This is a genomic window from Actinacidiphila yanglinensis, assembly GCF_900107965.1.
Lineage (GTDB): Bacteria > Actinomycetota > Actinomycetes > Streptomycetales > Streptomycetaceae > Actinacidiphila > Actinacidiphila yanglinensis.
On record NZ_FNVU01000002.1, the window covers coordinates 341,272 to 398,942 of the forward strand.

Below are 57,671 nucleotides of genomic sequence, written 5' to 3' on the forward strand. Positions count from 1 at the left end.
GCTGGCGGCCCGGGCGCACCACTGGCGCGGCGACGCCTACGAGACGGCCCGCCGCCCCCGCGCCGCCGCCGACGCCTACCGCGCCGCCCTGCACCAGTGGCGCCAACTCCCCGACGACGGCGGCGAGGAGGGCCGGAACACCGGCGCGCGGCTGGACCGCCTCAACAACTGACCCGGGTGGGCGCGGCCAACCGGGGTGTGAGGCACGGCCGTTGTCCCGGAGGCCGGCGCTCCGCCGATCCGCCCGGCGGTCGACTCCGCATCGTGGGAGGGGTCGAGGCCGACCCGGTGGCCGGCCGTCCGGCGCCGCCGATGCCCGCGTCCCACGTCGGCGCGGCAACGCAGGCGACAGCCGTGCATCCGGCGGGGCACCATGGACGGGAGCGAACAGCGGGACGACCGGACGGCTTTGGGAGGCGCGCGATGGAGGAACGACCCTACGGCGGCGCGGAGGCGTACATCGACCCGGCGCTCGCCGAGGCCGGTATCGACCTGCTCGGCATGGATCTGGAGTCGCTGCGGACCGTGCAGCACCCGGTGCTTTCCGCGCTGGTCAGCGATCTGCGGGAGCGGGTCGCGGCGCCCGGCAGCGAGGCGCTGTGGGGGTTCGACAACGACACCCCGTGAGCGCCGCCGCGCGCCGGCCTGCTTTTGGCCGCGCCCCGGAAGGGATACGGCCAAATCCCTGCCCAGGTGTTTGCTCCCTGTCGCCGGGCGGGAACAACCGCGAGGGCCGGCGGGAAGTCCCTCGATGGCCCGCGCCCGGGGGAGGTGATGACGTGCGGCACACTGCCGGGGCACCCCGGCCCCCCGGCCCGGCCGCCGCGGCACCCGCCGCCGGCGCACCCCGAGCCGTACGGACCTCCGCACCCGGGCCCGTGCCCCTGCCCGTGCCCGCGGTGGCGCACGCCGTCGTCCACACGGCCGCGGGGGTGCACGGGGCCGCAGGCGTGCCCGGGTACGCCCCGGCCCTCGCGTCCAGAGCCGGGCCGGATGCCGAACCGCCCGCCCCCATACGCCAGTTCATCCTCAAGACGCACAGCAGGTGCAACCTGGCCTGCACGTACTGCTACCTCTACGCCGGCCCCGACCACAGCTGGCGCGACCGCCCCCGCGCCCCGGCCGGCGAGGTGACCGCGCGCACCGCCGCCCGGATCGCCGAACACGCCGCCGCCCACCGCCTCACCGACGTCTCGGTGGTCTTCCACGGCGGCGAGCCGCTGCTCGCCGGTGCCGGCCGGCTGGCCGCCGACCTCGAGGTGATCCGCGCCGCGCTGCCGGCCGGCTGCACCGTGCACGCCAGCGTGCAGACCAACGCGACGCTGCTCACCCCCGGCCGGGTCCGCACCCTGGCCGACGCGGGCCTGCGGATCGGGGTCAGCCTCGACGGCGGCCTGCCGGGCCACAACCGCGAGCGGGTGGACCACGCCGGCCGCCCCGCCTGGAAGGCCGCGTCCGCCGGGCTGCGGCTGCTGGCCGCCCACGCGCCCGAGGCGTACGCCGGGGTGCTGTGCGTGGTGGACCTGCGGCACGACCCGGTCGAGGTCTACGACTCGCTGCTCGCCTTCGACCCGCCCGCGGTCGACCTGCTGCTGCCGCACGGCAACTGGAGCGCGCCGCCGCCGGGCCTGCCCGCGCCGGCGCACGACCCCGCGCCGTACGGCCGCTGGCTCACCACCGTCTTCGACCGCTGGTGGGACGCGCCCGAACGCCGCACCCGGATACGGCTGTTCGAGGAATGCGTCGCCCTGCTGCTCGGGGTGCCCGCGGCGATCGAACGGCTGGGCCTGCAGCCCTTCGCAGCTGTCGTGGTGGAGACCGACGGCGCCATCGAGCAGGTCGACTCGCTGAAGTCCGCCTACGAGGGCGCCGCCGCCACCGGCCTGGACGTCTTCCGCAACAGCTTCGACGACGCCCTCGCCCATCCCGGTATCGCCGCCCGCCAGGCCGGTCTCGCCGCCCTCGGCGCCACCTGCCGCGGCTGCGCCCTGGTCACGGTCTGCGGCGGCGGCCACTACGCCCACCGCTACCGGGCCGGGGCCGGCTTCCGCAACCCGTCGGTCTACTGCGCCGACCTCGCCCACCTCGTCCGCCACACCGCCCACCGACTCGCCCAGGCGGCCGGCACCGGATTCGGCCGCGACACGACACGGGAGAACATCCGGTGAACCCGCCCGGCACCGCCACCCCCGTCCCCGCTCCCGCCGGCAGCGCGCTGTCCGACGGGATGATGCGCGTCATCGGCAGCACCGGCAGCACCCCGGAGCTGCTGGCGTTGCTCCTCTCCCACCAGCACGCCCGGCGGCTGCTGACCCTGCGGGCCCTGCTGGAGGCCGTCGCGACCGCCCCCGCCGGCACCCTGCCCCGGGGGACCGCCGCGCGCGTGCTGGGTGACTGGCGGCTGCTGGAGGCCGCCGACCGGGCCGACCCGGCCGCCACCCGGCAGGTCGTGCAGTACCCGCACACCGGTGCCTGGGCGGAGCGCTGCCTGCGGGCGCTGACCCGCCCCGGCCAGGCGCACCGCGCCGCCGAGGAACTGCCGCACCTCGCCGCGCTGTCCGTGGCCGCCGCCGCCCGCGCGGGCCTGCGCTTCACCGCCGACGTCCCGCTGCGCGACGGCGAACTCCGGCTGCCCACCCTCGGCGGCCTCCGCCCGCCCGGCACGGGCCCGGACCCGGGCGCGCCCGCCGGGCCGGCAGCCGACGGCGGGCCCGCCCCGCTGGTCCGGGTCGTCGGCGAACCCCGCCGGCTCTGGCTGCTCCCGGCGCCCCCCGACGGCGCGTTCGGGGACGCTCCGACGTCGCCTCCGCCCGGCCGGGGCCCGGCTCCCGCGGCCGGTACCGTCGAGGTCCGCCAGGGACAGGACGGCATCTGGCGCTCCGCGTCGCCCGGTTGGCGCCAGCTCCAGGCGCTGCGTCACCCCGACGGCCGCGCGGTGCTGATCGACGACGTCGACCCGTACCGGGACGAGGAGCGGCGGACCAATCCCTACGGGCTCGACATCGCCGACCGGCTCGACGCCGCCGGACACGCCGCGTGGCGTACCGCGTGGCACGACGCGCGGCCCTGGCTGCGGCTGAGCGGCAGCACCCGGGCCGAGGAGGTCGGCGCGCTGCTGGACTGCGTCGTGCCGCTGTACGGCGCGCCGGGCGCGCAGTGCAGCGCCACCCGGGGCGAGGCGTTCGGCGCGCTGCTCAGCAGCACCCCACGCGACGGCCTGGAACTGGCCGCGACGCTGGTGCACGAGCTGCAGCACGCCAAGCTGCTGGCCGTCTCCCGGCTCGCGGTGCTGCACACCGCGGACGACAGCCCCGGCTACTGGGCGCCCTGGCGTCCCGACCCGCGTCCCTTCGACGGACTCTTCCAGGGGGCGTACGCCCACCTGGCGCTCGCCGACTTCCACCTGCGGGCCGCCACGGTGCTGACCGACCCGGTCCGCAGGGACGCCGCCTGGGCGGACCACTGCCGCTGCCGCGAACAGGTCGGCGCGGCGCTGCCCCAACTCCTCGGCGCCCGGGCGCTGACCCGGCAGGGCCGCGCGCTGGCCAACGCGATGGCGGCCCATCACACTCGACTCAAGGAGCACGCACCTCCGGACGGCCACCTGGCCCGCGCGACCGCCTACGTCGAGACGGCCAGGGTCATCTGGCGGCGCCGGTTGGCGCAGAGGGTCACGAACGGGGCCGAACCGGCATGACGACGCGTCACCGGGGGAGCATTCGGTGTAGTTTCTGGCGCAGCCACCTGTCGCACCGTCAGAGCACTACGCGCGTACAACGAGGGAGTCGGTCGCATGGCCGGAGGGCGGAACACCGCTTCAGCAGCAGCCGGGCGGGGGCCCGTGACCATCAGCTTCGCCGGGTACAACCGGGCGTGGGCGGCCTGGATCGCGAGCCGGCTGGAGCGGCACGGCGTGCAGGTGTCGATGCAGCGCTGGGACGTCGTCCCGGGCGCCAGCATCGAGGAGGGGCTGCGCGACCTCCTGCTCTCCGACGGCCAGGTGCTGGTCGTGCTCAGCGAGTGGTACTTCCGGCTGGGCCCGCGTGACCCCGACGAGTGGAACTCCGCGCTGCGGGAGGTGGTGCCGCCCAACAGCGACCGCTTCGCCGCGGTCTGCGTCACCGCCGCCGCGCTGCCCAGCGCCGCCGCCTCGCTCGGCGCCGCCGACCTGTGGGGCCTGGGGGCGGTGGAGGCCGAGCGCCGGGTGCTGACCCGGCTCGGCATCACCCCGCCGCGCGCGTCGTCCAGCGACACCCTCAGCAGTTCCAGGAACCCGCGCTACCCGCTGGAGCAGCCGTCCGTCTGGGGCGGCGTGCCGCGCCGCAACACCCGCTTCACCGGCCGCGAGGAACTGCTGTACGGGCTGCACCAGCAGCTGACCGGGGCCGAACCGGGAGCGGGTGTCGCCACCCTGCACGGCCTGTCCGGTGTGGGGAAGACCCATATCGCGACGGAGTACGTCTACCGGTTCGGTCCGGAGTACGACGTGGTGTGGTGGGTGCGGGCGAGCGAGCGCGGCACGCTGCGCGAGAAGCTGGCCGGCCTGGCGCCTGCCCTCGGCCTGGTCACGGGCCGGGAGTACGGCGAGCGGCTGCGCGCGGTGCGCGACGCGCTGCGCCGCGGTGATCCGTACCCCCGCTGGCTGGTCGTCCTCGACGGCGCCGACCAGCCCGAGGAGATCCACGACCTGGTGCCCACCGGCCCCGGACACGTGCTGATCACCTCGCAGAACCGCGAGTGGGGGGAGCACAACAGCGCCCTGATCGAGGTGCCGGTCTACGACCGCGACGAGTCGGTGGCCTTCGTACGGCGCCGCGCGCCGCGGATGGACTACGCCGACGCCGACAAGCTCGCCGAGGCGCTGGGCGACCTGGCGCTGGCGCTCGACCAGAACGCGGGCGCGCTCAACGACTCGAACATGCCGGTCGACGAGTACATCGAACTCCTGCGCCGCGGCGCGGACGTGGAGTCGGGGCTGAAGGTGGCCGCCGACTTCCAGATGACGTACTTCACGGCCTTCTCGATACTCCTCAACCGGCTCCGCGAGGACAAGCCCGAGGCGGTCGACCTGCTGCGGCTGTGCGTGTTCTTCGCACCCGGGCCGATCCCGATCCGGCTGCTGCGCGACCTGCCGATCCGCGACGTGCCCGAGCAGCTCGCCGGGCTGATGGACGACCCTCTGCTGTGGAACTCGGCGATCAGCAAGCTCGCCCAGTGGTCGGTGATCCAGTCCGACCCACCGGAGAACGACACCGACGAGTCGGCCGGCTCCACCGAGGTCATCCAGATGCACCGGCTGGTCTACCAGGCGGTGCGGGCCGACATGCCCCAGGAGGAGCAGTCCCTCTACTCACGGGTGGTCCGCAAGCTGCTCGCCGCCGCCGACCCCGGCCGGCCCAACGACACCCGGCTGTGGCCGCGCTACGCCGAGATCGTCCCTCACCTGGAGGCGTCCCGCGCCCTGGAGTCCACCAACCCGGACATCCAGCTCACCGTCCTGAACTGCCTGCGCTACCTCAACCTCTCCGGCGAGTACCGCGCCGCGCAGCGGATCGCGGCGACCGCCGCCGAGCACTGGCCCCGGCTGCTCGAACCCAGCCATCCCCGGTTGTGGGACCTCGCCCACCACCAGGCCAACTCCATGCGCGCCACCGGCGACTACACCACCACCGAGGCCATCGACCGCCGGGCCTACGAGCAGTTGAGCACCGACCGCGGCGAGGGCGACCTGCTCGCGCTGCGGGCCGGCGGCGGCCTCGCCGCCGACCTGCGCGCGCTGGGCCGGTACGGCGAGGCGCTGGCGCTGTCGGGGCAGGTCCGCGACGGCTACGCCGAACTGGTCGGCGCGCAGGACTCCCGCACCCTCGTCGCCCAGAACAACATCGGCCTCACCCACCGCCTGCTCGGCCACTACGCCGACGCGATGCGGATCGACCAGGAGACCATGGAGGCGCTGCGCGACCTGCTGCGCGACCGCCACAACTGGACGCTGTCGTCGGAGAACTCCTTCGCCCACGACCTGCGCCTGCTCGGCCGGTACAAGGACGCCACCTCGGTGCAGGAGCGCAACGCCGAGATCCACCGCACCGTGCTGGGCGCCGACAACCCGCAGACGCTGCGCGCCGAGCACAACCTCGCGCTGTGCTACCAGCGTGGGGGCGACCGGCCCCAGGCCGCGGAGCTGCTGGCCCGGCTGCTGGAGCGCTGCGACCGCGTGCTCGGCGACAGCGAGCCGCTGAGCATCCGGGTGGCGGCCACCCTGTCCACCTTCGAGCGCGAGCACGGCGACCTGGACCGGGCCCGCGAGCTGGGCGAGTTCGTCCTCGCGCACTACCGGCGGCAGTTCGGCGACGGGCATCCGTACACCGCGGGCGTCCTGGCCAACCACGGGTTGCTGCTGCGCGCGGCCGGCGAGCGCCAGCAGTCCCACATCGAGGTCGAGGACGCCCTGGGCACGATGACCCGCGCGGTCGGCGAGAACCACCCCTGGACGCTGGGCTGCGCCCTGAACGTCGCGGCGGCCCGCAACTTCAGCGGTGACCCCGAGAGCGCCGTCGAGCTGAGCCGCGTCACCGCGGACAAGGCCGCCGCCGCGCTCGGCAAGGAGCACCCGCTCACCCTGTCGTCACGGATCGCGCTCGCCACCGACCTGCGGAACCTGCGCAAGCGGCAGGAGGGCGACAAGATCGAGGAGGAGGCGCTGGAGGCCCTGTCCCGCACCCTGGGCGCGCAGCACCCGCACACCGTCGCGGCCCGCTCACGCAGCCGTCCGTACTGGGACTTCGAGCCGTTCAGCTCCTAGCCCGCGCCCGCCACCACCGCCCCTGGGGGACAAGGAAGATGCCCATAGTCAGCGGCCCGTCCGGGGCCGCGGGCGCACCACCCGTGTACGTCGAGGTCGACGCCTCCCCGGCCGGTCCGACCGGGGACGTGTACGCCGGCGTGGAGACCCGCGGCGCCCCGGCGCGCCGCGTCGCCCAGCTCGCGCACGACGTGTACGAGGACGGCATCGCGCTCGCCTGCCGGTGCGCGGAGATCGCCGCCACCCGCTTCCGGGCACTGCCGGACGAGGTGCGGCCGGACCAGGTCGAGATGCAGGTCGGCATCAGGCTGGACGCCACGCTGGGCGCCTACGTCGTGCAGAGCAAGGCGGAGGCGCAGTTACAGGTGACCTTCCGCTGGCAGTCGGACCCCGCGTCGTGACGGCCGGCACGCGGCGCGGCGAGCCGCCGCAGGGGATCGCGATCCTGCCGTACGGCTACGTCGTCGGGCAGGAGGAGGTGAAGCTCGCGCTGGAGCTGAACTTCGTCGCCGCGCGGATCGGCGGCGTGCTGATCTCCGGGCCGCCCGGCACCGCCAAGTCCACCGTGGTGCGGGCGTTCGCGCTCATGACCCGCGGCCGGCTGCCGGTCACCCTCACCATCGACGCGACCGACGACCGCGTGCTCGGCGGCTGGGAGCTCAACGCGCTGCTGCGCGGGGAGACCATGGAGCAGCCCGGCCTGCTGGAGGCCGCCCACGCCGACGGCCTGCTCTACGTCGACGAGGTCAACCTGCTCAACGACCACGTCGTGAACATCATCCTCGACGTCTCCTCCACCGGGGTGCTGTCCGTGCAGCGCGAGGGCATCGACAAGGTGATGAGCGTCAGTTTCGGCCTGGTCGGAACGATGAACCCGGAGGAGGGCGGGCTGCGGCCCCAACTCCTGGACCGGTTCGGCCTGATGGCCACCGCGCAGCCGCTCGACGCCGACCAGCGGCACGCCATGCTGCGCGCGGTGCTGCGGTTCGACGAGGAGTGCGGCGAACCGGAGTCGCCCTGGCTGGCCGAGGGACGCCGGCGCGACCGCGAGCTGCGCGGTCGGCTGCTGCGGGCGCGCAGCCGGCTGCTCGACATCGCGGTGCCCGACGCCGTCGTCCGGCGCTGCGCCGACACCGCCGCGGCGCTCCAGGTGGTCGGCCACCGCGGCGAGGTGGTCATGCTGCAGGCCGCCCGCGCCCGTGCTGCGGTCGAGGGCGCGCTCGAGGTGACCGTGGCCCACCTGCGGGCCACCGCGCCGCTCGCGCTCCGGCACCGCAGACCCGAGACCACCCAGGGCGGCTCGGCCGACTGGACCCCCGAGGACCTCGCGCGCCTGGACACCCTGCTCTCATGACCTCCGAGGACGGCCCCGCCGATTTCGGCCGGCTGCTGCGGGTGTTCGCCTGCGCCGCCGCCGACCCGCGCCTGACCGGGGTGCTGCTGTTCGACGTGCCGCCGCAGCTGACCGGCCCGGTGGCGGACGTGTTCGCGGCGGTCGTGGCGGGCTTCGTTTCAGGCGAGGGCACAGGCGAGGGCACAGGCGAGGGTGCGGGCGCGGGGGAGGGCGCGGACCCGGCCGGACCGGCGGGCGGCGGCCCGCGTCCCGCCGCGCCCGCGGACGGTGCCCGCGCGGGCCGGCTGGTGCGGCTCGGGGCGGCGGTGCGGGAGGACGACCTGTGGTCGCGGACACGGCTGCTGCCCGCCGCGGGACGGATCACCGTGGACGTGCTCGGCGGCGACCTGGTGGAGGCCGAACCGGATGCGCCGCCGCGTGCGGTGGTCGTGCCGGACCTGGCCCGCCTGCCGCTGCCCGGGCTGCGGGCGGCGGTCACGGTGCTCGGCGCGGACGTCGCCGCCGTGGAGCGGCACGGTGTGAGCCAGGTGTGGCGGCCCCGGGCCCGCTGGCTCGCGTTCTGCCGGAGCGACGACGCGGGCCGGGTCTCCCCGCACCTGCTGGACCGCTTCCCGCTGCGCCTGCGGCTGCCGGATCTGGTGCTGCCCGCCGACCCGTCGGCCGCCTGGCGGGCCTCCTCCGAGCACCGCGTGCTGGCCGACTTACGGAACCGCGCCGCGACCGGCCGGTGGGCCGGCGGGCCCGCGCCGGACGACGCGGCCCTCGCCCGCGCGGCCCGCGAGGCGCCGGGGGAGCGGCGGGCCGTGGCACTGGCCAGGATCGCCCGCGCGCTGGCCGCTCTCGGCGGGGCACCGGCCACCACCGAGGACCATGTCACTGAGGCGGCCCGGCTGATCGGGCTCCGGCCCGCCGCCCACCGGCCGCCGTCCGGCCCCGAGCCCTCCGGCCCGCCGCCGCCCCGCGCCGAGCCGCCGCCTCCCGCCGCCCAGACGTCCCCCCCGCAGCCGCGCATGCCCGAGCCGGATGCGGCCACGCGTACCGCCGAACTGCCCGCGCCCGGACCCGAGGAGACCGTCGCCCCCTTCACCGGCCACACCCCGGGCCGAACCGGCGGCGACCCCTACCCGGAGGACGAGGCCGAACCACTGCGGGAGTTCGCGCCGTTGCGTGCCGCGTGGCGGCGCAGCGCGGGTCCGGCCGCCGAGCGCGGACCGGTCACCGGCATCCGCAGGGCCACCGACCTGCGGGACCTGGCACTGGTGCCGACCGTCGTCGAGGCCGCCAAGTACCAGCGGCTGCGGGGCCGTGCCCGCGGCGGGAGCGGGTTCGTGATCACGCCCGCCGACCTGCGCAGCCACGCCCGCGCCGCCGAACCGGAGCGCATGCTGGTGCTGTTGCTGGACCACACCAGCAGGCCCGGCTGGGAGTGGCCGCAGGCACTCGCGCCGTACGTGCGGTGGGCGTACGCGGCGCGTGCGACCGTCGCCGTCGTGGAGGTCGGCGGCGCGTCGGCCGCCGACGAGCTGCGCGCGCAGACCTTCCAGGCCCGCAACGTGCTGGACCCGCGGCTGGCCGAGGCCCTCTACCGCCCGGCGGGACGGGCCACGCCGCTCGCCCACGGCCTGCTGGTCGCGGCGCAGTTGGTGCGCCGCGCGTTCCAGCAGCAGCCGACGTCGCTGGCCGAGGCGTGGCTGGTCGTCGCCACCGACGGCCGCGGGAACGTCCCGCTGCGCACCAGCCTCACCGGCCGCCACGACGGTCCGGTCGGCAGGCGCGGGGTGCAGGACGCGCTCACCGCCGCGGGCCAGTTGGGCGCGATGGGCCGGATGCGGCTGCACACCGTTGTTCTGGACACCGGCGCGCGGCCGTACGCCGACCTGCCGTTCACGCTGGCCGACGCGCTCGGCGGCAGCGTGGTGGCCGCCGAACCCGGCGCCAGGGAGGACACCGATGCCGCCGTCTGACCGGATCCGCCGGGCCGGCGCATGGCTCGCCGGGGCGCGCGCGGTCGGCCCGGGCGCGGGTCCGCACAGCCCACGGCCACTGCCGCTGGCGGCGCCGCGGGCGGTCGAGGCGCCGGACGCGACCCTGCCCGACACGGCGCCGGGCGGGCTCGGCAGCGTCAGCACCGACCCCACCGAGCGCCTGCCCGACGGGCTGGCGGAGCTTCGGGTGCAGCGGGTACGGGGCGGCGACGGCGACCCGGCGTACCTGCTCACCGGCGTCTGCGGCGGCCCCTCCGACGATCTGCCCTTCACCTCGCGCGCGCCCGAACTGGCGCCCACGGACATCAATCTGGAGCGGGTGCGCGAGGGCGGCGCCATGCCCAGCGAGTTCTACCGCGAGGTACGCCACTGGTCGTTCCGCCAACGGCCGCTGGTCGGCTGGCTCAACGCGCAGCGGGACCGGCACGGCGCCGCCCTGCACCTGGTGGTGTGGGACGACACCGACTACGAGATCCCGTGGGAGATGCTGCTGCTCAACGCCGAGGCAGCCACCACCGGGACCGACCTGCCGCTGGGTGCCGCCGTGCCCGTCGCCCGCTGGACCACGATCAGGGAGCTCGCCCGCCCCCTGCTCGACGAACCCGCGCACTGCTCGGGCCGGGTGCTCAGCTACTTCGACGAGCCGAACCGCTCGGACGCCGGCGCCTTCTCGCCCTTCGACCACGAGTCGCACACCGACGTCGACCGCTTCCTCGACCGACTCGACGAGCGGCGCCGGGCGGCGGAGCCCGTTCCGGCGGCCGGCGGACCGGGCGCCGCGTCCCGCGCCGCCCAGCAGGTCCCCGGGAGCGCTGGAGCCGCCGGAACGTCCGGGCGGCCGGACACCGCCGCGCGACCGGACACCGGTGGGCGGCCGGACCCCTGCGGGCCCGGCCGGGCGGACACCGGCCTCGGCCTGGTCTACATGGGCTGCCACGGCACCCACGGCAAGCGCATCGACGACCTGACCGTGGGCATGCTCACCTGGTACGAACTCGACGAGCCGGCGATGAGCGCGCTGCACGGGGACACCGGGACCGGCGGCACCCTGGTCTGCCTCAACGTCTGCCACTCCGGGCGGCTCGTGGACAACAGGGGCGGCGGTGAGGACGCGTTGCGCGGCTTCTCCGAACTCTTCCTGCGCAAGGGCGCCAAGGCGTGCATCGCGACCCGGGGCGAGGTCGGCGAGACGGAGGCGCGGGCGCTGCTCGGCCACCTCGTGGAGCACGCCCACCGCACCCCGGACCGGCCGATCGCCCAGATGCTCCGGGACTTTCGGGCCCACGCGGTGGCGTCGCTGCCCCACCGGGTCCCGCGCGTCCGCGCGTCCGACGGCGGCCATGACGTCGACGGCCAGCGGCGGGTGCTCGACCTCCTCTACGCCTTCATGTACGTCTACTACGGCCACCCGCTGACCACCCTTCAACTGGCGCCCCACCACCCGGACCCGGCACCGTGAGCGGCCCGCGGAACACCTCGGGGAACGCCTCGGAGAACGGCGCGGGCGTGCGGCTGCGCGTCGAACCCGTCGTCGGCCGGCCGCGGGTCGCGGAGGCCGGCCGCGGCTACCTCGTCACGGTCGACCTGCGCAGCACCGGCGCGCCCGACGCGTGGCCTTACGAGCAGGAGGAGTTCGCCTTCGGGATCGCGCTGGAGGGCGCCCCGCAACTGCTCTGCGAGGCGCTGGGGCATCCCGCGGTGGTGCTGCACCGGTTCGGCGGGACCTACGGCCCGGCGCGCTTCGTGGTCACGGCGGGGTCCGAGCCCGGGCCCGCGCTGCTGCGGCTGTCGGTCTTCAACGCCCACGGGGTGCCGGTGCGGACGACCGGGCTGCCGGTCGAGGTCGTGCCCGCGGGGACGGATCCGGTGGAGGGGACCGCCCAGGGCGGCACGGTGCGGACGCCGGTTCCGGGGAAGCCGGGTGAGGGCGCGGCACCCGGGTCGTTCGGGGCCGGGCGGTTCGGAGACGGGCCGTTCGGCGGAGGAGAGACGCCGGCCCCCGGGGCCACCGGGCCTGACGTCCCCGCCTCCGCGCCGGAGCCCGTGCCGCGGCCCCGGCGCGCGGCCCACGGCGGACCGTCCGGCGTTCCCGGCGCCCCTCCCGAGCACGTCACCCTCAGTTACGCGGGCCCCAACCGCGCCTGGGCGGTGTGGATCGGCGCCCTGCTGGAGCGGCACGGCGTCCGGGTGTCGATGCAGCGGTGGGATGTCGCCCCGCGCGCCGGCATCGAGGAGGGGCTGCGCGACCTGCTGCTGTCCGGCGGCACCGCCCTGCTGGTGCTCAGCGAGTCGTACGTCGCCGGGCGTCCCGCCCGCGAGTGGAACTCCGCGCTGCGCGCCGTGGTGCCCCCGAACAGCGATCGGATAGCAGCGGTCTCCCTCACCCCAGCCGCGCTGCCCAGCGCCACCGCCCTGCTGGCCGCCTCCGACCTGTGGGCGCTGGATGCCGGGGAGGCCGAGCGGCGGGTGCTGGTCCGGCTCGGTATCCCTCCGGGCGAGGACGACGCGGCGGCGGGCTCCGGCCGACCGGGCCCGCGCTACCCGCTGGAGCAGCCGGCCGTGTGGGGTGAGGTGCCGCCGCGCAACCGCCGCTTCACCGGCCGCGAGTCACTGCTCTTCGGGCTGCACGAGCAACTGTCCGGGGCCGAACCGGGAGCGGGTGTCGCCACCCTGCACGGCCTGTCCGGTGTGGGGAAGACCCACATCGCGACGGAGTATGCCTACCGGTTCGGTCCGGAGTACGACGTGGTGTGGTGGGTGCGGGCGAGCGAGCGCGGGACCCTGCGCGAGAAGCTGGCCGGCCTGGCGCCCGCCCTCGGCCTGGTCACGGGCCGGGAGTACGGCGAGCGGCTGCGCGCGGTGCGCGACGCGCTGCGCCGCGGTGAGCCGTACCTCCGCTGGCTGGTCGTCCTGGACGGCGCCGACTATCCGGAGGACGTCCACGACCTGGTGCCCACCGGCCCCGGGCACGTGCTGATCACCTCGCAGAACCGTGGATGGGGGGAGCACAACAGCGCGTTGATCGAGGTGCCAGTCTACACCCGGGACGAGTCGGTGGCGTTCGTACGCCGCCGTGCGCCGCGGCTCGACGCCGCGGACGCGGAGAAGCTGGCGGAGGTGCTGGGGGACCTGGCGCTGGCGCTGGACCAGAACGCGGGCGCACTGGACGACTCGAACATGCTGGTCGACGAGTATGTCGAACTCCTGCGCCGGGGCGCGGACGTGGAGTCGGGGCTGAAGGTGGCCCCGGACTTCCGGATGACGTACTTCACGGCCTTCTCGATCCTTCTCAACCGGCTCGGCGAGGACCGGCCCGAGGCGGTCGAGCTGCTGCGGCTGTGTGTGTTCTTCGCACCCGGGCCGATCCCGGTCCGGCTGCTGCGCGGGGTACCGGGCGCGGACGCCACCCCCGAACTCGCCCGGCTGACCGCGGATCCCGAGATCTGGGACGCCGCGATCGAGAAACTCGCCCAGTGGTCGGTGATCCAGTCCGACCCGCGGCAGACCACCGCCGAGGAGCCGTCCGGAGCCGGCGAGGCCATCCAGATGCACCGGCTGGTCCACCAGGCGGTACGGAACGAGATGGCCCCGGACGAGTACGGCCGGTACGCACGCGCGGTCGGCGGCGCGCTGGTGGCCGCCGACCCCGGCCGGCCCAACGACCCTTCCCAGTGGGCGCGTTACGCCGAGATCGTCCCGCATCTGGAGGCCTCCGGCGCCCTGGTCTCCACCGTCCCCGCCGTCCGGACGACCGTGATCCGCTGCCTGCGCTACCTGTTCCTGTCCGGCGAGTACGGCGCCGGGCTGCGCATCGCCAGCCGGGCCAACGAGTACTGGCCGCAGATGCTCGACCCCGGCGACTCCCTCCTGTGGGACCTGTCGCACAACCGGGCCAACCTGCTGCGCGCGCTGGGGGAGTACACCGAGAGCGAGACCCTGGACCGGGCCGCCTACGAGCAGTTGAGCGCCGACCGCGACGGCACCGACCCGCTGGTGCTGCGCGCGGCCGGCAGCCTCGCCGCCGACCTGCGCCACCTCGGCCACTACGGCGAGGCACTGGAGTTCGCCGAACTGGTGGAGGACGGCTACGCGGCGACCGACGACACCGGCGGCGGCCTCATGGCCCGGAACAACACCGCCGTCACCTACCGCCTGCTCGGCCGCTACGCCGACGCCCTGCGACTGGACCAGGAGACGCTCGGCGCCCTCGGCACCTGGCTGGGCCCCCGGCACGCCCGCACCCTGTCGTCGCAGGACTCCCACGCGCACGACCTGCGTCTGCTCGGACGCTACGGCGAGGCCCTGCGCGCGCAGGAGCGCACCTGCGCGCTGCACGCCGAGGTGCTCGGCCCCGACAACCCCCAGTCGTTGCGGGCCGAGCACAACCTCGCCGAGTGCGAGCGCCACGCGGGTGACAGGGCCCGGGCGTTCGCCACCCTCGGCCGGCTGCTGAACCGGTGCGAGCGGGTGCTGGGCGACACCGACCCGCTGACCCTGCGCGTCGCCGCGTCGTACTCCTGCCACGAGCGCGCGCACGGCGACCCGGACCGGGCCCGCGAGCTGGCCGCGTCCGTACTGGACCGCTACCGGCGGCAGTTGGGCGTCCGGCACCCCTACACCGCGGGCGCCCTCGCCAACCACGCCCTGGTGCGGCGGGTGGCGGGCGAGTGGGACGAGGCGTGCGCGGAGGCGGAGGAGGCGCTGGACGCGATGGGGCTCGCGCTGGGTGAGGCGCACCCCTGGGCGCTGGGCTGCGCGCTGAACGCCGCCGTCGCCCGGCTGGCGGTGGGCCGCGGCGCGGACGCGACCGCGCTGAGCCGCGCCACGGACGCCACCGCCGCGGACGTCCTCGGCGGCGAGCACCCGCTCACCCTGGCGTGCCGGACGGCGCTGGTGGCGTGCCTGCGTGAGGGCGGCGCCCTCGGCGAGGAGGGCACGCTCGGCGAGGCGGACGCGATCGAACGGCGCGTGCTGGACGACCTCACCCGCACCCTGGGGACCGGCCACCCGCGCACCGTCGAGGCCCGGTCCCGCGCCCTGCCCTACTGGGACTTCGAGGCGTTCAGCGCGTAGCACGCGCGACGGCCGGCGGCCCCCCGCCCGGGAAGGGCAGGGGGCCGCCGGCCGTGACGCGCGGGCGGGACCCGCGGCCGGTCAGATCTCGAAGACCTCGTTGACCAGGTTCTGCTGCTGCTCCTGGTGCCGCTTCGCCGAACCCACCGCGGGGGACGACGAGGACGGGCGGGAGACCCGGCGCAGCCGGTCCGCGTTGTCCGGGGCGGCGCCCAGCACCAGGTCGAGGTGGTCGATCAGGTTCAGCGCGATGAAGGGCCACGCGCCCTGGTTGGCCGGCTCCTCCTGCGCCCAGACGAACTTCTGCGCCTTGGTGAACGGCGCCAGCGCCTGCTGGATCTCCACGCCGGGCAGCGGGTAGAGCCGCTCGATCCGGATGATCGCGACATCACCGGCGCCGCGCTTCTCCCGCTCGGCGATCAGGTCGTAGTAGACCTTGCCGGTGCAGAAGACGACCTTGCGGACCGCTTCCGGCTGCACCGAGGTGTCGCCGATCACCGGCTGGAACTGGCCGGTGGTGAAGTCCTCGGCCTTCGACGCCGCCGCCTTCAGCCGCAGCATCGACTTCGGGGTGAAGACGATCAGCGGCTTGTGGTGCGGGTTGTGCACCTGCCAGCGCAGCAGGTGGAAGTAGTTCGCCGGGGTGGTCGGGAAGGCGACCGTCATGTTGTTCTGCGCGCACAGCTGGAGGTAGCGCTCGATCCGGGCCGAGGAGTGGTCCGGGCCCTGGCCCTCGTAGCCGTGCGGGAGCAGCAGGGTGACGCCGGAGGTCTGGCCCCACTTCTGCTCGGCGGCCGAGATGTACTCGTCGATGATCGAGGAGGCGCCGTTGGCGAAGTCGCCGAACTGGGCCTCCCACATCACCAGCGACTCCGGCCGGGCCAGCGAGTAGCCGTACTCGAAGCCCATCGCCGCGTACTCGCTGAGCAGCGAGTCGTAGACGTTGTAGCGGGCCTGGTCCTCCGACAGGTACAGCAGCGGGGTGTAGTCCTCGCCGGTGACCCGGTCGATGAGCACCGCGTGCCGCTGGCCGAAGGTGCCGCGCCGGGAGTCCTGGCCGGCCAGGCGGACCGGGGTGCCCTCCAGCAGCAGCGAGCCGATCGCCAGGGTCTCGCCCATGCCCCAGTCGATGGTGCCGTCCTCGACCATGGCCGCCCGGCGCTGGAGCTGCGGCAGCAGCCGCGGGTGCACCGTGACGTGCTCGGGGATGTTCACCTGGGACTCGGCGATCCGCTTGACCACCTCGCTGGAGACCGCGGTCGGCACCGTGACCGGGAACTCGGGGCGGTCGTCCTGGTCCTGGGTCTCGGGCGGCGCGGCGACGGCCTCGCGCACCTCGGTGAAGACCTTCTCCAGCTGGCCCTGGTAGTCCTGCAGCGCCTGCTCGGCCTCTTCCAGGGTGATGTCGCCGCGCCCGATCAGCGACTCGGTGTAGAGCTTGCGCACCGAGCGCTTCTTGTCGATCAGGTCGTACATCAGCGGCTGGGTGAAGGCCGGGTTGTCGGACTCGTTGTGGCCGCGGCGGCGGTAGCAGATCAGGTCGATCACGACGTCCTTGTTGAACGCCTGCCGGAACTCGAAGGCCAGCCGCGCCACGCGGACCACGGCCTCCGGGTCGTCGCCGTTGACGTGGAAGATCGGCGCCTCGATCATCCGGGCCACGTCGGTGCTGTACATCGACGAGCGCGCGGACTCCGGGGCGGCGGTGAAGCCGACCTGGTTGTTGATCACCACGTGCACGGTGCCGCCGGTGCGGTAGCCGCGCAGCTGCGACATGTTCAGCGTCTCGGCCACCACGCCCTGGCCGGCGAAGGCCGCGTCGCCGTGCAGCGCGACCGGCAGCACGGTGAAGTCGGTGCCGGCCTTGTTGATCACGTCCTGCTTGGCGCGGGCGATGCCCTCGATGACCGGGTCGACGGTCTCCAGGTGCGAGGGGTTCGCGGCGAGCGAGACGTTGATCTGCTCGCCGTCCAGCCCGGTGAAGTTGCCCTCGGCGCCCAGGTGGTACTTCACGTCGCCTGAGCCGTGCATCGACTTCGGGTCGAGGTTGCCCTCGAACTCGCGGAAGATCTGGGCGTAGGACTTGCCGACGATGTTCGCCAGGACGTTGAGCCGGCCGCGGTGGGCCATGCCGATGATGACCTCGTCCAGCCGGGACTCGGCCGCCGCGTCCAGCACCGCGTCCAGCAGCGGGATGACGGACTCGCCGCCCTCCAGCGAGAAGCGCTTCTGGCCGACGTACTTGGTCTGCAGGAACGTCTCGAACGCCTCGGCGGCGTTCAGCCGGCGCAGGATGCGCAGCTGCTCCTCGCGCTCGGGCTTGGCGTGCGGGCGCTCGATCCGGTCCTGGATCCACTTGCGCTGCTTGGGGTCCTGGATGTGCATGTACTCGACGCCGACGGTGCGGCAGTACGAGTCGCGCAGCACGCCGAGGATGTCGCGCAGCTTCATCAGGGACTTGCCGGCGAAGCCGCCGACGGCGAACTCCCGCTCCAGGTCCCACAGGGTCAGCCCGTGCTCCAGGACGTCGAGGTCCGGGTGCTTGCGCTGCCGGTACTCCAGCGGGTCGGTGTCGGCCATCACGTGGCCGCGCACCCGGTAGGAGTGGATCAGCTCGAAGACCCGCGCGGCCTTGGTGACGTCGTCGTCGTGCGCGGTGTCGATGTCGGTGCGCCACCGCACCGGCTCGTACGGGATGCGCAGCGCGGCGAAGATGTCGTCGAAGAAGTCGTTCTCGCCGAGCAGCAGCTGGCTCATGATCCGCAGGAACTCGCCGGACGCGGCACCCTGGATCACCCGGTGGTCGTAGGTGCTGGTCAGCGTCATGACCTTGGAGATGCCCAGCTTGTTCAGGGTGTCCTGGGAGGTGCCCTGGAACTCGGCCGGGTAGTCCATGGAGCCGACGCCGAGGATCATCGACTGCCCGGGCATCAGCCGCGGCACCGAGTGCACGGTGCCCAGGCCGCCGGGGTTGGTCAGCGACGCGGTGACGCCGGAGAAGTCGTCCATGGTGAGCTTGCCCGAGCGGGCCCGGCGCACGATGTCCTCGTACGCCTGCCAGAACTCGAAGAAGTTCAGCGTCTCGGCCTTCTTGATGGCCGCGACCACGAGCTGCCGGTCGCCGTTCGGCTTCACCAGGTCGATGGCCAGGCCCAGGTTGACGTGCTCGGGCTTGACCAGGGTCGGCTTGCCGTCCTTCAGCGCGAAGGAGTGGTTCATCGACGGCATCGCCTTGAGCGCCTGCACCATGGCGTAGCCGATGAGGTGGGTGAAGGAGACCTTGCCGCCGCGGGCCCGCTTGAGGTGGTTGTTGATGACGATGCGGTTGTCGAACAGCAGCTTCACCGGGATCGCCCGCACCGAGGTCGCGGTGGGCAGCTCCAGGGAGGCGTTCATGTTCTTCGCCACGGCTGCGGCAGGGCCGCGCAGCGGGACGTACTCGGTCTCCGTGGCCGCCGCCGCGGCAGGGGCTGCCGCGGGCTTGGCCGGGGCGGGCTTCGCCGCCGCGGGGGCCGGAGCCGGGGCCGGAGCCGGCGGCTGAGCGGCGGGCGGGGCCTGAGCCGGGGCGGGAGCCTGCGCGGCGGGCGCGGGAGCCGGGGCGGCGGGGGCGGGCGCCGCCGGAGCCTGGGGCGCGGCCGGGGCCGGCGCGGGCGCCGCGGCGGCCTGCGGGGCGGCGGGCGCCGACGGCGGGGTGGAACCGGGCACACCCGCGCTGGCGCGCGCGGAGGCGCCGGAGGCGCCGCCCTGGCCCGCGGGAGCGGCCGGAGTGGCGGAGCCGTCCGGCTTGTAGTCGGCGAAGAAGTCCCACCAGGCTCGGTCTACCGAGTTCGGGTCCTGGAGGTACTGCTGGTAGATCTCATCCACGAGCCACTCGTTCGGGCCGAAACCCGCTGCGGGGCCCTCGCCCTGCGCTTCGTGGTCGGTGGAGACACTAGAGCTATTGGGGGACTGTGGCGACACGGCGGTAACCGCCCTCTTCCGCTTCACAAGATGGTGGACAGCGGGAATAAAGGCTACGCCTACCTGGCCCCCTCACGCAGTTCAGGGGGCCAGTCGTCGCGCAAGTCACATCCGAAGACTGGTTTCAGGGCGGATCGTGGCGGGAAAGTGGTCCCTCTTGTGGGTTGTCCGGGCCAGTGGTCTATGCCATACGCCCGGACGGCGGCAGTGACGCGCGTCAACGTGGCGGCGGCGGCATCCCCGGAAGAGTGACGTGGATCCGGCAGCCGCGAGGTGATTCGGCCACCGCGATCCGGCCGCCGTGCAGATCCACCGCCCAGCGGGCGATCGCCAGCCCCAGTCCCGTGCCCCCGTCGGTGCCCGGATGCGAGCCGCGGTGGAAGCGGTCGAAGACCCGGACCCGGTCCTCCTCCGGGATGCCCGGGCCCTCGTCGCGCACCTCCAGGTCCAGGCTGCCGGGCGACGCCCCGCCGCGGGCCCGCACGGTGACCCGGCCGCCGGGCGGGCTGTGCTTCATCGCGTTGTCCACCAGGTTCGCCACCACCTGGTGCAGCCGCTCCGCGTCGGCGTACGCCACCAGTTCCGGCGGCGACACGTCCAGGTGCAGCGGCACGTCCGCGCGCGCCCGCGGATGGGTGCCGCGGGCCTTGCCGCCGTCGGCCCCCAGGCTGGCGGTCTTCAGTACGGCCGACAGGTACGGCCACACCTCGAACCGCTTCGCGTCCAGCCGCACCGCGCCGCTGTCCAGCCGGGACAGGTCGAGCAGCTGGCTGACCAGCTTGCCCAGCCGCTCGGTCTGCTGGAGGGCCAGCCGCATCGTCTCCGGGTCGGCGGCCGAGACGCCGTCGACCACGTTCTCCAGCACCGCGCGCAGCGCCGCGATCGGGGTGCGCAGCTCGTGGGAGACATTCGCCACCAGCTCCTTGCGGTGCTGGTCCACCGCGGCCAGGTCGGCGGCCATCCGGTTGAAGGTCTCGGCCAGCTCGCCCACCTCGTCGCGGCGCACCAGGGCCACCCGGCGGGTGTAGTCGCCGCCGGCCATGGCCCGGGCCACCGCGGTCATCTCGCGCAGCGGCGCGGTCAGGTTGGTGGCGACGATCTGCGTGATCAGCAGCGAGGCGATGATCGAGAAGATGGTGATGACCCGTATCTCGGTGGCCGAGTGGATCGCCACCGTCACCAGCAGCGTGGTGATCATCACGGAGGCGATCACCAGTGCCTGGAGCGCCGCCTTGATCGAACGTGCCGGGTCCCACGGCCGCATGGCCACCCACAGCTGGTGCAGCCACCCGCGCACCACCCGCCGGGCCGTCGGCCACGTCCGGCGGGCTCGCCCCGGGATCATGGTGCCGGGTTCTCCAGTGCGTAGCCCACGCCGTGCACGGTGCGGATCCGCTCGGCGCCGATCTTCCGGCGCAGCGCCTTGACGTGGCTGTCCACGGTGCGGGTGCCGGACGCGTCGGTCCAGTCCCACACCTCGGCCAGCAACTGCTCGCGGGAGAGCACCGCCCGGGGCTGGTGGGCCAGGCACACCAGCAGCTCGAACTCGGTCGGCGTCAGGTGCACGTCGGCGCCGCCGACCCGGACCCGGCGCTGGGTGTGGTCGATCTCCAGGTCGCCGAGCTGGATGCTGGCGCCCCGCACCGTCGACGCGGCGTCCGCCGCCCGCTCCACCCGCCGCAGCAGCACGTGCACGCGCGCGGCCAGTTCGCGCATGGAGAAGGGCTTCGTCATGTAGTCGTCGGCGCCCACGCCGAGCCCGACCAGCATGTCCGTCTCGTCGTCGCGCGCGGTGAGCATCAGCACGGGCACCGGCCGGTCGGCCTGCACCCGGCGGCAGACCTCCAGCCCGTCGTAGCCCGGCAGCATCACGTCGAGTACCAGCAGGTCGGGCTGCCAGGCGTGGGCCGCGTCGACCGCCGAGGGCCCGTCACCCGCGGTGCGTACCTGGAACCCCTCTGCCTGGAGGCGCGCCGCGATCGCCTGCACTATCGTCTGGTCGTCCTCGACCACGAGCACCCTGCGCTGCGCGCCCGTCGTCTGTGCGCTGTCCACTTCCGATTCCGCCCCACAAGCTCGTCCGTTACCGGCAGCGTACGGGGCGGGCCGCCGCGCTGACTATGACGCCTTCACGCCTTGACGGCTACATGCACCACATCGGGCACTCCGCGTGCGACCGGGATCTCCCGCGTGTGTACCCCGTCGTACCCCGCCCCTTTGAGTGCGGACTCGAAGGCGGCCGAGGGCTGCGCCGACCACACGGCCAGGACACCGCCGGGGCGGAGCAGCTCCCGGCAGTCGTCGAGCCCGCTGGGACTGTAGAGACTGCCGTTGTTGTCGGTGACTGTCCAGTCCGGGCCGTTGTCGATGTCCAGACAGAGGGCGTCGTAGCCGCCCGCGGGGGGACGGGAATCGGGCGCGGCGGGCTCCTCGACGGGGGTGCGCGCCGCCCGCAGGAAGGTCACCAGGTCCGCGGTGACCAGCCGTACCCGCGGGTCGTCCAGCGCCCCGCCGGTGAAGGGCGTGAAGTGGCCGGCCCGGTGCCAGTCGATCACCGCCCGCTCGCGCTCCACCACGTCGATCCGCCCCCAGCGCGGCTCCGCCACGGCTCTGGCCAGCGAGAAGCCGACGCCGAGACCGCCGATCAGCACGCTCGCCCCGGACCGTTCCGCCGGCAGCGCCTCCAGCGCGGCATCGACGAGCAGCCGCTCCGAGCGCCCGTCGGAGGTGTCCATCAGGAAGGTGCCGTTGGCGATGATCTCCAGGTGCCCGCCACGCCGCCGCAGGACGGCCTCGCCGTACGGCCCGTCCCGCCGGTCCAGGACGACGGGCCGGTCCTCGGCGCCGGCGGACGGGGCCGCGCCGGGCCCGGAGGATCGCGCGTCCTGCTCGTTCGTCGCCGCCATGACCTCAGTTTGACGGAGTCCGGGGCAAGCCGTGGTCACGCGTCGGCCACTGCGCCACCCCCCGTTCAACTTCCGTACCGGAGGACTTCCCTTGTTCTGCGCCCGCAGATGGTCCGGGGGTGTCGGCCTCCGGCGTAGGTTCCGGCCATGTCGCCCATTTTGAACAGCGCCATGGCGAAGCGGCTTCTGCGCCCCGCCACCACCCTCGTCGACCAGCGCGTGCAGCGCCCGGTCTCCCGCCTGCGCAAGGAACTGGACAGCCTGCGCAAGGAGGTGAAGGAGCTGGAGTCGCTGCGCAGTCAGGAGTACGCGGTCGGTCTGCTCTTCGACCGCAACGGACGCAGCGGGCCGCGGCTGCCCACCGCCGGGCAGATCGACAAGCTGGTGTCCGAGGTGGCGGCGGTCAGCGGCGAGGACGCGAAGATCGCCCGCCGGAACGTGACCATCGCCTTCCGCAACGTGATCGCCCTGGAGGCGCTGGCGGTCGGCCGGCTCGCCGGCTCCACCCAGAACGTCTGCGGCAAGCTCGCCACGGTGCCGCTGCTCAAGCCGCCGAACCCGGAGGTGCTGGAGATCGGCACGCTGTACGGGCTCTTCTCGGCGACCATGCTGCGGATGCTGCACCGGGCCGGCATCGAGCCCGAGCTGACCATCGTCGACCCGCTGGTCGGCACCCAGCTCCAGCCCGGCGGCCTGGAGGGGCTCGACCCCACCGGCACCCCGGTACGGCTCGACGTCGTTCGCGCGAACCTGGCGCTCGGCGGGAAGGCCGGCGAGCGGGCCCGGGTGCAGGTCGGCTTCTCCGGCGACCCCGAGGTCCGTGCGGCGGTCTCCGACCGGAAGTACGGCGTGATCGTCATCGACGGGGATCATTCCGCGCAGGGCGTCACCGAGGACCTGGAGTGGGCCGAGACCATCGCCGCTCCCGGGGCGATCGTCGTCCTCGACGACTACGGCGACAACAAGTGGGCGGGCGTCCAGAAGGGTGCGGACGAGTACCTGGCCGGCTCCACCCGCTTCGAGCTGCTCGGCCGCGTCTCCACCTCCGCGTTTTTGCGGGCTGCCTGACCCGCCCGGCTGCCCCGTCCTGCTGACACGGGACCTTGCGGTCCGCGGTGCCTTGTCGCGCAGTTCCCCGCGCCCCTGGTTAGTGCGGGTCCCTCCGCGAAATGAGGGCAACCACCGAGGGGCGCGGGGAACTGCGCGCGCAACCCACCACCGGCAGGTGGTCCCTCGACCGGCAGGACGGGGCACCCTCGGGGGTCAGGGCACCCCCTGATCGCTGAGGGCGAACGCACGCCCGGGAACACCGGCGGAGCCCTTTGCATTGAGTCAGGTGTACTCAACTTGCTTGCAAAGGGAGCGATCATGGCGTTTGAGCCGAAGAGTTCCAACCTCACCCTCCCCGTACTGCCGCTCGACGGCGAGGTCGTACTGCCCGGCATGGTCGTCCCGCTGGACCTGACGGACGGCGAGGTACGGGCCGCGGTGGAGGCCGCGCAGGCGGCCCACTCGGGGAGCGCGACGGGGAAGCCCCGCGTGCTGCTCGTCCCGCGGGTCGACGGGAAGTACGCCGCCGTCGGCGCCCTCGGCACCGTGGAGCAGGTCGGACGGCTGTCCGACGGCGACCCCGGCGCCGTGATCAAGGGCCGTTCCCGGGTCCGTATCGGCTCGGGCACGACCGGCCCGGGTGCCGCCCTGTGGGTCGAGGGCACCCTCGTCGAGGAGCCGGCGCCGCAGGAGGCGCCCGGCACCGTCGCCGATCTGATGAAGGAGTACAAGGCGCTGGCCACGAGCTGGCTGCGCAAGCGCGGCGCCTGGCAGGTGGTCGACCGCGTGCAGCAGATCGACGACCTCGGCCAGCTCGCCGACAACTCCGGTTACTCCCCGTTCCTCAGCGTGGAGCAGCGCGTGGAGCTGCTGGAGACCGCCGACCCGGTGGCCCGGCTGAAGCTCGCCACGCAGTGGCTGCGCGACCACCTCGCCGAGCAGGACGTCGCCGAGACGATCCGCAAGGACGTCCAGGAGGGCATGGAGAAGCAGCAGCGCGAGTTCCTGCTCCGCCAGCAGCTCGAGGCGGTGCGCAAGGAGCTCGCCGAGCTGAACGGCGACCCGGACAACGAGACGGACGACTACCGCGCCCGCGTGGAGTCCGCCGACCTGCCGGAGAAGGTCCGCGAGGCGGCCCTGAAGGAGGTCGAGAAGCTGGAGCGCTCCTCGGACGCCTCCCCGGAGGGCTCCTGGATCCGTACCTGGCTGGACACCGTCCTCGAACTGCCGTGGAACACCACCACCGAGGACACCTACGACGTCGCGGGGGCCCGGGCCGTGCTGGACGCGGACCACTCCGGCCTGAGCGACGTGAAGGAGCGCATCACCGAGTACCTGGCGGTCCGCAAGCGCCGGGCCGACCGCGGCCTCGGCGTGGTCGGCGGCCGCCGCGGCGGCGCGGTGCTGGCGCTGGTCGGCCCGCCCGGGGTCGGCAAGACCTCGCTGGGCGAGTCGGTGGCCCGCGCGATGGGCCGCAAGTTCGTCCGGGTCGCCCTCGGCGGCGTCCGGGACGAGGCCGAGATCCGCGGCCACCGCAGGACGTACGTGGGCGCGCTGCCCGGCCGGATCGTGCGCGCGATCAAGGAGGCCGGGTCGATGAACCCGGTGGTGCTGCTCGACGAGGTCGACAAGGTCGGCTCGGACTACCGGGGCGACCCGGCGGCCGCGCTGCTGGAGGTCCTCGACCCGGCGCAGAACCACACCTTCCGCGACCACTACCTGGAGGTCGAACTCGACCTGTCCGACGTGGTGTTCCTGGCCACCGCCAACGTGCTGGAGGCCATCCCGGAGCCGCTGCTCGACCGGATGGAACTGGTCCGGCTCGACGGCTACACCGAGGACGAGAAGGTCGTCATCGCCCGCGACCACCTGCTGCCCCGGCAGCTGGAGCGTGCGGGCCTGGCCGCCGACGAGGTGAGCCTGGACGAGGAGGCGCTGCGCAGGCTGGCCGGCGAGTACACCCGCGAGGCGGGCGTGCGGAACCTGGAGCGGACCGTGGCGCGCATCCTGCGGAAGGTCGCGGCCCGGCACGAACTGGGCGACCAGGAACTGCCGTTCGCGGTCGGCGCGGACGACCTGCGGGCCCTGATCGGCCGGCCGCACCATGTGCCGGAGGCCGCGCAGGACCCGGAGGAGCGGCGCACCGCCGTACCGGGCGTGGCCACCGGCCTGGCGGTCACCGGCGCGGGTGGTGACGTCCTGTACATCGAGGCGTCGCTCGCCGACCCGGAGACCGGCGGGTCCGGGCTCCAGCTGACCGGCCAGCTCGGCGACGTGATGAAGGAGTCCGCGCAGATCGCGCTCTCCTTCCTGCGGTCCCGTGGCGCCGAACTGGAGCTGCCGGTCGGCGACCTCAAGGAGCGCGGCGTCCACCTGCACGTGCCGGCCGGCGCCGTCCCGAAGGACGGCCCGAGCGCGGGTGTCACGATGACGACCGCGCTGGCGTCCCTGCTGTCGGGTCGCCGGGTCCGCACGGACGTGGCGATGACCGGTGAGGTGTCCCTGACCGGGCGGGTCCTGCCGATCGGCGGGGTCAAGCAGAAGCTCCTCGCCGCGCACCGGGCCGGCATCACCACCGTGGTGATCCCGAAGCGGAACGAGGCGGACCTCGACGACGTCCCCGCCGAGGTGCTGGACGTCCTCGACGTCCACCCGGTCAGCGACGTGCGCCAGGTGCTGAAGCTGGCGCTGGAGCCGGCCGAGGCGGACACCTCCGCCGAGGAGTTCCCGATCGCCGCGTGACCCTCCGGGGGTGGTGCGGTTCCCGGCCATGGCCGGGCGTACCTCCCCCGAGGGGGTGCGGCTGCCCGCCGCGGGGGTTGCTCGGCCCTCCCGGCCGCGGGCCGGTGGCCGGCTGAGCGCGCGGTTCCCCGCGCCCCTCAAGGGGCGCGGGGAACCGCGCGTTCGGGGCCGGTCGCCTGGGACGGGGCGCGGCCGTTGCGGGGGTCAGCCGAGGGCGAGCGCCTGGAGGCGGCTGAGGTCGCCGTTGAAGTAGTCCTGGTCACCGGGGAAGGTGCCGGAGTCCGCGTGCTGCCAGAAGGTGTAGTACGTGTAGCCGGCCGGCAGGGTGCCCGCGGTGGAGGCGTACTTGGCGATCCAGAACGGGCTGGTGGTGGCGAACCCGCTGTTGTTGCCGGTGCAGGTCGACCACCAGTCGTAGGTGGAGTAGATCACCGGGTAGACGGTCTCCTTGGCGTGGTACTCGTTCGCGAAGGCGTGGATCCAGCTGACCATGCTCGCCTGGCTCAGGCCGTAGCAGGTCGCGCCGTAGGGGTTGTACTCGATGTCGAGCGCGCCCGGCAGCGTCTTCCCGTCCGCCGACCAGCCGCCGCCGTGCGCGATGAAGTAGTCCGCCTGCGCGGCGCCCCCGGAGGTGTCCGGCGTCGCGAAGTGGTACGACCCGCGGATCATGCCGACGTTGTACGAACCGTTGTACTGCTGGGCGAAGTCGGGGTTGGTGTACGACGTGCTCTCGGTCGCCTTGATGTAGGCGAACTTGCCGCCGTTCGCCCACGCCGTCGCCCAGTTCACGCTGCCCTGGTAGGAGGACACGTCCATGCCGGGGGTCTGGGTGGCCATCGGGGTGACGGTGCCGGCGCCCGCCGCGCCTCTCGCGCTGGAGCCCTCGTGGGCCGCGACCGTGGAGCCCATCCAGTCCAGTTGGGGGTGGGAGATGTGGCCGGCGCTCGGCGCGGTCGCCGCATGGGCCGCGCCGGGGGCGGTGAACGCCAAGGTGAGGAGGGAGACGACCAGACCGGCGAAAACTGCCAGTCGGGTCCGGGCCGAGCCGGTGCCGTGCACGACGGAGAGGACTCCGTGGGACATGCGTGCCTCCAGGAGGGGCAGGTGGGGGACTCGGCATGACCATGGTGTGGTCATGACAGAACTGACGGTACGTTGGGCGCTACGCGCGTGGAAAGAGGCGCCAGGAACCGCCGTTGGTCTACGCCTGCGAAATACTTGACGTGCTGCGGAAACCACCGTGCGTGAAGAAAACTTTCAGCCGTTGAAAGCGGGAACCCTGTGACCCAAGCGAATCGAGCCGCGGGCGAACCCGGCGCCACCGGGGAGACGGACGCGCCCGCGGAGGGCGTGGCGGGCGCGCTGGAGCGCGAGTTGACCGTGCTCTTCCGCCGGGCCCGGGCCTCCTCGGCCGACCTGGCCCGCGCGGTGCACCCCGGCCTGGAGGCGGCGGCCTACGGGCTGCTGGTGCGGCTTGCCGAGGCCGAACCCGAGCGGGCCACGGACCTGGCGGCGTACTTCGGCGTCGGCAAGGCCACGATGAGCCGCCAGCTGCGCGCGATGGAGGAGCTGGGCCTGGTCGCCCGCGAGCCCGACCCCGCCGACGGGCGGGCGTACCTGATGCGGATGACCGAGGAGGGCCGGGAGCGCTTCTCCCGGGTGCGGCGGCTGCGCCGCGAGCGCTACCTCGGGCAGCTCGCCGCCTGGGACCCCGCGGACGTCGCCGAACTCGCCCGCCTGCTGCACCGGCTCAACGACACGCAGTCCGGGTAGGGCCGGCGCCGGGGCGTGGCCGGTACCCGACGGTCACAGCTCCACCAGGACCGCCGTCGCGTCGTCGTGCTGCTTGCCGGCCGGCGGCTGCTCCGTCTCCAGCGCCCGCACCCGGGCGAACAGCCGCTCCGGGCCCGCCTTGCGCAGCAGGGCGAAGGTCCCCGCCCAGTCGTCCACCGCGAAGTGGTCCACCGCCCGGGTGGCGCCGTCGGTGAGCGCGGCCAGCGCCGTGACGTCCGCGCGCGGCAGCCGCCCGGCCACCGCGCGGGCCGCCACCGCCGGGTCGGCCGCGGCGGTGAAGAAACCGCCCTCGACGTTCCGCAGCGGCGCCATCCGCGCCCCCGTCGCGCGCAGCCGGTCGATCCGGTCGTCCAGCACGGCCGACACCACGCCGCTGGTGTTCTCCACCAGCAGGACCGAGTCGGACAGCACCAGGTACTCCAGCTCGGCGTCGTCCCAGCGGGCGGCCACCACCGTGGCCTGCGGCGTCAGCCGGTGAGAAAGATCACAGGTGTCCCGATGCGCCTGCGCGGTCCGGGAGATGGCCTCGGCAAGGCAGCGCGTCAGGTCCGACTCCCGCTGCGCCACCGCGAGTTCGACCAGCGCCCCGCCCAGCCGCGCGGTGAACCACGGCACCGAGTGCACGCAGCCCCCGTTGTCGGGCGGTGGCGTCACGCCGTCCAGCACCACCACCACGCCGCCGTTGCCGGACGCGGGCACCGCCACCGCCGCGAAGTCCTCGTTGGGCACGCCGGCCGTACCGGGCTCGCTCGCTGTCTCGATCCGCATGGCCCCAGTCTCGCAGCTCATCGGTCGCGCGGCTCATTGGTCCGTACCGCGGGGCGCACCGGCTGGGCGCAGGCATCCTGCCGAAGTCGAACCGCATCGGCCAGGGGCTTCGGGACCAGGCCGGATGGTGCCACCCGTGCCGGACTTGTCGGTCAACTCACCTGTGCGATTCACTCGTTCGAGTGTCCGGGAGAGGGACGCCTGGCCCCCCTCCCCACCGGCCTGCGAGGGTCGGAGGGTTTGCACGTATTCCCGGGCACGCCCCGGGGCCCCGCGACTCGTGATTGCGAGCACCGACAGTGCGTGAACGACGTCTTCGACGGCGCGAACGGCGGGTCAGGCAGCGCATGCTCGCCGCCCTGCTCGTCTGTGCGGCCATCGTCCTGGCCGCGGCCGCGCCAGGTGTCGCCCTCGCCGCCGGCGACCTCTCCGCCGCCCAGCACCGCGTCGGCGCCGCCCGGCTCGCCTACCGCGCCACCGCACTGGCGGCCGACCTCGCCGACGAGCGCGACGACCTCGCCGCCTCCCTCGCCGCCGGGCACCCCGCCGCCTCTGCGGCCGACCGGCAGCGCACCGACCGCCAGGTGACCGACGTCGCCGCCGCCGGCGGCATGCCCGCCGACCTGCGCGCCGCGCTCGCCACCCTGCCCACCGTGCGCAGGTCGGCGCTCGCCGCGTCCTCCGCGGCGGCCGCGATCGCCGTCTACCAGCCGCTGGTCGACGCCGTCGACCGCACCGCGGGTCCGGACTCGGCGCCGCTCGGGCGGGCCACCTCGGCCGCCGCCGTGCAGCGCGGCCTGCTCGTGGCCGGACTGACCGCGGGCGGCTCCCAGCGCGCCCTGCTCGCCGACGCGCAGGCCGCCCGCCTCCAGGAGCGGGCCGCCCTCGTCGAGTTCCACGCCACGGCGCCCGCCGGGGTGCGCAACGACTACGACCAGACCGTCACCGGCGCCGACACGGCCGAGGCCGACCACGACCTGGACCGGCTGCTCGGCGGCACCGAACTCACCTCCGGCGACCGGGACCTGGGTACCAAGAAGGTCGCCGCCGCGCTCGACGCCCGGCTCGCCCTGATGCGCGGCGTCGAGTCGTCGGCCGCGTCCGACGAGGCCGCCGGCGCCGCCTCGCACCGCGACCACGAGGTCACCGTGGTCGAACTGCGCGCCGCACTCGCGGCGTTGTGCCTGATCCTGCTGGTCTCCGTGCTGGTCACGCTCTTCCGCACCGTCAACCGCCCGCTGGCCGCCCTGCACCGCTGGTCCCGCGCCGACCCGGAGGGCGGCCAGGGCACCGAGGTGGTCGGCACCGACGAGTTCTCCGCCGTGGCCCGCCGGGTCAACGCCCTGACCTCCGAGTCCCAGGCGCTGCGCGCCCGCGCCAGGGAACTCACCGCCGAGCGCACCGAGGCAGAGGCCGCCCGCACCGCGCTCGCCGCCGACCACCAGGCCGCGCTGCTGGCACGCGCCGAACTCGCCCGCACCCGCGACGACCTGATGCGCTCCCGCGAGGAGATCGCCGAGCGGCTCGGCCGGGCGGTCGCGCGCAACGCCCTCCAGGCCGTCCACGTCAACCTCTCGCTGCGCACCCTCGGCCTGGTCGAGCGCCAACTCACCCTGATCGAGGGGATGGAGGAGCACGAGCAGGAGCCGGAGCGGCTGGCGACGCTGTTCCGCCTCGACCATCTCGCCACCCGGATGCGGCGCAACAGCGAGAACCTGCTGGTGCTCACCGGCACCGAGCACAGCCACGGCGCCACCGCGCGTCCGGTCCCGCTGATCGACGTGGCCCGGGCGGCCATCTCCGAGGTCGAGCGGTACGAACGCGTCCGCATCCTGGCCGTGCCCGAGGCGGAGGTGGCCGGCCGCGCGGCCGACGACGTCAGCCACCTCCTGGCCGAACTGCTCGACAACGCCACCGCGTTCTCCGCGCCCGGCGACGAGGTCCTGCTGAGCGGATGGGTGCAGGAGGGCGGCGGGGTGATGATCGCCGTCGAGGACGCCGGCATCGGGGTCCCGGGCGAACGCGCCGGCGGGCTCAACGCGTTGCTGGCCGACCCCGATCCGGCGCCGCCCGGCGCGGCGGCCGGCATCGGCCTCTACGTGGTGGCCCGGCTGGCCCACCGGCACGGCGTCCGGGTCGAGCTGGGCCCCCGGGCGGGCGGCGGCACCACCGCGATGGCGCTGCTGCCGCGGCTGCTGGTGCCGACGGTCGATCCGCTGTCCCGGGTGCTGCCCGCCCAGCGCGGGACCTCGGCGGAGCCGGTGTACGGCGCGGAGCCGGGCGCCATGACGGCATCCGTGGCCGGGTCCGCGGTGTCCGCCGCCGGGCCGGGGAGCGGGTACGGCACGGACCTCAGCGCCGACTTCGGCGCCGACCTCGCGGCGGAGTTCGGCGCGGACCTCGGCCCGGACTTCGGTGCGGACTTCGGTGCGGGTCTCGAAGTGCCCCTGCCCGCAGCATCGTTGGGCCGCGCACATCAGCCCGCCATGGTGCAGCCCGCGGATGCCCCGCCCGCCGGACCGCTCCCGGCCGAACCCCCGCCGGCCGAACCCCTGCCGCCCGAATCGCGGCTCGCCGAACCGCTCCCCGCCCCGTCCGCGCCGCCGCTGCCCCCGCAGCCCCTGCCCCGGCGCTCGGCGGCCCCGCCACGGGTACGGGTCGAACGCCTGCACGTGACGCCCGCGCAGGTGCCGTCGGCCGGGCTGGCGGACGTGCAAGTGCAGCCACGTACGGCTGAACCCCCGTCAGCGGCCGGGCCCGGTCGGGCCCCCGAAGCTCTGGGCCGGCCGGCGTCCGGACCCGTCCCGGTGGCCGGCGCCGGACCCGCGCCCGAGCCCGTAGCGTCGGCCGAGCACGCGCGTGCCGAGTACGCGCCGCGGCACGCCGTGGCCGCGCCGGCCGGGGACGCCGCCCCCGACGGGCAGCCGCTGCCGCGCCGGGTGCGGCAGGCGACCGGGCTGCGGACCGAGGCGCGCGGCGGCGGGCAGACCCCGCGGCGCACGCAGCCGCTGGACGCGGAGGGGCTGCGCCGCAAGCTCGCCGGGTTGCAGCGCGGCCTGCGGGACGGCCGCAGGGACGCCGAGTTGGAGACCCGGCCGGCCACCGAGCCGGCCGGCGCATCGGCGGCACCGCCCGCCACGGCAGCAAGTCCGGGAGACACCGTCGAGGAGGCGACCCGTTGAACGCGGTCCGCACACACACCAGCACCACCAGCATGTCCGGTACCGGTGGTTCCAGCAGCACTGCCGGCGCCGCCGGCGCCACCAGCACAGAAGCCCGCGCCGGCGGTCCGAGCCACGAGGCCCGCAACCTCCAGTGGCTGCTGGCGAACTTCGTCGACGAGGTGCCCGGCGTCCGGTCGGTCGCCGTGGTCTCCTCCGACGGTCTGCTGCTGCTCAGTTCGCAGCCCGACCCGGTGCCGCCGCACCCGTCGGCGGACCCGTCGCAGGTCAGCGACGTCCGGATGGACCTCGCCGCGGTGGTCTCCGGGCTCGCCTCGCTCACCATGGGCGCGGCCCGGCTGATGGACGGCGGCAAGGTGCGGCAGACCACCGTCGCGATGGACGACGGCATGCTGTTCGTCATGTCGATCAGCGACGGCTCGCTGCTGGGGGTGCACGCCACCGCGGAGTGCGACCTGAGCGTCATCGCCTACCACATGGCGCTCTTCGTGGGCCGGGCCGGCCACGTGCTGACCCCGGCGCTGCGCGGCGAGTTGCGGCAGGCGCTGGAGGGCGGCAGGTGATCGCGGTGTCCCCGGTGGACCGGCCGCCGTTGAGCCCCCGGGTCCGGCGGTCCGCGGCTCCGCCGCCCACCGGGGCCGCCCTTCCCCGGCAGCGCGACAGCGACCGGCGCACCCCCCGGGTACGGCCGTACGCGCTGACCGGCGGCCGCACGGAATGCGGACACGTGCTGCTGGTCGAGACTTTCGTGGCTACGATCGACTGTCCGGACGAACAGCCTGTCCTCACGAGGGGCGGCTGGGCGGAGAAGGTCATGCCGGAGTTGCGCGCGATCGTCGAACTGTGCCGCAGGCTGCGGTCGGTGGCCGAGATCTCCGCGCTGCTGCGGATACCGCTCGGAGTCGTCCGGGTCCTGATCAGCGACCTGGCCGACCAGGGAAGAATTCGCGTGTACGGCACCGGGTACGGTCCCGGCGGCCCCGACCGCGCGCTGCTCGAAAGGGTGCTCAGTGGACTTCGCAGGCTTTGATCAGCGAGAGGGCTTGCGGGACTGGCAGACCACGCGCGACCGTGCGCCGGTCTCCACCAAGATCGTGGTGGCCGGCGGATTCGGTGTGGGGAAGACCACCTTCGTCGGCGCCGTGTCGGAGATCACCCCGTTGACCACCGAGGCCGTCATGACCCAGGCCAGCGAGGCGGTGGACGACCTGGCCTCCACTCCGGAGAAGACCACCACCACGGTCGCCATGGACTTCGGCCGGATCACCCTCGACCGGGACCTGGTGCTCTACGTGTTCGGCACGCCGGGCCAGCAGCGGTTCTGGTTCATGTGGGACGACCTGGTGCGCGGGGCGATAGGAGCGGTGGTGCTCGCCGACACCCGGCGGCTGGCGGACTGCTTCCCGGCGCTGGACTACTTCGAGAGCACCGGCCTGCCCTACACCGTCGCGGTCAACCAGTTCGAGGGTACGGCGGCGTACAGCTCCGACGACGTGCGCGACGCGCTCGCGGTGCCGCACCACATCCCGGTCCTGGTCATCGACGCGCGGGAGCGGCGCTCCGTGGTCGACGCCCTGCTCGCGCTGGTCACCCACGCCATGGCGGAGGAGCCCCTGTGAGCCGGGGCGCCCTGCCCGGGGCAACGGGCGGCGGCGCCAAGGAGGTTGACGTGCGGACGGGTACGGGAGCGCGCCCGCACGTCCGACAGCGAAGAAGCGAGCGAGCCGCCATGCGCAGCATTCTCATCGTCGGAGCCGGTCAGGCCGGGCTCCAACTGGCCCTGGCCCTCCAGGGACGGGGCTACGACGTCACCGTCATGACCAACCGCACCCCGGACGAGATACGCGCCGGACGGGTGCTGTCCACCCAGTGCATGTTCGCCGGCGCGCTGGCCCACGAACGCGCCGCAGGCGTCGACTTCTGGCGGCAACTGGCCCCCGAGATCACCGGGTTGGGCCTGTCGGTGACCGCGCCCGACGGCTCCCGCGCGATCGACTGGCTCGGACGGCTGGACGGCGTCGCGCAGTCGGTCGACCAGCGCGTGAAGATGCCCGGCTGGCTGGAGACGTTCGCCGCGCGCGGCGGCAAGGTGGTGGTGCACGCCGCCGCCGTGTCCGACCTGGACTACTTCTCCCGCGCCTACGACCTGGTGCTGGTCGCCGCGGGCCGGGGCGAGCTGATGTCGATGTTCGGCCGGGACGCGGCCCGTTCGGCCTACGACGCCCCGCAGCGCGCGCTCGCCGTCGCCTACGTGCACGGGCTCGCGCCGCGCCCCGAGCACCCCGGCGTACGGGCGGTGCGCTGCAACCTGGTGCCGGGCATCGGCGAGTTGTTCGTGATGCCCGCGCTGACGACGTCCGGCCCGTGCGACATCCTCTTCTGGGAGGCGGTCCCGGGCGGGCCCGCGGACGTGTTCACGCGCGTCGGGGACCCCGCGGAACACCTGCGGCTCGTCCTGGACCTGATGCGCCGCCATGTCCCCTGGGAGCACGCCCGCACCCGCGGGGTCGAGCTCACCGACCCCGGCGCCGTCCTGTCCGGCCGCCTCGCCCCCACGGTGCGCCGGCCGATCGGCGAACTGCCCTCCGGCGGGCTGGCGTTGGGGATGGCCGACGTCGTGGTCGCCAACGACCCGGTCACCGGCCAGGGAGCGAACAACGCGGCCCGGTGTGCGGCGATCTACCTGGAGCGGATCGTCGCCCGCGGTGACCGGCCCTTCGACCGGGAATGGATGCAGGCCACCTTCGACCGGTACTGGACGGCCGTCGCGCCGGTCACCCGGTGGACCAACGCGATGCTGGCGCCGCCGCCCGAGCACGTCCTCGGCCTGATCGGCGCGGCCGGCGAACTCCAGCCGGTCGCCGACCGGTTCGCCAACGGGTTCGACGACCCCGCCGACTTCGAGGACTGGTTCTACGACCCGGAGCCGGCGCGGCGCTACCTGGAGCGGGTAGGCGCGGCGATGGTCCCGGGCGGGGTCGCCGAACAGGTCTGAGCCGCGGGCTACTTCGTGGGCGTGGCGGTCGTCGTCGGGGTGGCCGGGGCGGTCGGCGCGGTGGGCTTCGCCGGCTTGGCGGGCTTCGTCGGCTTGGTGGTCTCGGCGGGCTTCGCGGCGGACTTCGGGTTCTTGGCGTCCTTGGCCGTCTTCTTCGGCGCCGGGGCCTTCGTCTTCACCCCGATCGGCGTGGGCTGCTCGGCACCCTTCGGGATCGACCTCGGCTGGTACCCGCTCAGCGGTTGCTTGCCGAGGTCGGGGCGGACCGCGCCGAGGATCGGGTTGGCCGCGATCGGCTCGACCCTCACGTACGACCCGGGGCGCGGGGCCTGGATGGTCAGCCCGTCGCCGATGTAGAGCGCGACGTGCGAGGCGCCCTTGAAGTAGATCACCAGGTCGCCCGGGCGCAGCAGGGCCAGCGGCACGTGCGGCAGCTTCGCCCACTGGTCCTCGCTGGTGCGGGGGATGACGGTGCCGGCGTGCGCCCACGCCTGCGAGGTGAGCCCCGAGCAGTCGAACGAGTCCGGCCCCTGCGCCCCCCACACGTACGGCTTGCCGAGCTGGTCGAAGGCGTACCCGATGGCCCGGTCACCGGCCAGCGAGGGGGCGCGCAGCGCGGGGTCGTCGCCCAGCGCCTTGGAGTCCATCAGCTCCTGCTGGGCCTTGTCGGTGTCGGTCTGCTCCAGCTTCTGCAGGGCGGCGATCTGCACGCCGGTCAGCCCGGCGAGCATGCTCTCGACCTGGTCGAGGTGCGCCTGCACGGACTTCTTCTTGGTGCCTGCGACGGTCTGCGCGTGCTCGGCGGTGTCCAGTGCCTTCTGCGCCTGCGTGTTGAGCCGCTTCAGCCTCGTCTCGCCCTTGGTGAGCTGCCCGAGCACGCTCTGCTGCTGCTTGGCCAGCTGCCCGATGACGTGCCGCCCGCCGAAGAAGTCCTGCGGGCTCTGCCCGGAGAGCAGCGACAGGTAGGGCGACATGCCCCCGTTCCGGTACATCTGGGTGGCCATCAGGCCGAGCTGGGCCCGGCTGCCCTCGACCGCGGTCTTCTGCGCGGCGAGCTGCTGGTCGATCTTCCGGGCCCTGGCACGCTGCTGGTCGGCGGTCTCCTTGGCCTTGTTGTACGCCTCGGTGGCCGTCTCGGTCTGCTGGTAGTACGTCTGGAGCCGGGTCAGCAGGGTGGAGAGCGGTACCGGTGGGTCGGCCGGCTGGTGCGGTTGGGCCGCGGCCGACTGCGCGGCCGGCAGCGAGAGCGCCGCCGTGGCGAGCAGGGTGCCGCACACCACGGCCGAGCGGAACCACGTACTGGGCTGACGGGCCACTGACATTCCCTCATCTCCCCATGACCGGTGGGTAACAAGCAGCGTCAGCAGCCAATCATGGATCGTCATATCTTCGACAGAGGGACCGGCCGAATCTCCGCACATCGGTCACTCGCACGGGCGAGGAGAGTCCGTTGGGTCACCGGCGGGTCCGTTCGCTGTCCCCCCGCCATCATGCGGCACCGGAGCCGCGAATCCCCGGTGGCGTTCCGCGCGCCGCCGGACTGCCCGCGACCCTGTGAGCGGGGGCCGCGGGCAGCCGCGCCGTCCCGGGGGCAGCACCGGGGCGGCGGCTCGGGCCCCGGGTCAGCCGAAGTAGCTGTCGAAGTTGTGCGAGAACGCCCAGCCGCTGTAGCCGTCCCAGTTGATCGACCAGGTCATCAGCCCGCGGAGCCCCGGCCAGCTGCCGTGGGTGGTGTACGACCCGCAGTTCGTCTTCTTCGTCAGGCAGTCGAGTGCCTGGTCGACCTGGTCCGGGGCGGTGTAGCCGTTGCCGGCGTTGACGGATGCCGGCAGCCCGATGCCGACCTGCGAGGGGGCGAGCGCCGGGAACATGTTCGCGGTGTTGCCCGCCACCGGGAAGCCGGTGAGCAGCATGTCCGTCATGGCGATGTGGAAGTCCGCGCCGCCCATCGTGTGGTACTGGTTGTCCAGGCCCATGATCGGCCCGGAGTTGTAGTCCTGGACGGTGAGCAGGGTCAGGTCGTCGCGCAGCGCGTAGATCAGCGGCAGGTAGGCCCCGCAGCGCGGGTCCTGGCCGCCGAACGGGCCCGAGCCGTAGTACTGGTAGCCCATCTGCACGAAGAACGTCTCCGGCGCCATGGTGAGCACGAAGCCGGCGCCGTACTTCGCCTTGAGGGACTTGACGGCCGCGATCAGGTTGACGATGGCCGGGGTGGTCGGGTTCTTGAAGTCGGTGTCGCCGGTGTTCAGCGAGAGCGACTGGTTCTCGAAGTCGATGTCGATGCCGTCCAGGCCCCACTGGTCGATGATCGAGCTCACCGAGGAGACGAAGGCGTCGCGGGCGGCGGTGGTGGTGAGCTGGACCTCACCGTTGGCGCCGCCGATGGACAGCAGCACCTTCTTGCCGGCCGCCTGCTTGGCCTTGATCGCGGCCTTGAAGTCGGCGTCGGACTCCACCGAGGGGCACTCGCCGACCGAGCAGCGGGTGAAGTGGATGGACCCGGAGGTGGGGGAGTCGGTCTCGCCGAACGCGAGGTCGATGATGTTCCAGTCGTCCGGGACGTCGGCGAGCTTGGTGTAGCCGGAGCCGTTGGCGAACGTCTCGTGCAGGTAGCCGACCAGCGCGTGGGTGGGCAGCCCCTGAGAGGGCGGCGAGGTCGGCGGGGTGGTGGGTGGCGTGGTCGGCGGGGTGGTGGGCGGCGTCGTCGGGGGAGTGGTGCCGCCGCCGGGGCCCTGGAGCGAGATGTCGTCCGCGAGGTACGAGGGCTGGCCGTACCAGCCGTGCACGTAGATCTTCGCGCTGGTCTGGGTCGCGCCGGTGGTGAAGGACACGCTGAGCGGGGCGTAGCCGCCGCCGGTGCCCGCGGTCCAGGTGGAGGCGCCGCCGTCCACGCCGAGATAGACATAGGAGCCGTTGACCTGTGCGGTCAGCGTGTACGCGGTGTTCGGCGCGACGGTGACGGTCTGGGCGCACTGGCCGGTCGCGGAGGCGGTCGGCGCGCCCTGGAGGGCGTAACTGCCGCTGTGGGCATGGCCGGTGACGGCCTGGGCGCCCGCGTCGCAGGTCCAGCCGGACAGGGTGCCGGTCTCGAAACCGCCGTTGGCCAGGAACTCGCCCGCGCTCGCCGACGGGGCGAGGGCGACCATGCCGCCGACGGCGAGAGCGCCGGCGAGGGCCGTGGCGGCGGCGGTGAGGGTGCGCCTGCGGGCGGTGGAGCGGTTGCCGGGGCGGCCGGCGTGCGGAGCGGACCCGAGCGGGTCGGGCCCCGCGGCGGGCGGGAGGGCGGTGGGCATGGGGGGATGCTCCTTCGGCGAGGAGTGCTCCTGTCACCGGGTAGCAAACAGGTCCAGACCAATCCCGTCAATGGTCCGGACCAAGTTCGGGACGCCCGGCCCCGCCGCTCCCGCGCCACCTCACCGCCGCTTGGACCACGGCCATCGGGGCCGGTTCGGGTGCGGGCTGCCCTCCGGGTCGTACACGAACACCCACCGGGTACCACCGCGGCCGCGCTCCCGGTGGTAGACGTGCACCTTCTCCGGGCCGCCCTCGGGAGCCGGCACCGGCACCCGGTAGTCGAGCGGCGGCTGCCCGGTCAGCCCGACCATGACCTCCAGCACGCGGCCGTCCAGCGGTCCGCCGACGAACTCCGTCTTCTCGTGTCGCACGGAGCAAAGACTCCCACGGTTAGGCTTCCCGGTATGAGCAGCAGCGCGGTGCCCGCCTACCGCCGGATGAGCGTCGAGCAGCGCCGCGAGCAGCTGCTGGCCGCCGCGCTCGACCTCTTCGGGCACCGCCGCCCCGAGGACGTGTCGATCGAGGACGTCGCGGCCGCCGCGGGCGTGTCCCGTCCGCTGGTCTACCGCTACTTCCCCGGCGGCAAGCAGCAGCTCTACGAGGCCGCGGTGCTCGGCGCCGCCGAGGAGCTCACCGGCCGCTTCGCCGTCCCCGCCGAAGGCCCGCCCACCCAGCGCCTCTCCGACGCCCTCGACAGCTACCTCGCCTACGTCGACGCGCACGACGCCGCCTACGGGGCGCTGCTGCGCGGCGGCAGCGTGGTGGGCACCAGCCGCACCGACGCGATCGTCGACGGGGTGCGCCGCAGCGCCGCCGAGCAGGTGCTGCGCCACCTCGGCGTCGCCGAACCCGGCCTGCGGCTCTCCTTGATGGTCCGCTCCTGGATCGCCTCCGTCGAAGCGGTGTCCCTGCTCTGGCTCGACAACGGCAAGCAGCCGCCGCTGCCCGAGCTGCGCGGCTGGCTGGTCGACCACTTCACCGCACTGCTCGTCGCCACCGCCGCGACCGAGCCGGAGGCGGCCGAGGCGGCCGCCCTCGCGCTCTCCCAGGAGACCGACGAGAGCCCGGGCCGGGTGCTGCTGGACCGCATCACCTCGCTCTTCCCGTAGCCCGCGCGTGCCCCATCCGGCGGCCCCATCTGCCTGCCCCGGCCCGCCGGTCCCTCGGGGCCCTGCATGCACGCTTGCCGCCCTGCCGGGCTCGTCCGATCCGGCCCATGCCGAGAACACCCTGCCGCCTTGCCGGCGTCCGCCCGTGCGGAGGGCGCGTACGCCGGACCGGCCCGAGGCGCAGGGTGCGCCGGACCTCGTGGCGGGGGCCGGTTGTCCATCGTCGGCGGGGCGGAGGCACCCAGGACCCGGGGGCCCCGCGGCGGTGACGCTCGCTCGGGAGTTCAGCGCGGGGGCGCCGTCGAGCCCCCGGAGCGCTCCGCGTCGATCTGGGCGTACCGCGCGTCCGCCAGCGCGAAGGCGGTCGGCCGGACGCCGAACGGCCGCTGGAACGGGGCGTTGAGCTGCGCGGCGAGGCAGATCGCGAAGGCCACCGCGGCACCGACGAAGCAGAGCGCGGTGAGATGCCGCGCGGTGACGGTGAGGCCGAGGAGCGCGGGGAAGGCGATGAGGAAGGCGCCGGCGACGAGCATGGCGATCCATGTCGCCGCCGGCATCCGCCCCTTGACCTGCGCCGCCCGGTCGGTGCGGGTCCGGTAGACGGTGTCGAGCGCGCTCTGCGCGGCGATCTTCGCCGCCTGCGGTCCGGCCCCGCTCGCGGGCGCGGTCCGCACCGCCGCGCGGACGGCGTCCAGATCCTGCCAGGCGGTCGGGCTGGTCCCTCCGTGCGACAGCACCGGGAACTCGACGGTCCGCACGTCGTCGGTGTAGGTCCGCAGCAGCGTGCGCACCTTCGCCCGGTCGGCCGGGGCCAGCCCGCCGACCGCCCAGTAGGTGTCGGCCAGCGCCCGCGCCTCGTCGTACGTGCTCGACCGCGCGTCGCTCAGCGCCGACCAGCTCCCCGCCACCTGGAACCCGGTGAGCAGGATGAACGAGCTGAGCAGCACCGCGCCGATCAACGACTGGGCCTGACCGCTGAACTCGCCCGTAGCGGCCCGTTTACCGGTGGCGAGGAACCGCCCGAGCAGGAACGCGAAGCAGCCTCCGCCGATGGTGGCCGGCAGCGAGACGGCATAGGTGGACATGGCACTCCCGGGGTGCGGCGGAACGTGGTCGGCGGGCGGCGCGGAACGCCCCGCCGTCCGGCCGCGAGGGGTGGCGGGCGACGCTCAGCGGTGACGGCGCTCCGCGGCAGGGGTGTTCGGCGACGGGGGCGGAAGAGGCGTGCGGGGACGGGGTGTTCGGGACGCGGCCGCTCAGTGCCGGCGGCTCGCGCCGCGCGGGACGGCCGCCGCGAGGGCGGCGGGAAGCAGGACGGCCACGAGGGAGACCTCCCACCAGCGGTTCCCGGCGTCCCCGGGGCCCGGATCGGGCGGTTCCTGGGACAGCGGGAGGAGGACCTCGGGACTGCGGGCGCGCGGGCTCGCGCTGCCGGCGCCCGGGCGGTGCGCGGGGGCGGGGCGGCCGGAGGAGGGGGGAGGGCCGGCCGACACGGAGACCAGTACCGGGCCGGCGGCGCGCGGGCCCGCGGGGCGGGCGGACGCGGACGCCGACGCGGCCGGAGCCGTGGCGGTCGGTGAGGCGGCGCCCGGCGGCGAGGAAGCGGGCGGCGCGGACGCCGGCGGCGTACCGGGCGGCGGGGCCGGGGCGGTGGAGGGAGCCCCGGGCGAGGCGGGCGCCGAAGTGGCCGGGCCGCCCGGCGTGCTGGAGGGGGACGCCGAGGGCCGGACTCCGCACGGCGCCCCGACGCGGACGACCAGCCCGCCCGCCCCCGAACCCGGCGCGCTCAGCCCGAGCACCTGGGCGACCCGCCCGTCGGTCCCGCAGAGCACCACGAAGACCCCGCAGGGCCCGCCGTCGGGGGCGCATCCGACCAGCACGTCCACCCCGGCGCCGGCCGGGCGGGGCGCTGCCGCCGCCACCCCGGCGCCGGCCACCGCGAGCAGGCCGAGGGCCCCCGCGAGCGGAAGCGCCCGGGCCAGCACGTGCTTCCACCGTCGCCCGGTGCGGGCCCGCACCGGCTCAGCGGGCACCGCGCGAACCCGCCGCCCCGGTACGGCACGTGGCCGGAGTACCGTTTTCCGATTTCACGGCTATTACGGTAAATGGGCCACAAGGGCGGTGTCGGGGAAACGACCGTGATGGCAGGAAAAAGCCGCCGTGAACCGTGCGTTCGCGGGGCGCGGCGCCCGAACTGTTCGACCCGGTACGGCGTGTCCCGCCGCCTGTCGAACACCAGCCCGTCCCGTGGCCGGAGAGCGGTACGCCGCCGGGCCCGATCGCCTGCGGTCGGGGCGAGTTCAGGCCGCCCCGGGCCGAACGCCGAGCGGGCCCGCGGGGGTTCGCGCGCGCCTACAGCAGCCCCGACGCCCGCCACAGCGGCATCGACGGCCCCTTGAGCAGTCCGATCTCGTCGAAGAAGTCCATCAGCCGCTTCGCCGAGTGCCGCATGATGTCCCGCCGGTGGCCGCTGGCGCGTACCGCGGCGACCGCCTCGGCCGGGTCGAGCCCGACCGCCGAGTAGACCCCGGGGCTGATCAGCGAGCGGGCGATGACCCGGGCGGCCTCGGCGGAGGTGGTGCGGGTCAGCGCGACCTCCCAGCGCGGCGCCGTGGTCATCTGGCGGCGCAACTCCTCGCGGGCGTACCGGATGTGCCGGGCCTCCTCGACGACGTGGATCCGGGTCACGCCGCGCACGAACGGCTGGACGCGCTCGTCGGGGAAGGTGAGCCGCTGCATCCAGTCCAGGATCTCCTCGGCGAGCAGCGTGCCGGTGAACGAACCCGGCGTGGTGGACGCGGTCTTGAGCACCCGTCCGAGCGCGCGGTCCTTGCGCGCGGGACCGTAGGTGGGCGTGCCGAACTTGGTGACCGCGCGGGCGAACATCTTGGAGTGCCGGCACTCGTCGGCTATCTCGGTCAGGGCATAGCGGACGTGCGCGCTGGTCGGGTCGAGGTCGTAGGTGTGGCGCAGCAGGAGTTGCATGAGGATCGTCTCGAACCAGACGCCCGAGGCGCACAGCGAGGACGCCTCGTGGCGGGACAGGGCGATCCGCTGCTCCTCCGTCATCCGCCGCCACAGCGGGGTGTCGTAGAGCGAGACGAGCTCGGGCGGCCAGAACCAGGCGCCGTCGTCGAAAGGCGCGTCCCAGTCCAGTTCGGTGTCGGGGTCGAAGGAGTGCTTCGCCGACGCCGACAGCAGCCGCTCAGCCGTCCTCTCCCGGTCGATCAGGGTTGCGTCCATGGGTGAACCGGCCTCCGCTGCATGAGGGTTACCTGGGGTACGGTTCTTATGAGACTCTGTGTCAACAAGCCCGTCAACCCCTTGCGCGGCAATGGCCGCGGAACCGCGCGGGTCGGGCGGGGCGGGCGCCGGCGACCGTCGGCGCCCGCAGGCAGCCACCGGATCGGAGTGCCGATGTCGACGGAAGGTCGCTACACGCAGCCGCCCACGGAGTGGACCTGGCAGGTCCCGGCCCAGGGTGCGGCGCGTTTCTCCTGGGAGTACGACGACGGCCGGGACCGGCTGCTCGCCCTGTACCAGAAGGGCAAGGACAAGCAGTGGGACGCGGTGCGCCGGATCGACTGGGACCTGGAGGTCGACCCGTACGACGCGCTCGGCACGCCCGACGAGGCGATGACCCTCTACGGCACCCGTTACTGGGACGCGATGACCGAGGCCGACCGCGGTCTGCTGCGGCAGCACTACACCGCCTGGCAGTTCAGCCAGTTCCTGCACGGCGAGCAGGGCGCGATGGTCTGCGCGGCCCGGATCGTGGAGTCGGTGCCGGACCTGGACGCGAAGTTCTACTCGGCCACCCAGACCATGGACGAGGCCCGGCACGCCGAGATCTACGGCCGGTTCCTGCACGAGAAGGTCGGGATGCTCTACCCGATCAACGACAACCTCCAGTCGCTGCTCGGCGACACCCTGCGCGACTCCCGCTGGGACATGCCCTACCTCGGCATGCAGGTACTGATCGAGGGGCTGGCGCTGGCCGCCTTCGGCATGATCCGCGACACCACCGACAAGCCGCTGCCCCGGCAGATCCTCGCCTACGTGATGCAGGACGAGGCGCGGCACGTGGCGTTCGGCCGGATGGCGCTGCGGGACTACTACAAGCAGCTGTCCGACGCCGAGCTGCGCGAGCGCGAGGAGTTCGTGATCGAGGGCTGCTACCTGATGCGCGACCGGCTGCGCGGCACCGAGGTGCTGGCGAACTTCGGCATCCCGCAGGCCGAGGCGATCGAGATGACCGAGCGGTCGGAGTTCCTGCACCTGTTCAGGAAGCTGCTGTTCAGCCGGATCGTGCCGTGCGTGAAGGACATCGGGCTGTGGGGGCCGCGGCTGCAGAAGGCCTACCTCGACCTGGGCGTGTTCGACCTGGGGGACTCCAACCTGGACCTGCTGATGAGTCAGGACGAGGAGATCGCCGAGCGGATGGACGCGGAGCGCTTCGCCGCCGAGGAGGCCGCCCGGGTCACCGAGGTGGCGGACGCCATCGCCCAGGGTGGTGAATCCCCGGAGGGCACGCCCCGGGGCTAGGGGACCCGCAGCATGATCACGGACGACCTAATCGTATGTTTATGTGATGAATGCTGGTCCGAGATCGCAGCGGCGCGCCACCCGCCGTGCCAGGGCGCGCCGCCGCCGCAGAAACGTCACGCTGAGCCTGGCCGGGCTGCTGGTCGCCGTCGCCGGCGCCGTGTCCCTTGGCTACGGGCACGGCGACCACCCGGATCGCGCCGCGGCCGCCGGCCAGGGCCGTACCCCGGCCGGCGGCGGCGCCCCCGAGACACCCGGCGGATCGGCCGGGGCCGGGGCGCCGCACGAGCCGGCCGGCACCCTCACCCTCGCGTTCGCCGGGGACGTCCACTTCACCGGCCGCACGGCCGGACGGCTCGACGTGCACCCCGCGCTCGGCCCGATGGCGAAGCAACTGGCCGCCGCCGACTTCTCGATGGTCAACCTGGAGTCCGCGATCACCACCCGCGGCACCCCGCAGGCGAAGATCTACCACTTCCGCACCGGCCCGGCCGCGCTCACCGCGCTGCACGACTCCGGCGTCGACGCCATCACCATGGCCAACAACCACGCCGTGGACTACGGCCCGGTGGGCCTGGCCGACTCCGTCGCCGCCAAGCACTCCTCGCCGATCCCGGTGATCGGCATCGGCGCCGACCAGGCGGAGGCGTACCGCCCGTTCACCGAGACCGTGAACGGCGTGCGGCTGGCGGTGCTGGCCGCCAGCCAGGTCTACGACCTCACCAACTCCGACTTCCGGGCCGGTCCGAGCACCCCCGGCATCGCCTCCGCGCTGGACCGGCCGCGGCTGCTGGCCGCCGTCCGCGCCGCCAAGGCCCACGCCGACGTGGTGGTCGTCTACCTGCACTGGGGCATCGAGGGCGAGAACTGCCCGGTCGCCGACCAGAAGTCGATCGCCGCCGACCTGTCCGCGGCCGGCGCCACCGCGGTGGTCGGCACCCACGCGCACGTGATGCTCGGCTCCGGCATGCTCGGCCCCACCTATGTCGCCTACGGATTCGGCAACTTCCTCTGGTACGGCACCTCGCCCTACCCTCACTCCAACGACACCGGTGTGACCACCCTCACCGTCACCCGCGCCGGCAAGGTCACCGGTGCCCGCTTCAGCCCCGCGACCGTCGACTCCCACGGAGTGCCGGAACCGCAGGCGGGCGCCGCGGGCAGCGACATCCTGCACCGCTACGGGCAGTTGCGCTCCTGCACCGGCCTGACCCCACCTCCGCACGGGTAGTGGCGTACCGGAAAAAGGTTCCACCCGTCCGCGGGGCCGGTCCATGCGCATTGGTCCGGATCCTGTAACGGTGACCGCCCGCGCCGACCCGCGCGGAACCGTACCCTGGGCGACCGCATCTATCGGATCGCGGGACCGGGGGACACCGGCCGCACCAGGAGCCGAGCAAGGACGGAAGGCGGGCGGGCGCACACATGACCGCACGGGGACGGATACCGGAGCAGCCGTACGGGCCGGGCGGGGACGGGCCGGTCGGCCCGCCGCCGATCCAGGGCCCGGGCCGCGAACGCGAGCCGGGCGGACCGAAGTCGAGATCCGCGCAGCCGATCCTCGCGATCGCCGTGGCCGTGGCGGTGGTGGTGCTCGCCGCCGTGGTCACCGCGGTCGCCTCGCCCGGGCCCGGCCGGCACTCCTCGGCCGCCGACGGGAAGGCGCCGCACGGTCCGGCGCAGCCGGGCGCCGGCGGGGGCGGCGGTACCGGCGGTACCGGCACCTCGCCGTCCACCGGTCACCCGACCACGCCGCCCGCCGTCCCGGTGGTGCCCGACTCGATCCAGCACGCCGCGGAGACGCCGGGCAAGGCCGTCAACATCACCATCGACGACGGCCCGGACCCGGTCTGGACCCCGAAGGTGCTCCAGGTGCTGAAGAAGCACCACGTGCACGCCACCTTCTGCATGATCGGCCCGCAGGCGCGCGACAACCCCGCCGTGGTCCGCGAGGTGGTCGCCGCCGGGCACCGGCTGTGCGACCACACCGTGCACCACGACGAGGGCATGGACAAGAAGTCCGTGGCCTACCAGAAGTCGGAGATCATGGGCGCCTACTCCATGATCGAGAAGGCGTCCGGCGGCGCCCGGGTGTACTACTACCGCGCCCCCGGCGGCGCGTTCACCCCGGCCAGCCGCGCCTACGCCGCCCAGCACGGCATGCGCCCGCTCGGTTGGAACGTCGACACCAAGGACTACGAGCGCAAGGGCGTGGCCAGCATCGTCGGCACCGTCAAGTACGAGATAGGCAACGGCCCGACCATCCTCTTCCACGACGGCGGCGGCGAGCGCTCGCAGACCGTGGCCGCCCTCGACCAGACCCTGACCTGGCTGCACTCCCAGGGCTACGCGTTCAGCTTCCCGAAGGTGGACTGAGCCCCGCCGCCGGCCCCTTGAGCACCGCCTCCATCACCGCCCGGGCGATCGGCGCCGCGTTGCCGCCCCCGGAGATGTCCGCCCGCACCGCGTCCGCGTCCTCCACCACCACCGCGACCGCCACCGCGGCCCTGCCGCTGCCCGGCGGCCGGGCGTAGGACAGGAACCAGGCGTACGGCGTACCGGCGTTGGCCAGGCCGTGCTGGGCGGTTCCGGTCTTGCCGCCGACCACCCACCCCGGGATCGCCGCGTTCGTCCCGGTGCCGTCCGTGACCACCGCCTCCATCAGCATCTGGAGCTGGCCGGCCGTCCGCGCGCCGACCGCCTGGTGCAGCAGGTGCGGGTGGGCCGTACTCACCGTGGTCCCGGCGTGGTTGGTCACCCGGTCCACCATGTACGGCGCCATCAGCCGGCCGCTGTCGCCGACCGCCGCCGCCACCATCGCCATCTGGAGCGGCGTCGCGGTCGTGTCGTACTGCCCGATCGAGGACAGCGCCACCTGGTCCGGGCTCATCACGGTGTCCACGTTGCTCTTCGCCACGCTCGGCGGGATGCGCAGGTCCCCGTCGTTGAAGCCGAACAACTCGGCCTGCGTCACCACGTCCTGGGAGCCGAGATCCGCGCCCAGCTTCGCGAACACGGTGTTGCAGGAGTAGCGGAAGGCGTCGTACACGCTCGCGTCGCGGCAGCCGGCGCCCTCGTTGGTCAGCTGTACGTCGGTGCCCGGCAGCCGGTAGGGGTCCGGGGAGACGGTCCGCGCCCGCACATCGGTGATCTCGCCGCTCTCCAGCGCCGCCGCGGCCGTGACCACCTTGAAGGTCGAACCGGGCGGATACGTCTGCCGGATCGCCCGGTCCAGCATCGGCTGCTCCGGGTCGTCGTTGAGCCGCTTCCAGGCCGCGGTCACCGACGGGCCCGCGCCCGACAGCGCCGCCGGGTCGTACGACGGCGAGGAGACCAGCGCCAGGATCCGCCCGGTGGCCGGGTCCAGCGCCGCCACGGCGCCCCGGCGCCCGGCCAGACCGTCGAACGCGGCCCGCTGCGCAGCCGGGTCGATCGTGGTGTGCACGTCGCCGCCGCGCTGCCGGGCGCGGGTGATCTCCTGCCACAGCGGCCGCTCGCGCAGTGCCGGCGAGGAGCCGTCCAGCAGGTCGTTCTCGGTCCCCTCCAGCAGGCTGGCGCCGTACGTCTGCGAAGCGAAGCCGGTCACCGGCGCGTAGAGCGGCCCGTCGGTGTAGCTGCGGACGTACCTCAACTGGCCGTCGGTGGACCGCGATCCGGTGACCCGGCGGGTACCGGCGAGGATGTCGCCGCGCGGGCGGGCGTACAGCGCGATGTCGGCCCGCCGGTTGGCGGGATCGGCGGCGTAGCCCCGGGCCGAGACGATCTGCACCCGGGTGGCGTTGGCGAGCAGGGCGAGCAGCAGCAGCAGGCAGAAGGCGGCGGCGTGCCGCACGCAGCGGTTCACCGCGCGCTCCCCGGGGCGGTCCCGGGACCGGCCGGGCCGGTCCCCGGCGGGCCGGACGCCGCCCGGTCCGCCCCCGGCCCGGGATCGGGCTCTCCCGGCCCGCCCGCGCCGCCCGCCCGCGGCGGCTGCTGCTGCGGATCGGGCCGGCGGGCCCGGTCGCTGATCCGCACCAGCAGCGCCACGATCAGCCAGTTGGCGACCACCGACGAACCGCCCTGCGCCAGGAACGGCATCGCCATCCCGGTCAGCGGGATCAGGTCCATCACCCCGCCGGTGACCACGAACACCTGGAGCGCCAGGATCGACGCCAGCCCGGCCGCCAGCAGCCGCCCGAACGGGTCGCGGGTGGCCAGCGCCGCCGCGAACCCGCGGGCCACCAGCAGCGCGTACAGGCCCAGCAGCGCGCACAGCCCGGCGAGCCCCAACTCCTCGCCCCCCGTGGCCAGCACGAAGTCCGACTTCGCGGCGAAGCCGACCAGGTACGACGAGCCCTGGCCCAGTCCGGCGCCCAGCGCGCCGCCGTCGCCGAACGCGAAGAGCGACTGCGCGATCTGGCTCGGCCCCTGCCCGGCGGCCACCGTCGCGAACGGGTGCAGCCAGTCCTGCACCCGCTGGTGCACGTGCGGCTCGGTCGCGCCCACCGCGACCGCACCGGCCGCCGCCAGCAGCAGTCCCACCGCGATCCACCCGGTCCTGCCGGTCGCCACGTAGAGCATCACCACGAACAGGCCGAAGAACAGCAGCGAGGTCCCGAGGTCGCGCTCCAGCACGAGTACGCCCACGCTCATCAGCCACACCGCGATCACCGGGCCGAGCACCCGCCCGGTCGGCAACTGGAGCCAGCCGAGCCGCTTCAGCCGGCCCGTCCCCAGCAGCGGCCGCCCCGCGTACGCCAGCGCCGCGCGGTTCGCCGACAGGTAACCCGCGAAGAACACCGCCAGCAGCACCTTCGCGAACTCCCCTGGCTGGATGGAGAACCCGGCCGCCCGGATCCAGATCCGCGCCCCGTTCACCGCGGGGAAGGCGATCGGGGCCACCAGCAGCACCAGCGCCCCGGTCACGCTCACGTACGCGTACCTCGCGAGCACCCGGTGGTCCCGCAGCGCCAGCACCGCGACCGCGAACAGGCCCACTCCCAGCGCGGACCACACCAGTTGGGCCGGCGCCGCCCGCGGGCCGAGCGAGGGCTCCAGGTCCAGCCGGTACACCAGCACCAGGCCCAGGCCGTTGAGCAGCACCGCGATCGGCAGCAGCAGCGGATCGGCGTACCGGGCCCGGGCCCGCACCGCCACATGGGCCAGCAGCGCCAGCCCGCCGAGGCCCGCGCCGTACGCCAGGGCGTCCTTGGGCACCGCCCCGCTGCGGGCCAGCCCCACCTCCGCGTGGCCGTAGACCGCGATGCCCACCGCCGCGACCAGCAGGCACAGCTCCACCCCGCGGCGGGCGGCCGGGCGCGGCCGCGCGGTGCCGTGCGGGTCCGCCGGGCGCGGCGGACCGGGCGGGGGAGGAGCGGTCGCCGACGTTGCGCTCATGGGCGGCCACGCTAGCAACCGGCGACCGTTATGTCCGTGAAGTCGGGTGCCGCGCCCCGCGTCCCGTCGCGCCCCGCCTCCGCCCGCCCCGCCTCCTCCCGCGCCGCCCTGCCCCCCGCCCGGCCCTGGACCCGGGCCCCCGCCCGGTGTCGGTGCCCGGCCCTACTGTGGCCGCCATGACCGCCGCTGACGCCGCCGACGCCCCGGACGACCTCGCCGACCTGCCCTACGCCGACCTGCTGCGCCCGCACACCGGCCCGCTGGAGGTCGAGGGCGACTACGACACCGTGCACTTCGACCGGACCGACTTCCCGCCCGGCAGCCGCGCCACCGGCGCCCGCTTCCTCGAATCGGCCGTCACCGACTGCTCCTTCACCGACGCCGACCTGCGCGGCACCCGGATGAACGAGCTGTGGGCGGCCGGCACCCGGCTGACCGGCGTCTCGCTCGCCGAGAGCAACTGGCTGGACTCCGCGCTCGTCGGCTGCTCGCTGGCCGGCGTCGAGGCGTTCGGGGCGGTCCTGCGCCGCGTGGTCCTGCGCCGCTGCAAGCTCGACTCGGTGAACCTGCGCGCGGCCCGGCTGCACGACGTGGTCTTCGAGGACTGCGTGCTGCGCGACGTCGACCTCGGCGAGGCCCGCCTGGACGGCGTCACCTTCCCCGGCAGCCGGCTGGAGCAGGCCCGCCTCGGCCGGGCCGTGCTGGAGCGGTGCGACCTGCGCGGCGCGGTCGGCATCGACCTCGCCGACGGGTACGACAGCCTGCGGGGCGCGGTGATCAGCTCCAGCCAGTTGCTGGACCTCGCGCCGGCGCTGGCGCACACCCTCGGCATCACCGTCCAGGACCGCTGAAGTGCCGGATCAGGCGCCCCACGAGGCGCCTTCCGCCACCCCTGCCGAACGACTTGACAGGCGTCCTGCTGCGCGAACGCGCCATTGCGGAATCCGGCCGGTCGGCCGACATTGTCCGGATCACCCCCCCCTGGTTTGCTCTACTTACCGCCCCCGGCGAGAAGGGAACAGCTCGGTGCAGGAGATGGAGTTCCGGAGCGCACACCACTTGTGTGTCGATACGGACCCTGCGCTGTGCGTCCCCTGCCAGGAGCGGTTGGATCGGCAACTCGCCTTGCTTCCCCGGGTATACGGCGAGTTGGAGGTCGCGCTCGTACCGGCGCCGGACTCCGGCGACCGAGAGACCGGCACTGCCCGGCCCGGCATCCCCCTGAACGGGCCGGCTGTCGAGGCGCGCGCCGCTGTACGAGGCACTCTCGCCTCCTGGGCCGATCTGATAGTCGAGGGCCGGACCGTCCGTCTCCCCCTACGGACGGTGCCGGCCCTCGCAGCCTTCCTCCGCCGGCACCTCGGCTGGCTGGCCGTACATCCGGCCGCCGAAGACGCCGCGACGGATATCGACGCGGTGCTGTACGAGGCACTGCGGATCACCAGTCCTGAACCCTGCGGCGCCGTCCCCTCCGGTCTCGGCGCCCACTGAACCTCCCGCACCACCCACCCGGCACCACCTGTTGCACCCGACCCCGGACTTCCTGCGCCGCCGGCCCCCACCGCATCACCGGCACTTCCCCCCACGCAGGAAACGCTGTACGGCCCGTGAACCATCACGGGCCGTACAGCGAAAGGATCGCGGTGGGCTAGGCCGGCGGATACCAGACGAAGGGGGAGACCACCTGCTGGGTCTGGTCGGTGTCCGCGTCCGCCGACAGTTGGGTCGACGAGTGGGACTGCGACGTGCTGACGGCCGGCGATGCGGCAGCGGTGATGTCGGCGGCAACGGCGACACCAGTGCCACCGACGGAGCCGAGAGCAAGCGCCAACGCAGCGACGGCGGGGGCATGGGCCCTGAGCCATTTACGCGACATCGGTTTCCTTAACGATCAAGGCTGAGGGGCAGCCTGCGGCGGTACGCTACGCGCAAATGCGTCTAGCGTTCCCAGGATGCCGACACCGCGGAGCGGAGTACTACGTTCCGACCGTGCGGAAATGCGCCATGGCGCATACGCGCACGTCACTCAGATCAAATCATTGGCGGCCGCGAGGACACCGGCCTGGAAGCGGCTCTCCGCGTCAAGATAACGCATCACCTCTGACACCAGGCGACTCACCGTGCGCAGTGAAACTCCCAGTGTTCGCGCGATGCGCTCGTCCGTCAATCCGTTGGCGAGCAGTCGCAGTGTCGTCCGGTGCTGCTCGGTGAGCTCGCTCTCGTCGTCCTGGCCGTTCGACGGCTTGGCGGTGATGGGGACCGAGCGCAGCCAGCAGTCCTCGTACATCGCCAGGTAGGAGCGGATCAGGGTCTGGCCGCGGATCACCACCGCCGGGCCTTCCGGATCCGTCGGATCGGTGGGTGTCAACGCGCTGTGCTCGTCGGCGACGAGCAGATCGAAAGGAACCTGCGGAATGAGCCGGACTTCCGCCCCCAGTGCGGCGAGATCGGTCAGGTATTTACGCTGCCGTGGTCCGGAATTCACGCTCTGGCCGTAGATGGCGCGCACTCTGATATTGCGCTCGATCAATGCGCGGTCGGTCTTGAGGGAAGTCTCCAGGAATTCCGGCGGGGGAAGGGGGCCCGGATGCATGGATGAGATGACTTCCGTGACGGTGACGGTGAAGTCGCGCACGAATTCGCGGCGCCGGGCCGCCCCGGTGAGGACCTCGACCTCGACCTCGCCCGGTTCCCGGGTCACCATCGGCCGGTAGCGCTCCATCAGCGTCTCGGCCGCCTCGGCCAGCGCGGTCAGCCCGTCACGCTGCGCGAGCAGCGTCGCACGCTGCCTGGCCAGCAGGCCTATCAGCGCGGTGTCGGGCTCGACGGTCTCCATCTTGCCGGTACGCCAGCTCGGTCGGATCAGGCCGAGGCCGTCCAGCTCGTGCCAGCCGGCCGTCGACTCCTCCTGGGTCAGACCCAGGCTCGCGTCGACCTTCTCGCGCTCGCTGGAGCCGTTGGTCAGCAGTTCCCGGTATATCGCAAGTCCGATACCGGCCGCGTCCAGATCCCCATGTCGTGCCGCACCGGCCACGTCTGCCCTCCCTCGCTCCCACACCCTGTGTTGCACCCGCGGTTCGCGCGGTCGCGTATCGGCGCCCCCAGGAACTTTAGCAACCGAAACGTCGCGCGCCAGCAGTGAAGGTTTGGCCTTTCCGGCCCACCGGCCGCTGGCTACATAATCGATCACGGCAGCGCTGAACGCCACCTTCCGAACGACGCCAGAAAGAGGTTGCAGATGGGACAGCCCGGACTTTCGAGCACCCAGGGACGGGAACGACCTCGCGTGGCGGCCCCGGTCCCCGTCGTGCTCGTCGGCGCGGGGAAGGTGGCCCACGCCGCGCATCTGCGGGAGATCCGGGACCTGCCGGCCGAACTGCGGCTGGCGGCAGTGGTGGAAAGCGACCCCGCGCACATCGCGGCGGTACGGGCGTCCGGGTTCGGCGAGGTGCCGGTCCGCGGGTCGATCGCCGAGGCGGTCCGGGCCGGGGCGCGGGCGGCGCTGGTGTGCACGCCGTGGTGGACGCACCGCGCGGTGGTCGAGGAGTGCCTGTCGGCGGGGCTGCCGGTGCTCTGCGAGAAGCCGGTGAGCCTGGACCTCGGCGAGGTGGACGCGCTGGCCGCCGTCGAGCTCCGCACCGGACTGCCGGTCGCCGCGGGCTACATGAAGCGGCACGACCCGGTGGTGCGGCTCTTCCTCGACCACTGCCGGGAGCGCCTGGACCGCGCCCGGCGGCTGACCGTCGACATCCACGACCCCAACGCGCCGCACCAGGTCGCGCACCTGCTCCCGTACGAGCCACCGCCGTTCGGGCCGCAGCCCGCCCCCGCCCGCGAGGCCCTGGCCCGCGCGCTGGGGCCGGATTCCACCGGCGCGCAGCGGGAGGCGTACGCGCGGGGGCTGGGCGGCTCGCTCATCCACCAGGTGAACCTGGTGCACGCGGTGCTGGCCGGCAGCGGCCGGGAGCTGGCCGGCCGGCTGCTGCACGCCGACGGCTGGGCCGCGGGCGCCGGGGTGAGCTGCCGGTGGCGGCCCGACGACGGGCTGGTGGTCGACCTGACCCACCAGCGGGTGCCGGGGCACCGCCGCTACCGCGAGGTGCTGGAGTTCACCGCCGAGGACGGTGTGGCCACCCTCTCCCTGCCCTCGCCCTACGCGCGCGACGAGACGGCCACGCTGACCGTCGAGACGTGGGACGCCGGCAGCGGGCTGGCCGAGCGCCGGGTGCGTACGGCCGAGCCGGGAAACACCGGGTTCCGGCGGCAACTCGTCGCCTGGGCGCGGCAGCTGAGCGGGGAGGGCGGCGCGCTGCCCGGGCTGGCCGACGTCCGCCGGGACGCGCGGGCGGTGCGCGAGGCGGCCCTGCGGCTGGCATGAGCGGGTGCGTGCGCGGCCCGGGCGGGGGTAGGCGGCTGATGAGGAGTTCCCTTACTCGGAGGTGACCGCACATGCTGATCCTGGGACTTCTGCTCCTTGCCTGCACCGCGGCCTTCACCGGTCTCGCGCTTGCCGACAACCTCTCGGGCGGACCCGACTACCAGGTGACCGTGCTCGGCCACCACATCGCGACCATGAACGGCCTCGCGCTCTTCTGCGCCGGACTCGCGCTGGCCCTGATCTTCTGCCTCGGCTGCGTGATGGCGCTGGCCGGCGGCGCGCTGCGGCGGCGCAAGATGCGCAAGTACCGCGCGGTGCGCCGGGACGCGGCCGCCGCGGTCCGGGAGCGCGACGAGCTGGCGGCGCGACTGGAGACCAAGGACGCCGCCGCGGCGGCTCCCGCCGCTCCCGGCCGGTACGAACCGGTCGCGGCCGATCCGGTCCGGTCCGGTGCAGGCGGCTTTCCCGGTGACGCGGGCGCCGCGGCGGACACCGGCGCGTCCGGCCCGTCCGGTGCCACCCTGGCGCCGCCCGCCGACGAGGAGGCGGTCTCCACCGGCGCCCCCGCCCGCCGGCCGCGGCACCACGCGCGGCACCTGTTCGGGCACTGATCCGCGCCGACCCGTCCGATCCGTCCGACCCCGTCCGATCCTGATCAACCCACCGGATCGGCGCGGCTCACCGCACAGAGCGCACGCACAACGGCGGCCCCGGGTTCACCCGGGGCCGCCGCACGCATGCAGTGGCGGCCCCGGGGGGGGATGGGGGCCGCCACGCAGGCTCTACGTTACGCGTCTTCGGCGGTCAGCGTGGCGAAGCCCCGCCATTCGGCGTGGCGAGTTCGGGGCATGCCGAGGAAAGGCGGCAGCCGGGCCGGCGACCACGGGGGAGGTCGCCGGCCCGGCCGGTCCGTGCGCCGTCGACCCGCGGGGCGCCGCTCGGGCGACCCGATCAACGCGCTGGGACAATCGTGTACTTCGAAGGCTGCCGCCGTCAACGGAGGTAAACCGGACAGTCGGTGCCATTCACCCTGGCTCAAAGACATCTCGACGGCGTACTGCCGCAGGGTGTGGGCGCCGGCTGTCCGGTGCGAGGGGGCGGAAGGCTCAACTCCGGTGCGCCGAGGCGCTGTCGCCGACCCAGGCGGTCGCGGCCGCGCTGCCCACCGAGTCGATCGCGGTGTTGTTCTCCACCGGGTCGGGCACCTGACCGGGGAAGACGATGAAGGTGACCGGGCCGTCGGTGCCGCCGGTGTCCGGGTCCGGGTCGATCCCGAGCGCGGTGGCCAGAGCGTACGACCCCTCGCCGATGATGTTGCCCGGCCCCTCGTCGGCGAAGACGGCATACACCACCTTGCCGTTGTAGACCACGGCCGCCACGCTGCCGGGCGAGATCCCGGCGTCCTCGTAGCTGAACCGGCTGCTGGGCAGCGGGATCACGTAGTAGTGCGTCTGGTCCGAGGTGAAGTACTGGCCGGTGGAGGTCTGGAAGGACGTCTCGTCCTGGTATCACGGGTCGGTGGAGTGGTTGCAGTGCGACGTGGTCACCCCGTCGCAGTCGATGTCCATGTCGGACGTCCACGTGTAGGCGGAGTCGTTCGCGCAGATCTCGACGGTGGAGGGCTCGCCGTCGTCGGTGGCGTACTCGCCGTTCGAGGCGGGCGTGCAGTCCTGTGCCTTGTCCAGGAGTTGGCCGGCGCTGGGCCCCGAGGCGGCGTGCGCCCGGGCCGGTGTCGCGGCCAGGGAGGACGGTGCGCCGACGGTCAGGCCCGCGGTGACGGCGAGGATCGCCGCGGCTGCCGAGGCGGCGGCCAGGCGGGGGCGGAGGTGGATCACGATGCGTTCCTTCCGGAGGTGGGACGGAAGTTGGCGGCGGTGAAATGACAGGGAACCTTACTGACATTTCCCTGTCAATGAGTCCGGCAGCGGTCGTCCGGTCGCCCGGCGACGAACGGTGATTCATGTGGATGAATCCGGAGCGCGGTGCCGAACTCCCGCGCCCGGCGGCCGTGATGGTGGCGAACTCTGCTCAAGGGCGCGGGTGCTGCGGGGACGTGTCAAACCCCTTGACCCCGGTGCGGGGCCGTCCTAGGGTCCCGGCTATTCCTAGATATGGACCGAGTTTTCGTACGTGAACGGAGTGACGATGAGCGCGCCCCGCAGCAGCACCGTACGCACCACCGGCCGGAGGCGGGCCCTGCCGATGGCGGCCCTCGCTGTCACCCTCGTCGCCGCGTCCACCGCGCTGACCGCGTGCGGCGGTTCCGGCGGTGGGTCCGGCGGTGGTTCCGCGTCGGGGCCGCTGAAGGTCTGGGTGCGCGGCGCCGGCGACTCGCAGAAGGCGTACCAGATGGTCTTCGACGCCTACACCAGGAAGACCGGCGTCAAGATCCAGCTGTTCATGACCAACACCGACTTCGAGACCAAGCTCAACGCGGCCGCCGCCGCCCACAAGTTGCCCGACGTGGTGATCGACGACGGTTCGCAGCTCGGCGCGTTCGAGAGCCAGGGCATCATCACCGAGGTCGACAAGGCGAAGATCGCCGGCGCGGACCAGGTCAGCGGCGCCGCCTGGAAGTCGGTGGTGGACGACCAGGGCAAGACCTACGGCGTGCCGTTCTCCGCGCAGGCCAACGTCCTCCTGGTGCGCAGCGACTGGCTGAAGAAGGTCGGCCTGCAGGCGCCGAAGACCTGGGCCGACCTGGAGAAGGTGGCCAAGGCGTTCACCACCCAGGACCCGGACGGCAACGGCAAGAACGACACCTACGGCCTGGACGTGCCCGGCTCCACCCAGCGCGGCTACCTGTCCTGGTACTGGTCGAACTTCCTCTACCAGGCCGGCGGCAACTTCCTGGTGCCCAGCGGCAGCGGCGGCTTCGACTCCGTCATCGACTCCCCGCAGGCGGTCCAGGCCGCCCGGTTCCTGGAGAAGATGTACTGCACCGACAAGGTGGTCCAGCCCGGCGCCCTCAACAACCTCACCACGGACACGAACACGGCGTTCCAGACCGGCGTGGCCGGGATGTACCTGACCGGCCCCTACGCCTACGCGACCATGGACGCCACCGCCGTGAAGGGCAAGTACGACGTGGTCGCCCCGCCGGCCGGCCCCAAGGGCGTCGGCAGCCTGGCCGAGGGCACCACCGTCTACGCCATGGCCGGGTCCAAGCGCGCCGCCGACTTCGACACGCTCGCGTCGTTCATGGTCTCCGCACCCGCGCAGAAGCTCGGCATGACCGGCGTGCCGACCTCGACCATCGTGCGGCTGCCGATCAACACCACCGTCGACCCGGCGAAGGTGCACGCGGACGACTCCCGCTGGCAGGTGGCCCAGCAGGTCTACGCGAACAGCTCCACCTACGAGCCGGTGAGCGCCCCGGACTGGCAGACCTACCGCAACGACGCCTCGGAGAGCCTCAACAAGATGCTGTCCGGCTGCGACGACCCGGCGAAGACGCTGTCCTCCCTCGACTCCACGTACACGTCCCTGCTGAAGAAGTAGGGCGCGGGTGGAACGCCACATGACTCTGACCGAGGACCGGCCCGGCCGCGGCCCGCGCGGCGGGCGCCCCCGGCCGCCGGCCGGTACCCGTAGCCCGTCCGCGCCGCGCGCCCTGCTCAGATGGCCGCGGGCGGCGACCCCCTGGATCTTCCTCGCGCCCGTCCTGGCGCTCTTCGGCGTCTTCAAGTTCTGGCCGACGCTGTGGGGGATGTACCTCAGCTTCTTCCAGGTCCGCCCCTACCTGGGCAACAAGTGGGTCGGCTGGGCGAACTTCCGGACCGCCTTCCACGACGCGGCGCTGCGCTCGGCGGTCGAGCACACCGTCATCGACGCGCTGGTGACGGTGGCCGCCTCGGCCGTCATCGGCTTCGGGCTCGCGCTGCTGCTGGAGGGCCCGGCCCGGCACCTGCGCATCCTGCGCACCGCCGCGTTCCTGCCGGTGGTCACCGCGATGGTGGCCGTCGCCGAACTGTGGAACACCATCCTCTACCCGGGCGGCTACGGCACCCTCAACACCCTGCTCGGCCATCTCGGCCTCGGCCCCGAGCCGTTCCTGTCCTCGCCGCACTCCTCGCTCGCCTCGGTGATGCTGATCCAGGTCTGGAAGAGCGCACCGTACGACATGGTGATCTTCGTGGCCGGCCTGGCCGGCATCGACAAGCAGCTGTACGAGGCCGCGGCGATCGACGGCGCGGGCGCCTGGCACCGGCTGCGGCATGTCACGCTGCCCTCGCTGCGCCCGGTCACCACCATCGTGATCACCCTGGGCATCATCCGCGGGCTGCGCGTCTTCACCGAGATCTACGTCCTGACCGGCGGCGGCCCGGCCGGCTCCACCGAGACCATCGTGACCTACA

General features: G+C 73.8%; 45 protein-coding genes and 1 pseudogene (2 of these 46 only partly in view). 28 read left to right on the forward strand and 18 right to left on the reverse strand.

Translation table 11 applies throughout. The features are described from left to right. The 10 genes from C4U44_RS41435 to fxsT (C4U44_RS05540) form a co-directional block, all read left to right on the forward strand. Positions 1 to 172, forward strand: the end of a protein-coding gene (locus C4U44_RS41435) for an SAV_2336 N-terminal domain-related protein (RefSeq protein ID WP_160144978.1). Its footprint begins 3,281 nt before the window's first position; only the last 172 of its 3,453 coding nucleotides appear in the window; its start codon lies off the left edge, out of view; its stop codon occupies positions 170 to 172. A 251-nt stretch (positions 173 to 423) separates the two neighbouring features. Then, the gene (gene fxsA, locus C4U44_RS41440) at positions 424 to 627 is read left to right on the forward strand and encodes an FxSxx-COOH cyclophane-containing RiPP peptide (RefSeq protein ID WP_160144979.1); all 204 of its coding nucleotides are present in this window, start codon (positions 424 to 426) and stop codon (positions 625 to 627) included. Between the two features lie 323 nt (positions 628 to 950). Next, the gene (locus C4U44_RS05495) at positions 951 to 2,168 is read left to right on the forward strand and encodes an FxsB family cyclophane-forming radical SAM/SPASM peptide maturase (RefSeq protein ID WP_103884765.1); all 1,218 of its coding nucleotides are present in this window, start codon (positions 951 to 953) and stop codon (positions 2,166 to 2,168) included. Beyond that, positions 2,165 to 3,697 (forward strand): aKG-HExxH-type peptide beta-hydroxylase, encoded by a 1,533-nt coding sequence (locus tag C4U44_RS05500; RefSeq protein ID WP_146088200.1) that lies wholly within the window; start codon positions 2,165 to 2,167, stop codon positions 3,695 to 3,697. The genes C4U44_RS05495 and C4U44_RS05500 overlap by 4 nt, the downstream gene beginning before the upstream one ends. Before the next feature lie 96 nt (positions 3,698 to 3,793). Next, complete coding sequence (fxsT, locus tag C4U44_RS05505) at positions 3,794 to 6,802, forward strand: FxSxx-COOH system tetratricopeptide repeat protein (protein ID WP_103884458.1); 3,009 nt, start codon at positions 3,794 to 3,796, stop codon at positions 6,800 to 6,802. Between the two features lie 38 nt (positions 6,803 to 6,840). Further along, complete coding sequence (locus C4U44_RS05510; RefSeq protein WP_103884459.1) at positions 6,841 to 7,203, forward strand: CU044_2847 family protein; 363 nt, start codon at positions 6,841 to 6,843, stop codon at positions 7,201 to 7,203. Continuing rightward, complete coding sequence (locus C4U44_RS05515) at positions 7,200 to 8,156, forward strand: AAA family ATPase (protein ID WP_235031819.1); 957 nt, start codon at positions 7,200 to 7,202, stop codon at positions 8,154 to 8,156. Before C4U44_RS05510 ends, C4U44_RS05515 begins: the two co-directional genes overlap by 4 nt. Continuing rightward, positions 8,153 to 10,120 carry a magnesium chelatase gene (locus tag C4U44_RS05525; RefSeq protein WP_146088201.1) on the forward strand — a complete coding sequence of 656 codons (1,968 nt, stop codon included), beginning with the start codon at positions 8,153 to 8,155 and terminating at the stop codon, positions 10,118 to 10,120. The genes C4U44_RS05515 and C4U44_RS05525 overlap by 4 nt, the downstream gene beginning before the upstream one ends. After that, positions 10,107 to 11,600: a CHAT domain-containing protein gene (locus tag C4U44_RS05530; protein ID WP_103884462.1), complete on the forward strand. Its 1,494-nt coding sequence runs from the start codon at positions 10,107 to 10,109 to the stop codon at positions 11,598 to 11,600. Before C4U44_RS05525 ends, C4U44_RS05530 begins: the two co-directional genes overlap by 14 nt. Further along, positions 11,597 to 15,214 carry an FxSxx-COOH system tetratricopeptide repeat protein gene (gene fxsT, locus C4U44_RS05540; protein WP_235031820.1) on the forward strand — a complete coding sequence of 1,206 codons (3,618 nt, stop codon included), beginning with the start codon at positions 11,597 to 11,599 and terminating at the stop codon, positions 15,212 to 15,214. The genes C4U44_RS05530 and fxsT (C4U44_RS05540) overlap by 4 nt, the downstream gene beginning before the upstream one ends. An 81-nt stretch (positions 15,215 to 15,295) precedes the next feature. Here the strand turns inward: fxsT (C4U44_RS05540) and C4U44_RS05545 are convergent, their stop codons facing one another. The 4 genes from C4U44_RS05545 to C4U44_RS05560 form a co-directional block, all read right to left on the reverse strand. Continuing rightward, positions 15,296 to 19,174 carry a multifunctional oxoglutarate decarboxylase/oxoglutarate dehydrogenase thiamine pyrophosphate-binding subunit/dihydrolipoyllysine-residue succinyltransferase subunit gene (locus C4U44_RS05545; protein ID WP_103884463.1) on the reverse strand — a complete coding sequence of 1,293 codons (3,879 nt, stop codon included), beginning with the start codon at positions 19,172 to 19,174 and terminating at the stop codon, positions 15,296 to 15,298. Positions 19,175 to 19,391: 217 nt separating this feature from the next. Next, positions 19,392 to 20,519, reverse strand: a complete 1,128-nt coding sequence (locus tag C4U44_RS05550) for a HAMP domain-containing sensor histidine kinase (protein WP_103884464.1) — start codon at positions 20,517 to 20,519, stop codon at positions 19,392 to 19,394. After that, positions 20,516 to 21,229, reverse strand: a complete 714-nt coding sequence (locus C4U44_RS05555; protein ID WP_103884465.1) for a response regulator transcription factor — start codon at positions 21,227 to 21,229, stop codon at positions 20,516 to 20,518. The genes C4U44_RS05550 and C4U44_RS05555 overlap by 4 nt, the downstream gene beginning before the upstream one ends. 74 nt (positions 21,230 to 21,303) lie before the next feature. Further along, complete coding sequence (locus C4U44_RS05560) at positions 21,304 to 22,080, reverse strand: spermidine synthase family protein (protein WP_235031821.1); 777 nt, start codon at positions 22,078 to 22,080, stop codon at positions 21,304 to 21,306. A 147-nt stretch (positions 22,081 to 22,227) separates the two neighbouring features. Between C4U44_RS05560 and C4U44_RS05565 the strand changes: the two genes are divergently transcribed. Further along, a complete protein-coding gene (locus tag C4U44_RS05565; protein ID WP_103884466.1) occupies positions 22,228 to 23,148 on the forward strand; it encodes a class I SAM-dependent methyltransferase in 921 nt (306 codons plus the stop codon). A 300-nt stretch (positions 23,149 to 23,448) separates the two neighbouring features. Then, a complete protein-coding gene (gene lon, locus C4U44_RS05570) occupies positions 23,449 to 25,872 on the forward strand; it encodes an endopeptidase La (protein ID WP_103884467.1) in 2,424 nt (807 codons plus the stop codon). Positions 25,873 to 26,076: 204 nt separating this feature from the next. Here the strand turns inward: lon and C4U44_RS05575 are convergent, their stop codons facing one another. After that, positions 26,077 to 26,955, reverse strand: a complete 879-nt coding sequence (locus C4U44_RS05575; RefSeq protein ID WP_103884468.1) for a lysozyme — start codon at positions 26,953 to 26,955, stop codon at positions 26,077 to 26,079. 198 nt (positions 26,956 to 27,153) lie between these two features. On the opposite strand from C4U44_RS05575, the gene C4U44_RS05580 reads away from it, so the two are divergent. After that, positions 27,154 to 27,645 (forward strand): MarR family winged helix-turn-helix transcriptional regulator, encoded by a 492-nt coding sequence (locus tag C4U44_RS05580; protein WP_103884469.1) that lies wholly within the window; start codon positions 27,154 to 27,156, stop codon positions 27,643 to 27,645. A 33-nt stretch (positions 27,646 to 27,678) separates the two neighbouring features. Here the strand turns inward: C4U44_RS05580 and C4U44_RS05585 are convergent, their stop codons facing one another. Beyond that, the gene (locus C4U44_RS05585) at positions 27,679 to 28,434 is read right to left on the reverse strand and encodes a protein phosphatase 2C domain-containing protein (protein ID WP_103884470.1); all 756 of its coding nucleotides are present in this window, start codon (positions 28,432 to 28,434) and stop codon (positions 27,679 to 27,681) included. A 347-nt stretch (positions 28,435 to 28,781) separates the two neighbouring features. Here C4U44_RS05585 and C4U44_RS05590 point away from each other — a divergent pair, with 347 nt between their 5' ends. The 5 genes from C4U44_RS05590 (at position 28,782) to C4U44_RS05610 (ending at position 34,611) form a co-directional block, all read left to right on the forward strand. Further along, on the forward strand, positions 28,782 to 31,616 hold the full coding sequence (locus C4U44_RS05590; protein WP_103884471.1) for a sensor histidine kinase: 2,835 nt from the start codon (positions 28,782 to 28,784) through the stop codon (positions 31,614 to 31,616). A 32-nt stretch (positions 31,617 to 31,648) separates the two neighbouring features. After that, entirely contained in the window at positions 31,649 to 32,179 is a 531-nt protein-coding gene (locus tag C4U44_RS05595) for a roadblock/LC7 domain-containing protein (protein WP_103884770.1), read from the forward strand. A gap of 5 nt (positions 32,180 to 32,184) precedes the next feature. Then, on the forward strand, positions 32,185 to 32,646 hold the full coding sequence (locus tag C4U44_RS05600; RefSeq protein ID WP_407642795.1) for a DUF742 domain-containing protein: 462 nt from the start codon (positions 32,185 to 32,187) through the stop codon (positions 32,644 to 32,646). Further along, positions 32,627 to 33,235 carry a GTP-binding protein gene (locus C4U44_RS05605; protein WP_103884472.1) on the forward strand — a complete coding sequence of 203 codons (609 nt, stop codon included), beginning with the start codon at positions 32,627 to 32,629 and terminating at the stop codon, positions 33,233 to 33,235. Before C4U44_RS05600 ends, C4U44_RS05605 begins: the two co-directional genes overlap by 20 nt. Before the next feature lie 110 nt (positions 33,236 to 33,345). Continuing rightward, the gene (locus tag C4U44_RS05610) at positions 33,346 to 34,611 is read left to right on the forward strand and encodes a styrene monooxygenase/indole monooxygenase family protein (protein WP_103884473.1); all 1,266 of its coding nucleotides are present in this window, start codon (positions 33,346 to 33,348) and stop codon (positions 34,609 to 34,611) included. An 8-nt stretch (positions 34,612 to 34,619) separates the two neighbouring features. Here the strand turns inward: C4U44_RS05610 and C4U44_RS05615 are convergent, their stop codons facing one another. From C4U44_RS05615 to C4U44_RS05625, 3 genes are all read right to left on the reverse strand, one after another. Further along, entirely contained in the window at positions 34,620 to 35,933 is a 1,314-nt protein-coding gene (locus tag C4U44_RS05615; protein ID WP_103884474.1) for a C40 family peptidase, read from the reverse strand. 300 nt (positions 35,934 to 36,233) lie between these two features. Continuing rightward, positions 36,234 to 37,904, reverse strand: coding sequence for a chitinase (locus C4U44_RS05620; RefSeq protein ID WP_103884475.1), 1,671 nt, complete (start codon positions 37,902 to 37,904; stop codon positions 36,234 to 36,236). Positions 37,905 to 38,024: 120 nt separating this feature from the next. Continuing rightward, the gene (locus tag C4U44_RS05625) at positions 38,025 to 38,276 is read right to left on the reverse strand and encodes a hypothetical protein (RefSeq protein WP_103884476.1); all 252 of its coding nucleotides are present in this window, start codon (positions 38,274 to 38,276) and stop codon (positions 38,025 to 38,027) included. Between the two features lie 33 nt (positions 38,277 to 38,309). On the opposite strand from C4U44_RS05625, the gene C4U44_RS05630 reads away from it, so the two are divergent. Further along, positions 38,310 to 39,014, forward strand: a complete 705-nt coding sequence (locus tag C4U44_RS05630; protein ID WP_103884477.1) for a TetR/AcrR family transcriptional regulator — start codon at positions 38,310 to 38,312, stop codon at positions 39,012 to 39,014. A gap of 284 nt (positions 39,015 to 39,298) precedes the next feature. On the opposite strand, the gene C4U44_RS05635 is transcribed toward C4U44_RS05630, so the two are convergent. The 3 genes from C4U44_RS05635 to C4U44_RS05645 all read right to left on the reverse strand — a co-directional run bounded on the left by C4U44_RS05635 (position 39,299) and on the right by C4U44_RS05645 (position 42,257). Next, on the reverse strand, positions 39,299 to 40,099 hold the full coding sequence (locus C4U44_RS05635) for a bestrophin-like domain (RefSeq protein WP_103884478.1): 801 nt from the start codon (positions 40,097 to 40,099) through the stop codon (positions 39,299 to 39,301). Between the two features lie 171 nt (positions 40,100 to 40,270). Next, positions 40,271 to 41,047, reverse strand: coding sequence for a hypothetical protein (locus tag C4U44_RS05640; RefSeq protein ID WP_146088203.1), 777 nt, complete (start codon positions 41,045 to 41,047; stop codon positions 40,271 to 40,273). 319 nt (positions 41,048 to 41,366) lie between these two features. After that, positions 41,367 to 42,257, reverse strand: a complete 891-nt coding sequence (locus tag C4U44_RS05645) for an AurF N-oxygenase family protein (RefSeq protein WP_103884480.1) — start codon at positions 42,255 to 42,257, stop codon at positions 41,367 to 41,369. Between the two features lie 174 nt (positions 42,258 to 42,431). On the opposite strand from C4U44_RS05645, the gene C4U44_RS05650 reads away from it, so the two are divergent. The 3 genes from C4U44_RS05650 to C4U44_RS05660 all read left to right on the forward strand — a co-directional run bounded on the left by C4U44_RS05650 (position 42,432) and on the right by C4U44_RS05660 (position 45,935). Beyond that, a complete protein-coding gene (locus tag C4U44_RS05650) occupies positions 42,432 to 43,559 on the forward strand; it encodes a ferritin-like domain-containing protein (protein ID WP_103884481.1) in 1,128 nt (375 codons plus the stop codon). Positions 43,560 to 43,605: 46 nt separating this feature from the next. Continuing rightward, positions 43,606 to 44,790, forward strand: coding sequence for a CapA family protein (locus tag C4U44_RS05655; protein WP_103884482.1), 1,185 nt, complete (start codon positions 43,606 to 43,608; stop codon positions 44,788 to 44,790). A 194-nt stretch (positions 44,791 to 44,984) separates the two neighbouring features. Continuing rightward, positions 44,985 to 45,935 (forward strand): polysaccharide deacetylase family protein, encoded by a 951-nt coding sequence (locus C4U44_RS05660; RefSeq protein ID WP_103884483.1) that lies wholly within the window; start codon positions 44,985 to 44,987, stop codon positions 45,933 to 45,935. On the opposite strand, the gene C4U44_RS05665 is transcribed toward C4U44_RS05660, so the two are convergent. Further along, positions 45,913 to 47,403 (reverse strand): penicillin-binding transpeptidase domain-containing protein, encoded by a 1,491-nt coding sequence (locus tag C4U44_RS05665; RefSeq protein ID WP_103884484.1) that lies wholly within the window; start codon positions 47,401 to 47,403, stop codon positions 45,913 to 45,915. The two genes, C4U44_RS05660 and C4U44_RS05665, sit on opposite strands and share 23 nt — an antisense overlap. Continuing rightward, positions 47,400 to 48,935 (reverse strand): FtsW/RodA/SpoVE family cell cycle protein, encoded by a 1,536-nt coding sequence (locus tag C4U44_RS05670; protein WP_103884485.1) that lies wholly within the window; start codon positions 48,933 to 48,935, stop codon positions 47,400 to 47,402. The genes C4U44_RS05665 and C4U44_RS05670 overlap by 4 nt, the downstream gene beginning before the upstream one ends. Before the next feature lie 176 nt (positions 48,936 to 49,111). Between C4U44_RS05670 and C4U44_RS05675 the strand changes: the two genes are divergently transcribed. Together C4U44_RS05675 and C4U44_RS41445 are read left to right on the forward strand one after the other, a co-directional pair. Continuing rightward, the gene (locus C4U44_RS05675) at positions 49,112 to 49,786 is read left to right on the forward strand and encodes a pentapeptide repeat-containing protein (protein WP_103884486.1); all 675 of its coding nucleotides are present in this window, start codon (positions 49,112 to 49,114) and stop codon (positions 49,784 to 49,786) included. A gap of 475 nt (positions 49,787 to 50,261) precedes the next feature. Further along, positions 50,262 to 50,426: a hypothetical protein gene (locus tag C4U44_RS41445; RefSeq protein WP_160144980.1), complete on the forward strand. Its 165-nt coding sequence runs from the start codon at positions 50,262 to 50,264 to the stop codon at positions 50,424 to 50,426. Positions 50,427 to 50,583: 157 nt separating this feature from the next. On the opposite strand, the gene C4U44_RS05685 is transcribed toward C4U44_RS41445, so the two are convergent. Then, on the reverse strand, positions 50,584 to 50,811 hold the full coding sequence (locus tag C4U44_RS05685; protein WP_103884488.1) for a hypothetical protein: 228 nt from the start codon (positions 50,809 to 50,811) through the stop codon (positions 50,584 to 50,586). A 150-nt stretch (positions 50,812 to 50,961) separates the two neighbouring features. Next, complete coding sequence (locus tag C4U44_RS05690) at positions 50,962 to 51,969, reverse strand: helix-turn-helix transcriptional regulator (RefSeq protein ID WP_160144981.1); 1,008 nt, start codon at positions 51,967 to 51,969, stop codon at positions 50,962 to 50,964. Positions 51,970 to 52,221: 252 nt separating this feature from the next. Between C4U44_RS05690 and C4U44_RS05695 the strand changes: the two genes are divergently transcribed. Together C4U44_RS05695 and C4U44_RS42265 are read left to right on the forward strand one after the other, a co-directional pair. Next, positions 52,222 to 53,313, forward strand: coding sequence for a Gfo/Idh/MocA family protein (locus C4U44_RS05695; RefSeq protein WP_160144982.1), 1,092 nt, complete (start codon positions 52,222 to 52,224; stop codon positions 53,311 to 53,313). A 71-nt stretch (positions 53,314 to 53,384) separates the two neighbouring features. Further along, positions 53,385 to 53,924 (forward strand): hypothetical protein, encoded by a 540-nt coding sequence (locus tag C4U44_RS42265; RefSeq protein WP_103884491.1) that lies wholly within the window; start codon positions 53,385 to 53,387, stop codon positions 53,922 to 53,924. A 495-nt stretch (positions 53,925 to 54,419) separates the two neighbouring features. On the opposite strand, the pseudogene C4U44_RS05705 reads toward C4U44_RS42265, so the two are convergent. Both C4U44_RS05705 and C4U44_RS05710 read right to left on the reverse strand, forming a co-directional pair. Beyond that, a pseudogene (locus tag C4U44_RS05705) lies at positions 54,420 to 54,806 on the reverse strand (glycoside hydrolase family 75 protein); the annotation flags it as partial. Between the two features lie 15 nt (positions 54,807 to 54,821). Then, complete coding sequence (locus C4U44_RS05710; protein WP_103884493.1) at positions 54,822 to 55,148, reverse strand: hypothetical protein; 327 nt, start codon at positions 55,146 to 55,148, stop codon at positions 54,822 to 54,824. Positions 55,149 to 55,458: 310 nt separating this feature from the next. Between C4U44_RS05710 and C4U44_RS05715 the strand changes: the two genes are divergently transcribed. Beyond that, positions 55,459 to 56,814: an ABC transporter substrate-binding protein gene (locus C4U44_RS05715; protein ID WP_103884494.1), complete on the forward strand. Its 1,356-nt coding sequence runs from the start codon at positions 55,459 to 55,461 to the stop codon at positions 56,812 to 56,814. A 19-nt stretch (positions 56,815 to 56,833) separates the two neighbouring features. After that, positions 56,834 to 57,671, forward strand: the 5' portion of a protein-coding gene (locus C4U44_RS05720) for a carbohydrate ABC transporter permease (protein ID WP_103884495.1). Its footprint extends 125 nt past the window's final position; only the first 838 of its 963 coding nucleotides appear in the window; the start codon lies at positions 56,834 to 56,836; the stop codon falls past the right edge of the window.

What these genes read in the sequence shown, in the direction of transcription:
- C4U44_RS05560 (WP_235031821.1), bottom strand. Translation starts at nt 22,080, where the DNA reads ATGGCGGCGACGAACGAGCAGGACGCGCGATCCTCCGGGCCCGGCGCG.
- C4U44_RS05715 (WP_103884494.1), top strand. Translation starts at nt 55,459, where the DNA reads ATGAGCGCGCCCCGCAGCAGCACCGTACGCACCACCGGCCGGAGGCGG.
- C4U44_RS05660 (WP_103884483.1), top strand. Translation starts at nt 44,985, where the DNA reads ATGACCGCACGGGGACGGATACCGGAGCAGCCGTACGGGCCGGGCGGG.
- C4U44_RS05675 (WP_103884486.1), top strand. Translation starts at nt 49,112, where the DNA reads ATGACCGCCGCTGACGCCGCCGACGCCCCGGACGACCTCGCCGACCTG.
- C4U44_RS05630 (WP_103884477.1), top strand. Translation starts at nt 38,310, where the DNA reads ATGAGCAGCAGCGCGGTGCCCGCCTACCGCCGGATGAGCGTCGAGCAG.
- C4U44_RS05550 (WP_103884464.1), bottom strand. Translation starts at nt 20,519, where the DNA reads ATGATCCCGGGGCGAGCCCGCCGGACGTGGCCGACGGCCCGGCGGGTG.
- C4U44_RS05655 (WP_103884482.1), top strand. Translation starts at nt 43,606, where the DNA reads ATGAATGCTGGTCCGAGATCGCAGCGGCGCGCCACCCGCCGTGCCAGG.
- C4U44_RS05650 (WP_103884481.1), top strand. Translation starts at nt 42,432, where the DNA reads ATGTCGACGGAAGGTCGCTACACGCAGCCGCCCACGGAGTGGACCTGG.
- C4U44_RS05615 (WP_103884474.1), bottom strand. Translation starts at nt 35,933, where the DNA reads ATGTCAGTGGCCCGTCAGCCCAGTACGTGGTTCCGCTCGGCCGTGGTG.
- C4U44_RS05635 (WP_103884478.1), bottom strand. Translation starts at nt 40,099, where the DNA reads ATGTCCACCTATGCCGTCTCGCTGCCGGCCACCATCGGCGGAGGCTGC.
- C4U44_RS05670 (WP_103884485.1), bottom strand. Translation starts at nt 48,935, where the DNA reads ATGAGCGCAACGTCGGCGACCGCTCCTCCCCCGCCCGGTCCGCCGCGC.
- C4U44_RS05525 (WP_146088201.1), top strand. Translation starts at nt 8,153, where the DNA reads ATGACCTCCGAGGACGGCCCCGCCGATTTCGGCCGGCTGCTGCGGGTG.
- C4U44_RS05685 (WP_103884488.1), bottom strand. Translation starts at nt 50,811, where the DNA reads ATGTCGCGTAAATGGCTCAGGGCCCATGCCCCCGCCGTCGCTGCGTTG.
- C4U44_RS05645 (WP_103884480.1), bottom strand. Translation starts at nt 42,257, where the DNA reads ATGGACGCAACCCTGATCGACCGGGAGAGGACGGCTGAGCGGCTGCTG.
- C4U44_RS05595 (WP_103884770.1), top strand. Translation starts at nt 31,649, where the DNA reads ATGTCCGGTACCGGTGGTTCCAGCAGCACTGCCGGCGCCGCCGGCGCC.
- C4U44_RS05510 (WP_103884459.1), top strand. Translation starts at nt 6,841, where the DNA reads ATGCCCATAGTCAGCGGCCCGTCCGGGGCCGCGGGCGCACCACCCGTG.
- C4U44_RS42265 (WP_103884491.1), top strand. Translation starts at nt 53,385, where the DNA reads ATGCTGATCCTGGGACTTCTGCTCCTTGCCTGCACCGCGGCCTTCACC.
- C4U44_RS05585 (WP_103884470.1), bottom strand. Translation starts at nt 28,434, where the DNA reads ATGCGGATCGAGACAGCGAGCGAGCCCGGTACGGCCGGCGTGCCCAAC.
- C4U44_RS05590 (WP_103884471.1), top strand. Translation starts at nt 28,782, where the DNA reads ATGCTCGCCGCCCTGCTCGTCTGTGCGGCCATCGTCCTGGCCGCGGCC.
- fxsT (WP_103884458.1), top strand. Translation starts at nt 3,794, where the DNA reads ATGGCCGGAGGGCGGAACACCGCTTCAGCAGCAGCCGGGCGGGGGCCC.
- C4U44_RS05610 (WP_103884473.1), top strand. Translation starts at nt 33,346, where the DNA reads ATGCGCAGCATTCTCATCGTCGGAGCCGGTCAGGCCGGGCTCCAACTG.
- fxsA (WP_160144979.1), top strand. Translation starts at nt 424, where the DNA reads ATGGAGGAACGACCCTACGGCGGCGCGGAGGCGTACATCGACCCGGCG.
- C4U44_RS05575 (WP_103884468.1), bottom strand. Translation starts at nt 26,955, where the DNA reads ATGTCCCACGGAGTCCTCTCCGTCGTGCACGGCACCGGCTCGGCCCGG.
- C4U44_RS05620 (WP_103884475.1), bottom strand. Translation starts at nt 37,904, where the DNA reads ATGCCCACCGCCCTCCCGCCCGCCGCGGGGCCCGACCCGCTCGGGTCC.
- lon (WP_103884467.1), top strand. Translation starts at nt 23,449, where the DNA reads ATGGCGTTTGAGCCGAAGAGTTCCAACCTCACCCTCCCCGTACTGCCG.
- C4U44_RS05530 (WP_103884462.1), top strand. Translation starts at nt 10,107, where the DNA reads ATGCCGCCGTCTGACCGGATCCGCCGGGCCGGCGCATGGCTCGCCGGG.
- C4U44_RS05565 (WP_103884466.1), top strand. Translation starts at nt 22,228, where the DNA reads ATGTCGCCCATTTTGAACAGCGCCATGGCGAAGCGGCTTCTGCGCCCC.